The 57,671-nt window shown below is 66.9% G+C and carries 27 protein-coding genes (1 of these 27 running past the window's edge); 11 read left to right on the top strand and 16 right to left on the bottom strand.

The features are described 5' to 3' along the window. Together ACF8SD_RS15590 and ACF8SD_RS15585 are read right to left on the bottom strand one after the other, a co-directional pair. Positions 1–253, bottom strand: the start of a protein-coding gene (locus tag ACF8SD_RS15590; protein ID WP_173888246.1) for an MFS transporter. Its footprint begins 1,073 nt before the window's first position; only the first 253 of its 1,326 coding nucleotides appear in the window; the start codon lies at positions 251–253; the stop codon falls past the left edge of the window. Between the two features lie 58 nt (positions 254–311). Further along, the gene (locus ACF8SD_RS15585) at positions 312–791 is read right to left on the bottom strand and encodes a response regulator (RefSeq protein ID WP_029886525.1); all 480 of its coding nucleotides are present in this window, start codon (positions 789–791) and stop codon (positions 312–314) included. 296 nt (positions 792–1,087) lie between these two features. Here ACF8SD_RS15585 and azu point away from each other — a divergent pair, with 296 nt between their 5' ends. The 4 genes from azu to ACF8SD_RS15565 all read left to right on the top strand — a co-directional run bounded on the left by azu (position 1,088) and on the right by ACF8SD_RS15565 (position 6,253). Then, positions 1,088–1,537 (top strand): azurin, encoded by a 450-nt coding sequence (azu, locus tag ACF8SD_RS15580; RefSeq protein WP_392485228.1) that lies wholly within the window; start codon positions 1,088–1,090, stop codon positions 1,535–1,537. Between the two features lie 135 nt (positions 1,538–1,672). Next, positions 1,673–2,875: an efflux RND transporter periplasmic adaptor subunit gene (locus tag ACF8SD_RS15575; protein ID WP_392485227.1), complete on the top strand. Its 1,203-nt coding sequence runs from the start codon at positions 1,673–1,675 to the stop codon at positions 2,873–2,875. 2 nt (positions 2,876–2,877) lie between these two features. After that, complete coding sequence (locus tag ACF8SD_RS15570) at positions 2,878–4,845, top strand: MacB family efflux pump subunit (RefSeq protein WP_392485226.1); 1,968 nt, start codon at positions 2,878–2,880, stop codon at positions 4,843–4,845. Positions 4,846–4,849: 4 nt separating this feature from the next. Beyond that, positions 4,850–6,253, top strand: a complete 1,404-nt coding sequence (locus ACF8SD_RS15565; RefSeq protein WP_173888238.1) for an efflux transporter outer membrane subunit — start codon at positions 4,850–4,852, stop codon at positions 6,251–6,253. Positions 6,254–6,282: 29 nt separating this feature from the next. Here ACF8SD_RS15565 and ACF8SD_RS15560 read toward each other — a convergent pair whose 3' ends face one another. Further along, entirely contained in the window at positions 6,283–7,890 is a 1,608-nt protein-coding gene (locus ACF8SD_RS15560) for a PvdJ/PvdD/PvdP-like protein (protein WP_392485225.1), read from the bottom strand. A gap of 147 nt (positions 7,891–8,037) precedes the next feature. Here ACF8SD_RS15560 and ACF8SD_RS15555 point away from each other — a divergent pair, with 147 nt between their 5' ends. The 4 genes from ACF8SD_RS15555 to ACF8SD_RS15540 are packed head-to-tail and all read left to right on the top strand — an operon-like array spanning position 8,038 to position 13,124. Beyond that, positions 8,038–9,414 carry a dipeptidase gene (locus ACF8SD_RS15555; protein WP_392485224.1) on the top strand — a complete coding sequence of 459 codons (1,377 nt, stop codon included), beginning with the start codon at positions 8,038–8,040 and terminating at the stop codon, positions 9,412–9,414. Beyond that, on the top strand, positions 9,411–10,289 hold the full coding sequence (locus ACF8SD_RS15550; RefSeq protein ID WP_392485223.1) for a formylglycine-generating enzyme family protein: 879 nt from the start codon (positions 9,411–9,413) through the stop codon (positions 10,287–10,289). Before ACF8SD_RS15555 ends, ACF8SD_RS15550 begins: the two co-directional genes overlap by 4 nt. Before the next feature lie 16 nt (positions 10,290–10,305). Then, positions 10,306–11,415, top strand: coding sequence for a pyridoxal phosphate-dependent aminotransferase (locus tag ACF8SD_RS15545; protein WP_392485222.1), 1,110 nt, complete (start codon positions 10,306–10,308; stop codon positions 11,413–11,415). Between the two features lie 59 nt (positions 11,416–11,474). Then, entirely contained in the window at positions 11,475–13,124 is a 1,650-nt protein-coding gene (locus tag ACF8SD_RS15540; protein ID WP_173888228.1) for a cyclic peptide export ABC transporter, read from the top strand. Between the two features lie 47 nt (positions 13,125–13,171). Here the strand turns inward: ACF8SD_RS15540 and ACF8SD_RS15535 are convergent, their stop codons facing one another. From ACF8SD_RS15535 to ACF8SD_RS15500, 8 genes are all read right to left on the bottom strand, one after another. Continuing rightward, complete coding sequence (locus ACF8SD_RS15535) at positions 13,172–14,131, bottom strand: alpha/beta hydrolase (protein WP_392485221.1); 960 nt, start codon at positions 14,129–14,131, stop codon at positions 13,172–13,174. 140 nt (positions 14,132–14,271) lie between these two features. Further along, on the bottom strand, positions 14,272–26,103 hold the full coding sequence (locus ACF8SD_RS15530; RefSeq protein ID WP_392485220.1) for an amino acid adenylation domain-containing protein: 11,832 nt from the start codon (positions 26,101–26,103) through the stop codon (positions 14,272–14,274). A gap of 190 nt (positions 26,104–26,293) precedes the next feature. After that, positions 26,294–28,789 carry a TonB-dependent receptor gene (locus tag ACF8SD_RS15525; protein ID WP_249414329.1) on the bottom strand — a complete coding sequence of 832 codons (2,496 nt, stop codon included), beginning with the start codon at positions 28,787–28,789 and terminating at the stop codon, positions 26,294–26,296. A 193-nt stretch (positions 28,790–28,982) separates the two neighbouring features. Next, positions 28,983–32,177, bottom strand: a complete 3,195-nt coding sequence (locus tag ACF8SD_RS15520) for an amino acid adenylation domain-containing protein (protein ID WP_392485219.1) — start codon at positions 32,175–32,177, stop codon at positions 28,983–28,985. Then, positions 32,174–44,296: an amino acid adenylation domain-containing protein gene (locus ACF8SD_RS15515; protein WP_392485218.1), complete on the bottom strand. Its 12,123-nt coding sequence runs from the start codon at positions 44,294–44,296 to the stop codon at positions 32,174–32,176. The genes ACF8SD_RS15520 and ACF8SD_RS15515 overlap by 4 nt, the downstream gene beginning before the upstream one ends. A 279-nt stretch (positions 44,297–44,575) precedes the next feature. Beyond that, positions 44,576–45,967 (bottom strand): aspartate aminotransferase family protein, encoded by a 1,392-nt coding sequence (locus ACF8SD_RS15510; protein WP_392485217.1) that lies wholly within the window; start codon positions 45,965–45,967, stop codon positions 44,576–44,578. Between the two features lie 206 nt (positions 45,968–46,173). Next, the gene (locus tag ACF8SD_RS15505) at positions 46,174–47,496 is read right to left on the bottom strand and encodes an ATP-binding protein (protein ID WP_009684794.1); all 1,323 of its coding nucleotides are present in this window, start codon (positions 47,494–47,496) and stop codon (positions 46,174–46,176) included. Then, the gene (locus tag ACF8SD_RS15500; protein ID WP_173888216.1) at positions 47,493–48,176 is read right to left on the bottom strand and encodes a response regulator transcription factor; all 684 of its coding nucleotides are present in this window, start codon (positions 48,174–48,176) and stop codon (positions 47,493–47,495) included. The genes ACF8SD_RS15505 and ACF8SD_RS15500 overlap by 4 nt, the downstream gene beginning before the upstream one ends. Positions 48,177–48,384: 208 nt before the next feature. On the opposite strand from ACF8SD_RS15500, the gene ACF8SD_RS15495 reads away from it, so the two are divergent. From ACF8SD_RS15495 to ACF8SD_RS15485, 3 genes are read left to right on the top strand one after another with little or no spacing between them, the layout of a single operon-like run. Next, entirely contained in the window at positions 48,385–49,728 is a 1,344-nt protein-coding gene (locus ACF8SD_RS15495; RefSeq protein ID WP_392484018.1) for a DUF6861 domain-containing protein, read from the top strand. 18 nt (positions 49,729–49,746) lie between these two features. Beyond that, positions 49,747–50,358 carry a GAD-like domain-containing protein gene (locus tag ACF8SD_RS15490; protein WP_392484019.1) on the top strand — a complete coding sequence of 204 codons (612 nt, stop codon included), beginning with the start codon at positions 49,747–49,749 and terminating at the stop codon, positions 50,356–50,358. A gap of 23 nt (positions 50,359–50,381) precedes the next feature. Then, positions 50,382–51,008: a GAD-like domain-containing protein gene (locus ACF8SD_RS15485; protein ID WP_392484020.1), complete on the top strand. Its 627-nt coding sequence runs from the start codon at positions 50,382–50,384 to the stop codon at positions 51,006–51,008. Between the two features lie 7 nt (positions 51,009–51,015). On the opposite strand, the gene ACF8SD_RS15480 is transcribed toward ACF8SD_RS15485, so the two are convergent. The 5 genes from ACF8SD_RS15480 to ACF8SD_RS15460 are packed head-to-tail and all read right to left on the bottom strand — an operon-like array spanning position 51,016 to position 57,128. Continuing rightward, positions 51,016–51,582 (bottom strand): nucleotidyltransferase family protein, encoded by a 567-nt coding sequence (locus tag ACF8SD_RS15480; protein WP_392484021.1) that lies wholly within the window; start codon positions 51,580–51,582, stop codon positions 51,016–51,018. Then, entirely contained in the window at positions 51,579–52,550 is a 972-nt protein-coding gene (locus ACF8SD_RS15475) for an XdhC family protein (RefSeq protein WP_392484022.1), read from the bottom strand. The genes ACF8SD_RS15480 and ACF8SD_RS15475 overlap by 4 nt, the downstream gene beginning before the upstream one ends. Before the next feature lie 3 nt (positions 52,551–52,553). Continuing rightward, the gene (locus ACF8SD_RS15470; protein WP_392484023.1) at positions 52,554–53,765 is read right to left on the bottom strand and encodes a cytochrome c; all 1,212 of its coding nucleotides are present in this window, start codon (positions 53,763–53,765) and stop codon (positions 52,554–52,556) included. A gap of 2 nt (positions 53,766–53,767) precedes the next feature. After that, positions 53,768–54,304: a (2Fe-2S)-binding protein gene (locus ACF8SD_RS15465; protein WP_029887985.1), complete on the bottom strand. Its 537-nt coding sequence runs from the start codon at positions 54,302–54,304 to the stop codon at positions 53,768–53,770. Next, positions 54,297–57,128, bottom strand: coding sequence for a xanthine dehydrogenase family protein molybdopterin-binding subunit (locus ACF8SD_RS15460; protein WP_392484024.1), 2,832 nt, complete (start codon positions 57,126–57,128; stop codon positions 54,297–54,299). Before ACF8SD_RS15460 ends, ACF8SD_RS15465 begins: the two co-directional genes overlap by 8 nt. Positions 57,129–57,671 lie beyond the last annotated feature (543 nt).

The raw sequence follows: 57,671 nt of genomic DNA, 5'->3' as shown, positions 1-57,671 counted from the left end.
CGGCGAAGTGAGCCATGACGATGCCGCCCAGCGGCCGCGCCAGGTAACCGGTGACGAAAATCCCGAAGCTTTGCAGCAGGCGCAGCCACTCCGGCATTTCCGGCGGAAAGAACAGTTGGCTGAGGGTCAGCGCGAAGAATACGAAAATGATGAAATCGTAGATTTCCAGCGCGCCGCCCAGCGCCGCCAGGCCCAGGGTCCGGTGATCGCCGCGGCTGAACCGGGGCGGGCGAGCGGTATCGATGGCAGTCATGGCAGGGTCCGCAAGATCGGCAAAGCGCAAGAGGATAGCAAATACCCGCCGGCCGCCCCTAACGGCTGAACACCGTTTGGCCGAAATTGCGGTGCCTGCGGGTATGTGCAGTGTTGCCCGACAGGCCCGGCGGCAGTGCCAGGGTGCCGATCAGCAGCGGGCTGTCGATGAGCGCCATGAAGGTCTGCAAGGCTTCGTTGTCCGGCACCTGGGGCAGGCTCACGTTGACCGCCTGGCGTTCGCTCGGCGGCACGCTGGGGACCTTGAGGTGCGGGGTGTGGTACAGCAGGGCATGCTGGATCTGCGTGCTGACCCCACAGAAACGCGCCAGGTCGACGCCGGCGTGGCTGGCGAGTTCGATATTGCCCAGCAGCAGGTTGAACGGCTGCAACGCACTCTGCACCAGGCGCTGCAGTTCTTCGAAGCTCTCCACCGGGGCGATCCGGTAATAGCCCAGGCCATTGAGCAACCGTTCCAACTGCAGGCGCTGGTACGGGTGCTCGTCGGCGATCAGGATGCGCAGCGACTTGTTGATCATGTTGTGGCCCGGGCAAGGGTAGAGATAAAGGGCACGCTCCCTGACCATACTGCGCCAGCAACAGGCGTCCACCAGGGCTGCACTTGGAGGGGTCTTTCTAGATAGTTGTCGGGAACCGGCGAGAAATCAAGTGGCCAGCTCGCAGAATTTTCACGCGCAAAGCGCAATCGTTCCCGGCGACTTGGAGGCGAAGCAGCACCCAGGTTAAATCCGGCGACTTCACATTCGTCTTTCGGTCAACCTGTGGGCGCCGGTATTCCAGGCCGGCGTCGTCCGTACCTCGATGGAGATAGACCATGTTTCGCACTGCCGCAGCCCTGGCTGCACTGACGCTGTCAGGCTTTGTTTTCGCCGACGAGCAATGCTCGGTGACCATCCATGGCACCGACCAGATGACCTACGACCTCAAGACCATCCACGTGCCGGCCAGCTGCAAACAGTTCACCGTTACCCTGAAGCACCCGGGCAACCTGCCCAGGAACGTAATGGGGCACAACTGGGTGCTGACCCGCAAAGATGACCTCAAGGGCGTGGCCGACGACGGCGCCAAGGCCGGTGAGGGCAATGACTACATCCAGCCGGGTGATGCCCGGGTGCTGGCGCACACCAAGCTGATCGGCGGCAACGAGCAAGCGTCTGTCACGCTGGATACCAAGGCACTGAAACCGGGTGACGACTACGTGTACTTCTGCTCCTATCCCTTCCACGCTACGGTCATGAAGGGCACCCTGACCTTTGGCGGCTGAACCCCGTTGACCAGGCCGGAGCAGCACCGTAGCGGGCTGCGCCCGGCCCCTTGGCCCCGCCCCGCGCAGGGCCCTAAATTTCGCCCCACCACCCTCGTCTAACCGGCAGCCTTCCCTCACTGGCCGGACTTTCGCATGAGTTGCTTTCGCAAGAGTTACTTTCGCCTGACCCGCCGCGCTGCAATCGTCATGCTGTGCCTCATTCCCGTGGCTGCAGTGGCGGCCTGGCAACTGCTGCGCAATGACGCCGAACAGCGCCCCTTCGTGCGCGTCGCGCGCGGCAACATCGAATCCAGCGTCACCGCCCTGGGCACCCTGCAGCCTCGCCAGTATGTGGACGTCGGCGCCCAGGCCTCTGGGCAGATCCGCACGCTGCACGTGGAAGTGGGCGACACGGTCAAACAGGGCCAACTGCTGGTGGAAATCGACCCCTCCACCCAGCAGGCGCAACTGGACGCCGAGCGCTACGCCATCCAGACCCTCGAAGCCCAGGTCAAGGAACAGCAGGCCGAACACCTGTTGGCCAGGCAGCAACTGCAACGCCAGCAGCGCATGGCCGCCGATGGCGCCACCCGCGACGAAGACGTGCAAACCGCCCAGGCCAAGGTGCTGACCACCCAGGCGCGCATCCACAAGTACCAGGCGCAGATCCTCCAGGCCCGGGCCAGCCTGCGCAGCGCCGAGGCTCAACTGGGCTACACGCGCATCTACGCCCCCATGAGCGGCACCGTGGTGGCGGTCGACGCCCGTGCAGGCCAGACGCTCAACGCCCAGCAGCGCACGCCGTTGATCCTGCGCATCGCACGGCTGTCGCCGATGACCGTCTGGGCCGAGGTGTCGGAAGCCGACATCGGCCAGGTCAAGCCAGGCATGCAAGCCTACTTCACCACCCTCAGTGGCGGTGGCCGGCGCTGGACCAGCACCGTGCGGCAGATCCTGCCGATCCCGCCCAAGCCTCTGGACCAGCTCAGCCAGGGCGGTGGCAGCCCAGCACCGGCCGGGGCCAGCAGCGGCACCGGCAGCGGCGCCGGGCGCGTGGTGCTGTACACCGTGCTGCTGGACGTCGACAACGCCGACAACGCACTGATGGCCGACATGACCGCCCAGGTCTTCTTCGTCGCCGGCAGTGCCCAGAACGTGCTCACCGCCCCGGTCGCCGCCCTGCCAGGCAAGCCAGACCAACCCGACCAGCGCACCGCCCAGGTACTCGCCGACAACGGCCAGGTCCAGCAACGCGCCGTGCGCATCGGGCTCAGCGATCGCCTGCGGGTGCAGATCCTCGATGGCCTGAAGGAAGGCGACCGCCTGCTGATCGGCCCAACCGGCAACGGAAGTTGAGCATGCGCACACCGCTGATCCAGCTGAGCGGCATCCGCAAGGCCTATGGCGGCGGCGACAGCCCCACCGTGGAGGTGCTGCGCGGCATCGACCTGAGCATCCATGCCGGGGAATTCATCGCCATCATCGGCACCTCGGGGTCTGGCAAGTCGACCCTGATGAACATTCTCGGCTGCCTGGACCGGCCCAGCGCCGGCCAGTACCGCTTCGCTGGCCAGGACGTGGCCGAGCTCGATGACGACCAACTGGCCTGGCTGCGCCGTGAGGCCTTCGGCTTCGTGTTCCAGAGCTACCACCTGATCCCCTCGGCCTCGGCCCAGGAAAACGTCGAAATGCCGGCCATCTACGCCGGCACCCCCGCCGCCGCGCGCGCCGCACGCGCCCAGGTGTTGCTGCGGCGCCTGGGGCTGGGCGAACGCACCGGCAACCGCCCGCGGCAATTGTCCGGTGGCCAGCAGCAGCGAGTGTCGATTGCCCGTGCGCTGATGAACGGCGGGCACATCATCCTCGCCGACGAGCCCACCGGTGCGCTGGACAGCCACAGCGGCACGGAGGTCATGGCCCTGCTCGACGAGCTGGCGCAGCAAGGCCACGTGGTGATCCTGATCACCCACGACCGCAACGTCGCTGCCCGCGCACAGCGCATCATCGAGGTGCGCGACGGCGCGGTGGTCAGTGACAGCGCTGTCGGCCAGCCGCCCCCTGCAGCCAAACCCGGCGCCCTGCAGGCCGACGCCCTGCGCCAGCGCCTGGCCCACGCCAACCAGGCGCGCAGCCCCTGGCTCGGCGAAACCCGCGACGCCCTGGTGGCCGCCTGGCGGATGATGTGGACCAACCGCACGCGCACCGCCCTGACCCTGCTGGGCATCATCATCGGCGTGGCCTCGGTGGTGGTAATGCTGGCCGTGGGCGAAGGCAGCAAGCGCCAGGTGATGGCGCAGATCGGCGCCTTCGGCTCCAACATCATGTTCATGAACGGCGCCCCGGCCACCCCGCGCGCGCCACCGGGCCATATCCGCCTGAGCGACGTGCAGGCCCTGGCCGAGCTACCCCAGGTCAAGTCGATCATGGCCGCGACCACCTTGCAGGCCCAAGTACGCTACGGCAACGGCGAGATGACCTCGACCATCGGCGGCTACAGCCCGGCGTTTCCATCGATCCTCAACTGGCCGGTGGCCGAGGGCAGCTTTTTCGACGAAACCGACATGGCCACGGGTGCTGCCGTCGCGGTCATCGGCTCCGAAGTCAAAAAGAAGCTCTTCGCCGACGGCCAGGACCCGATCGGCCGTTACATCCTGGTGGAGAACGTCCCCTTCCAGGTCATCGGTGTGCTGGCCAGCAAAGGTTCCAGCGGCGCCAACCAGCGCAACGACCTGCGCATCGCCATTCCCTATTCGGCTGCGCGCATCCGCCTGTCCGGCGTCGAGTACCCCGAATATGTGATCATCGCCGCCACCGACAGCACCCTGGTGCACGAGGCGGAACAGGCGATCCGCAGCTTGATGACCAGCCTGCACGGTGGCATCCAGGACTTCGAGATCGACAACAGCGCCGCCCTTATCCAGGCCGAAGCACAGACCCGCAACGGCCTGTCGCTGATGCTCGGGGCCATCGCCGCCATCTCGCTGCTGGTGGGCGGTATCGGGGTGATGAACGTGATGCTGATGACCGTGCGCGAGCGCACCCGCGAGATCGGCATCCGCGTGGCCACCGGCGCCCGCCAGCGCGACATCCTGCGCCAGTTCCTCACCGAAGCCGTGGTGCTGTCGCTGGTCGGTGGCGTCACCGGCGTGGCCCTGGCCCTGCTGATCGGCGCAGGCCTGAACCTGGCCCAGGTGGCCGTGGCGTTTTCCGCCCTGGCCATGTTCGGTGCCTTTGCCTGCTCGGTCGCCACCGGTGTGATCTTCGGCTTCATGCCAGCCCGCAAGGCCGCCGGGCTCGACCCGGTGGCCGCCCTGTCCAGTGAATGAACCCATGACCAAAGCCCCGTTTGCCTTGATCCCCCTGCTGGCGCTACTCAGCGCCTGCAGCCAGACCACCCCGGTGGACAGCGCGGTTGCCCCACCGCCCGGCTGGCAAAGCCCGGCCGTGCCCAAGGCGCAGGCCGTGGACATCGAGCGCTGGTGGGCGAGCTTCAACAGCCCGCAGCTGGCGCGCCTGATCGACCAGAGCCGGCAAGGCAGCCACGACCTGAAGGCGGCCATGGCCAGGGTGCGCCAGGCCGGCGCCGATGTGCGCATCGCCGGCGGCACGCTGCTGCCGCGGCTCGATGCCAGCGCCAACGCCTATCGCCAGCGCCTGCTCAAGGGCCAGGGCTACAGCGAACTGGACGCTTCCAGCAGGGAGCGCACCTACCATTACTTCAACACGGCACTCACGGCCAGCTATGAAGTGGACTTCTGGGGGCGCAACGCGGCCACGCGCGACAGCGCCGGCCACAGCCTGCAGGCCAGCGAACTGGACCGCGACACCCTGGAGCTGAGCCTGGCCGGCCAGGTGGCAGACACCTACCTGGCAGCCCTGGCCGCGCAGGAGCAGACCCGTATCGCCACGTTGAACCTGGGCAATGCGCAGAAAATCCTTGACGTGGTCCGCACCCGCTACCAGGCCGGCTCCGCCACCGCGCTGGAGCTGGCCCAGCAGCAGAGCCTGGTGGCCGGCCAGCAGCGCCAGTTGCCGCTGTACCGGCAGCAGGCCCGCGACGCGCTCATCACCCTGGCCACCTTGCTCGGCGAGCCGGTGCAGAACCTGCAGTTGGAGGCACTGCCCTTCGAGCAGATGCAAGGCCCCGCCATCGATGCCGGCATCCCCAGCCAATTGCTCACGCGCCGCCCCGACATCGCCGCGGCCGAAGCGCGCCTGGCCGCGGCCCAGGCCGACGTGCGCGTGGCCCGCGCGGCCCTGTTCCCCACGCTGACCCTGAGCGCCAGCCTGGCCACCGGCGACCGCCAGGCCGCCGACCTGTTGCGCAACCCGGTACTCAACCTGGGCGCGGGCCTGACCGCACCGATCTTCAACAACGGCCAATTGCGCGCCGAGCGCGACAAGGCCTTGGCGCGTGAGGAAGAACTGCTGGAAACGTACCGCGGGGTGCTGGTAACCAGCTTCGGCGAAGTGGAGAAGGCGCTCAACAGTGTCGACGGCCTGGACCGCCAGGCCCGCTGGCAACAGCAAGCGCTGCAACAGGCGCAGCGCGCCTTCGACCTGGCCGAAAGCCGCTACCGCGCCGGGGCAGAAGACCTGCTCAGCGTGCTGCAGGCGCAAAGCAGCCTGTTCGACGCCCAGGCCGAGCGCGTGCAGCTGCGCAGGGACCGCCTGCAAGCCAGCGTGGCCTTGTACAAGGCCCTGGGCGGCGGCTGGGCGACACAGCAACGGTGAGGCCCGGGCGGTGGCCGCGCCAGCCGCAGCTACAGCCCATCCTTGCGCGGCCCCGGCGCCAGGTAGCGGGCGAACCACGGCCGGCTTGGCGGCACACGCTTCATCAGCCGCTCGGCCTCCTGTTCCGGGCTGAAGATTACTTGCAGCGCCAGCTTCATGGTCTCGATGTCCAGCTGGCTGCCACCACCATTGCCTTTGCCCCAGGCGCCGCAGCCTTCGCTGGACGGCCCCAGCCACGGCTCGGCCACGCGTACCCAGCGCCCCGGCGCGAACCAGGGAATGCCGTTGACGGTCAAGCGCCGCACTTCCCCGGGGTGCGCCTGCTCATGGGCCAGGAACCAGTCCTCGAGGCGGTCGTCGAGCCAGCCATGGAAAGCCCAGAACACCGGGTTCACGTGGGACGAGAACGGGTCGCCGAGAAAATCGTTGCCCGCCCCGAACCAGCGCTCGGAAAAGTCATGGTTGCGCCGCGCATAGGCCATCGGCCAGCCGGTGTTCGGGTCCTGGGCCATGGCCGCCCAGCGCATGTGCAGCCAGTCGTGGATGCCCAGTTCGATGCGCGAGCCCAGCTCCCCCAGGCACAGCGTGCTCAGGTACTCGGGGTCGTGCAGTTGCGCTTCCCACAGCTGGAAGTTGGCGTACAGGCCTTCGCGGCTCTTGATGTAGTACAGCCACTGGTTGAAGTGGTCATCGTCGTCGGCCTGCCAGCAAGGCGGCACGCTGTAGCCGGTGACGTTGTTCATGTAGTCGGCGAACGCCTGCCGGTTCTCGCCCACGAAGGGGCGCGGCGCCGGCAGGCACGGCCACGAACGTAGGTCCTGCACCTGGCGCACGCCATGCAGCATGTGCCGGTGCATGAACAGGAAGTCCTCGCCCGAACCGTTGAGGTGGCGGTCATGGCCACGGGCATTGCGCTCCTTGCCCAGCGGCCCGGCCTGCCAGCCCAGGCCACGCACGGCCTGGCGCCGGGACTCGTCAATGCGGTGCCAGCGGTCACGGGTGGCATGCCAGAGCTGGTGAAAGTAGCGCCACCCCGGCGAAATCAGTTGCTCGTGCAGCGCCGGAACGAAGGCCAGCCGCTCACGCGCCGGCACGAAAGGCCGACGACGGGCGACGAAGCGGCCCTGGGGCCCGGAAAACCCCGCCTGGACACCGGCCAGGCGTACCTGGCCGCTGAGGGTGGCACCGCCACCGCCTTGGCTCCAGTCCCCCCAGATCTCATCGAGCACCGCTTCGCAATCGTAACCCTGGCCGCTCGTCGAGATCAGCTTGAGGCGCAGGTGCGGCAGGCGCTCGGCGGCCAGCGGCGCATACACCTGCATGCCGTCGGCATAGGGCGGCAGGCCCAGGTAGCCGCGCACGGCCCGGGCTCCCTGCCCCACGTCCAGCAGCAGCTCCCGCGGCCGCGCCAGCTCGTGCAGCGCCACATCGCCCTCTACCAGTTGCCACTCCCAGATACCCGTCAGGCGCTCGCCCAGCAGCGCATTGGGCACATCGTCCACCGGCACCGCCGGTTCGTCGCTGGCCAGCTCCGCCTCCTGGGCTTCGTCCCATTTCTGCCAGGCGAAATAACCCGTGGGCAGCACTGCGCCGGCGGCCACAAGCCCTGCCAGCATTCCTCGGCGTGACACCTTCATCCACTGTACTCATGACGTGACTACTCCAGCGAAAACGAATGGTCACAAAGGCGATTTAGGCGTTTGGTAAATTCTTCCGCCATCGACTCGTATCACCCAACAAGTTCGAACGGCATGGGGCCGTCGTCCAGGCGGGTCGAAATGGCAATGACGAAACACCTCCTTTTCTCGAGCAAGTGGCCGTGGCTACTGGCCCTGGTCCTGCTGCTGGCCGCTGCGGGCAGCGGCGCCTGGTGGTACTGGGTGTACCTGCCGGCGCACCCCTACAGCCGCGCCATCGTGCAGCGCGCCAACGCCCTGCAGGAACGCATCCTGGCGCTGGACGGGCACCTGGACGTGCCCCTGAACTATGGCACCGATGGCCGTGAAGCCAACCGCGACGGCCCGACCCAGTTCGACCTGGTCAAGGCCGGCAAGGCACGCCTGCGCGGCGCCTCGATCGCCATCTGGTCCTGGCCCGAGTTCTGGAGCGGGCCGAACTGGCCGCACCGCCCCACTGCCGGCTTCCAGGCCGCCATGGCCAACGAGCTGGAGGTGCGCTACAAGATCATCACCGGCATCGCCCGCGACTTCCCCAACCAGGCCGGCATCGCCTACACCCCGGCAGACTTCCGCCGCCTGGCCGACGAGGGCAAGTTCGCCATCGTCATCAGCATGCTCAACGCCGCTCCGCTGGGCGACGACGTCGACAAGCTCGACTTGTGGGCCGCGCGCGGCGTGCGGGTGTTCGGCCCCGGCTACGTGGGCAACAACAGCTGGGTGGACTCGGCACGCCCGCTGCCTTTCCTGGGCGATTCGACCGACCCGCTGGGCGGCCTGTCACCGCTGGGCCGCCGCGCCGTGGCCAAGCTCAACGACCTGGGCGTGGTGATCGACGTCTCGCAGATGTCCAGCCAGGCCCTGACCCAGGTCACCCAGCTCAGCCACGCCCCGGTGATCGCCTCGCACACGGGTGTGCAGGGCATGATGGACATCCGCCGCAACCTCAGCGACGCCGACCTGGCCCACATCAAGGCCACCGGCGGCCTGGTCAACATCGTCGCCTACTCCAAGTACCTCAAGCCGTTCTCGCGCGAAACCATCGCCCGGATGAACGCCCTGCGCGAACGCTACGGGCTGCCCGACGTGCAGAACCAGACGCAGATGGGCACCACCACGGACCCGGTGTTCTCGATCTGGCCAGAGAAGAAGTTCGGCGAATTCCTCACCCCCTTCTACGACATCCTCGGCCAGGAGCCCGAGGCCACCCTGGCCGAGTACGTCGATTCCATCGACTACGCAGTGAAGAAGATCGGCATCGACCACGTCGGCATCAGCTCGGACTTCAACGACGGCGGCGGCGTGATCGGTTACCAGAACGTCGGCGAAAGCCGCAACGTCACCGCCGAGCTGATCCAGCGCGGCTACTCCGACGAAGACATCGCCAAGCTCTGGGGCGGCAACTTCCTGCGTGTGTGGGACACCGTCCAGAAGGCCGCCAAGCCGGCCAACACGCCTGTCACTCAACTACAAGGACAACCATGAAACGCCTTGACCTGCTGCTTGCCCTAGGATGCCTTTCGCTGTCGGCGCATGCGTTGGCCGCCGACCCGACCGAACCCGGCAAAGTCTTCACCGACTGCAAGAAGCACTGCCCGGAAATGGTCGTGCTGCCCGCCGGCAGCTTCGTCATGGCTACCCCCGATGACGAAGTCGGCAGGCAGGACGACGAAAATCCCCTGCACACGGTGACCTTCGCCCGCCCCTTCGCGGTCAGCCGCTTCACCATCACCGCCGCGCAGTGGCAAGCCTATGCCAAGGCCACCAAGACCGTGCTGCCCGATGGCGACCTGCGCCCCGGCCGCCTGTGCCAGAACGGCAAGCCCCACTATGCCCAGGGCCCGCGCCAACCGGCCGTGTGCATGACCTGGTTCGAGGCCCGCGACTATATCGCCTGGCTGGCCAAGACCACCGGCAAGCCCTACCGCATGCTCAGCGAAGCGGAACGCGAATACGCCGCCCGTGCCGGCTCCACGGGCTCGTTCCCCTTCCCGTTCGACAAGGAAGGCGAGTACACCATCAGCAAGCACGCCAACGTCTACGGCCCGGCCGACGGCTTCTCGTTCACCTCGCCGGTCGGCAGCTTCCCGCCCAACGCCTTCGGCATGTACGACATGCACGGCAACGTCTACGAATGGCTGGAGGACTGCTGGCACACCGACTATGTCGGCGCACCCACCGATGGCAGCGCCTGGACCACCGGCGGCAACTGCGGGCATCGGCAGATCCGCGGCAACGACTACAGCGAGCCGGCGATCTTCTCGCGCTCCGGCAACCGCAACGAACGCGAACCCCAGGTGCGCGGTGACTGGCTGGGCTTTCGCGTAGCCCGCGACCTGGACGTTGACCACAAGGACTGACCCAAGGAGCAACCCCATGAGTGCTTTGAGCCGACGACGCTTCGTCACCACCGCTGCGCTGGCCAGTGTCGCCCCCGCCTTGCCTGCCTGGGCCGCGCAACTGCCTGCCGGCCCCGCGCCGGACCCGGTCTTTGGCGACGACATCGTGCGCCTGGACTACAACGAAAGCCCGTACGGCCCGAGCCCTTCGGCGGTCAAGGCCCTGGAACAGGGCGGCCGCCAGAGCGGACGTTACTATTACGAACAACAGGTCCGCCTGATCGAACTGTTCGCCCGGCAGAACGGCATCCCCGAGGATCACGTGGCGGTGTTCTGCGGCTCGCGCTCACCCCTGCAATACGCGCTGGCCCAATACGCCGGCCCGCGCAGCGTGGTCACCGCCGCGCCGACCTACGACTCGGTGGCGGCCGGCGCCAGCAGCGTCGGCGCCGCCGTGCACGAGGTGCCCCTCGATGCCCGCCACGCCCACGATGCACGCGCCATGCTGGCCGCCGACCGCAATGCCGGGGTGATCTACCTGTGCAATCCCAACAACCCCACGGGCACCCTCACCCCACGCGCCGACATTGAGCAGGTGGTCACGCACAAGCCCGCTGGCTGCCTGGCGATCATCGACGAGGCCTATATCCACTTCAGCGATGCCCCGCCCTGCCTGGACCTGGCCGTGCAGCACGACGACGTGATGGTCCTGCGCACCTTCTCCAAGCTGTATGGCATGGCCGGCGCACGCCTGGGCCTGGCTATCGCCAGGCCTGCCGTGCTGACCGCGCTGCAGCGCTTCAACGGGCGCAATTTCATTTCCCTGGCAGCCTCCCTGGGCGGCATCGCCAGCCTGGAGCAGGCCGACCTGGTCAGCGAACGCAAACGCACCAACCAGCAGATCCTGCACAGCACCACCGAGCACCTGCGCGCCGCCGGCTACCGCTGCACGGACGCCCAGGCGAACTGCTTCATGGTGCAGCTCGGGCGCCCTGCGCAACCGGTCATCGAAGCCCTGGCCCGGCGCAAGGTCCGGGTCGGGCGAGTGTTTCCGGCATGGCCCGACTGGATGCGCGTGACCGTGGGTACACCGCAGCAGATGCAGGCGTTTCTGGCGGCCTTCGAGCAGGTCATGACCGCGGCCTGACACCTGTTCCGGCACTTATGCACGCTAACCAGCGTTTGATGCGTCACAAGGAGTACACCATGTCACCGCAACCTAAAAGCGCCCTACGGGAGTTGTTCACCCTGCTGCGCCCGTTCAAATACACCGTACTGGGTGCCGTGCTGCTGGGCGTGGTCGGTGGCCTGAGCATCACCGTCCTGCTGGCGACCATCAACCGCGCGCTGCATGCCCAGAGCGGCCTGGGCCAGGGAGCGGTGTGGCTATTTGCCGGGCTGTGCCTGGTGGCGCTGGCCAGCTCGATCTTCTCCGACCTTGGCACCAACCGCGTCGGCCAGTCGATCATCGCCTCGCTGCGCAAGGAACTGGGCGAGAAGGTGCTGTCTGCGCCCATCGAGCAGATCGAGCGTTATCGCAGTCACCGCCTGATACCGGTACTGACCCATGACGTGGACACCATCAGCGACTTCGCCTTCGCCTTCGCCCCCCTGGCCATCTCCATGACCGTGACCCTGGGCTGCCTGGGCTACCTCGCCCTGCTGTCATGGCCGATGTTCCTGCTGATGCTGGTGGCCATCGCCCTGGGCACAGGCGCCCAGTACCTGGCCCGGGCCAAAGGCATGAAAGGCTTCCTGGCCGCGCGCGATGCCGAGGACGAGCTGCAGAAGCACTACCACGCCATCGCCGCCGGCGCCAAGGAGCTGCGCATCCACCGGCCACGCCGCCAGCGCATGTTCAGCAGCCACATCCAGGGCACCGCCGACCGCATCCGCGACACCCAGATCCGCTCGATCAACACCTTCGTCGTGGCCAAGAGCTTCGGCTCCATGCTGTTCTTCGTGGTGATCGGCGTGGCGCTGGTGCTGCAGTCGCTGTGGCCGGCCGCGGACGCCTCGGTGATGAGCGGCTTCGTGCTGGTGCTGTTGTACATGAAGGGCCCGCTGGAGCACCTGGTCGGCACCCTGCCGATCGTCAGCCGGGCACAGGTCGCCTTCCGCCGCATCGCCGAGCTGTCCGAGCAGTTTTCCTCGCCCGAGCCGCACCTGCTGCTGCAGGACCGCAAGAGCCAGATGACCGGCCTCGCCACCCTGGAACTGCGCGACGTGCGCTACGCATTCCCGCCGGTTGAAGGCAGCGCACCGTTCGCCCTGGGCCCGGTGAACCTGGAAATCAAACAGGGCGACATCGTCTTCATCGTCGGTGAGAACGGCTGCGGCAAGACCACCCTGATCAAGCTGCTGCTGGGGCTGTATGCGCCGCAGCAAGGGGAGATCCGCGTCGACGGCCAGGCCATCGACGCGCAGCACCGCGACGACTACCGCCAGCTGTTCACCACCATCTTCGCCGACTACTACCTGTTCGAAGACCCGGCCATGGGCCCACAGCAGGTCCCCGACAGCGCCCAGACCTACCTCAAGCGCCTGGAGATCGCGCACAAGGTGAGCGTGCGCGACGGCGTGTTCAGCACCACCGACCTGTCCACCGGGCAACGCAAGCGCCTGGCGCTGATCAATGCCTGGCTGGAGGAGCGCCCGGTGCTGGTGTTCGATGAATGGGCCGCAGACCAGGACCCGACGTTCCGCCGGGTGTTCTACACCGAGCTGCTGCCGGAGCTCAAGAAGCTGGGCAAGACCATCATCGTCATCAGCCACGACGACCGATACTTCGATGTCGCCGACCAGCTGGTGCGCATGCAAGCCGGCCAGGTGCTCTGCGAGCTGAACGTTGCCTGAGTGAACCCACGCACCGCCGGCAGCCCTGCGCTGCCGGCGGTCACGCTTCAGGCCTGCTGCCGCAACCAGTCGGCGGCAGCCTGGTACAGCCCCTCCACCCCGCCATTGAGGACCCCGGACATCCGCAGGAAGTCGTGGGTCAACCCCTCCTCCAGCCGCAACGTCACCGGCGTGCCGCCACGCGTTAGAAACTCGGCATAGGCCAGCCCTTCATCACGCAACGGGTCGTACTGCGCCACGCTGACGTAAGCGGGGGCCAATGGCCGCCCATGGTCGGCCAGCAATGGCGACACCCGCCAGTCGTCACGCCTGCCCGCCTCGCCCAGGTAGTGCTGGTAGAACCAGCCCATCGTCTGGTGCTCCAGCAGGTACCCCTCGGCATAGGCACGGCTGGATTCATAGGTCACCGAGGCATCGCAGACCGGGTAGAACAGCATCTGCGCCGCCAGGGCGAAACCGGCGTCAGGGCCTTGCATGGCAGCGGTATGTGCCAGCAAGGTAGCCAGGGTGGCGCCGGCGCTGTCCCCCGCCGCCACCAGGCGCGACGCGTCCAGGCCCAGCGACGCTGCATTGGCCGCCAGCCAGCGGGCGCTGTCGAGGGCATCGTCCAGCGCCACCGGAAAGCGATGCTCAGGGGCCAGGCGGTAGGCCGGGGCCAGCACGGCATGCCCCGTGGCTTGCGCCAGGCGACGGCAGACCACGTCGTGGGAGTCGAGGCTGCCGACCACGTAACCGCCACCATGGAAGTACAGCATCACCGGGCCCTGGGCTTGGCAGGCAGGTGCGCGATAGAGCCGGGCTGGCAGCCGCGCGCCGTCGCGCGCGGGAATGTGCAGCGCGGTGACCCCGATATCCTGCGGCGGGGCCGGGTCCAGCAACAGGGCGCTCAGCTCGAATTCCTCGCGCGCCTGTTCGACGCTTTGCTCATGCATGGGCAGGCTTTTACAGGTAGCCCTGCCGAACGCCACCAGTTCCAGAAACGCTTCCAGATCGGGATGCAGCGACATCTTGGTTCTCCTTGAAAAGAACTTCATAGCGGTGAAAAACAAAACCCCCACGCAGCGACGCCGGGTGGGGGCACAGTCGGATCAATGGGCCCGCGCAGCCAGGGCAGCGCCCGGGGGCAACTGCCCTGTGCGCGCCTCGGTCAGGCGGACACCTTGCGCGCCAGCGCGCCGCCCAGCCCCGCCAGCAAGCTCGGGTGCCTGAGGATGCCGTAATGGTCGCTGTCCAGGGCAAACCGGGCCACCTCGACCGCCACGTGGCGTTCGAAGCCGGCCTGCGCCGCGCCAGGCACGGCCTGTGCCCACCAGAAACTCACCGGGCCTGCCAGTTTCGGCAAGGCCAGGGTCTGCAACGACAAGTCGCGCAGGCGCAACCCGACGATGACCCCCTGGGCCAGGTCCTCGGCATCGAAGCCGGTGCCGCCGGCAATGCCGCTGGCGAAGTAGGCGGTGAGCTGTGGCAACGAAGGCAAGGCTGCCGCCTCGAAGTTGGAGGGCAGCGAACCCGCTGGCTGGGCGACGTTCATCACCTGGCAGAAGCCGGCCAGTTCCTCGCGCCAGTCGAAGGCCTCGGCCGACGCCTGCTGTGCAGGTTCCAGCGGGATGAAGCTGTCCACCAGCGAGACGTGCTCGACAACCTGCCCTTGCTGGCGCAGCTCGGCCGCCACCAGCACCGCCAGTACCCCACCCAGCGACCAACCGAGCAAACGGTACGGGCCGTCGGGCTGCTTCTGACGAATGTACTGGGCATAGTCGATGGCCATGCTCGCCAACGATTCGTCCTGCCAGTCCGGGTCCAGCAGCATGCGGCACTGCACGCCGTAGACACTGCACTCGCCCTTCAGGTGGCGGGCCAGGGGTTCGTAGTCGAACACCGTGCCGTAGCCTGCATGCAGGCAGAACAGCGGTGGCACGTCGCTCACCGGGTCGTTGAGCAACAGCAGCGGGTCGAGTTCACCCGCCGCCGGCTCGCTGTAACCGGACAGCTCGGCAATCGTCGGCCGGCTCATCAGGTCGCGCAGCTTGAGCTCGAACCCTTCGCGCTGCAGGCTGCGCACCCGCGAGATCACCTTGAGGCTGCGCAGCGAGTCGCCGCCGCGTTCGAAGAAGTTGTCCGTCACCCCCACCCGTTCGACGCCCAGCACATCGGCCCAGATCTGCGCCAGCTGCTCCTCGAACAGGTTGCGCGGTGCCACATACAGCGCTTCAGGTTCACTGCAGTCCGGATCAGGCAGCGCCTTGCGGTCGACCTTACCGTTCGGGTTGAGCGGCAGGGCATCGAGCAGCAGGATGCGGGCGGGCACCATGTAGTCGGGCAGTACCGCACGCAGCTGCTCGCGCAGCGCCTCGCCGATATCCGGGCTGGCGGCGGTGCTGGTCACGTAGCCGACCAGGCGCTTGTCGGCACCCTCCCCTTGCACGCTCACCACCGCATCGCGCACGCGTTCGCAATCGCGCAGGCGCGCCTCGATTTCGCCAAGCTCGATACGGAAACCGCGGATCTTCACCTGTTGGTCCAGGCGGCCGAGGTAATCGTAGATGCCATCGGCGCGTCGGCGCACCAGGTCACCACTGCGGTACAGCCGCCCGCCGGCCTGGAACGGGCTGGCCACGAAGCGCTCGGCGGTCAGCCCGGGGCGTTGGTGATAACCGCGGGCCAGGCCCTCGCCACCGATGTACAGCTCGCCGGCCACGCCATCGGGCAGCAGGTTCAGCTGATCGTCCAGCACATACAGCTCACGGGCGCCCACGGCTTCGCCGATCGGGGCGATGGGGCCACCGCAAGGCTGATCGCCAGCAACCTTCCACAGCAGCGGCGTCACCACGGTTTCGGTCGGGCCATAGCCGTTGGTCAGGTAGCGCGGCTGCAAGCTGGCCTTGACTTGCTCGAAGGTGGCCTGGGCCACCGCGTCGCCGCCGAAGCAGTAGGTGTGTACCGCAGGCGGTGCCTCCGTTTCCAGGGCGGCCTGTTCGGCCAGTTGCTGCAGGTACGCCGGCGGGAAGCAGGCAATGCTGATCGCCTGCTCGCGCAGGGTGCGCAGGGTCTGCTCGGCGGTCCACAGCTGGTTGTCACGCATCACCAGCCGCCCACCGGCCAGCAGCGTCGACAGCCAGCGCTCCTGGGCACCGTCGAAGGCGAATGACATGAACAGCAGCTCGCGGGTGTCGCGGTCCATGCCGTACCGCGCGATGATGGCCTGGCAGTGCATGCTCAACGGGCCATGGCTTACCGCCACGCCCTTGGGCTGGCCGGTGGAGCCCGAGGTGTAGATCATGTAGGCCAGGTTGTGCGCCTGCACCGGTACTTGCAGCGCGCGGGCGGGCTGCGCCGCCAGGTCCAGTTCGTCCAGCGCCAGGCACTCGGAGCCGGGCGTCACCGGCAGGCGTGGCAACAGCGCAGAGTGGCTCAGGAGCAGGGCCATGCCCGAATCCTGAATGATCCATTCCAGGCGCTCGCGGGGGTAGTCGATGTCCAGCGGCACGTAGGCCGCGCCGGCCTTGAGCACGGCATAGAACGCCACGATGCTCTGCACCGACCGTTCCAGGGCCACGCCCACCCGGCTCTCAGGCCCGATGCCCCGGGCCACCAGCACCTGCGCCAGCTGGTTGGCACGGCGCTCCAGCGCATCGAAGCTCAGCTGCTGCTCGCCACACACCACAGCGATGGCATCGCCCCGGCGCTGGGCCTGGGCCGCGATCAGCTCGGCCACCGACGTGCGCTGCGGCGTCACGGGCGCAACGTCTGGCGTTGCCGCAGCGCACATGGGCAGGTTGCCCAGGCAGGCATCGGGGTTGGCCAGGATGGCGTCGAGCAGGGTTTCGAAGGAGGCGACAATGTTCGCCACCACCGGCTCGCTGAAGCGGCTGCGCAGGTAGAGGAACTCGATGCTCAAGGTGTTGCCCAGGTTCACCGCCAGGTCCATGGCATAGTTGGTCACATCCCGCGACTGCACCTCGCCGAAGCTCAGGGGGCCACCCACGCCTTGCTGCAGGCGGTCGTCGATCGGGTAGTTCTCGAACACCACGATGCTGTCGAACAGCGGCAGGCCGCTGCGCCCGCTCCAGCGCTGGATATCGGCCAGCGAGGTGTGCTCGAAGTCGCGGGCCTCCAGGTTGTAGGTTTGCAGCGCCTGCAACCACTGCGCCACCGGCTGGGTGGCCAGCGGGCGCTGGATGACCGGGATGGTGTTGATGAACAGGCCCAGCAGCTTGTCGGCACCGGCCACGTCGGCGGGCCGGCCGGCAACGGTTGCACCGAAGCACACCTGCGCCTGCCCGGTGTAGCGCTGCAACAGCAACAGCCACACAGCCTGGATCAGGGTGTTGGGGGTGACCCGCTGGCGTTGGGCGAAGTCTTGCAGGCCCTGGGTGCGTGCCTGGTCCCACTTCAGGTACAGCGCGGCATGCCCGGGCAGCGGCGTTTCTGGCTGTGGCAGAACGCTGGCGAGCAAGGTCGCGGCACCCTCGCCGTCCAGTTTTTCCTCCCAGAAGCGCTGGGCGGCCTGCAAGTCCTGGCGCTGCAACCAGTCGATATAGTCGCGGTAGCGGCAGGCCTGGGGCTCGGGGGCGTGGCCGGCGTAACTGGCCAGCACGTCGGCGATCAGCCGCGAGGCGCTCCAACCGTCCATCAGCAGGTGGTGGCTGGTCCAGATCAGGTGGTGGCGATCCACCAGGCGGATCAAGGTCAGGCGCATCAGCGGCGCCTGGGCCAGGTCGAAGCCGCGACGCCGATCCTCCAGCACCTGCTGCGCCAGGTCATCCTCGCTCACCGCCCTGGTCGACCAGTCCAGCAGGCGGATGTCCAGTTGCGCCTGGCGCTGCACCAGTTGCACCGGCTCCGCCAGCGACGCGCCTTGATGGAAGCTGGTGCGCAGTATCGGGTGATGGGCGACCACCTGTTGCCAGGCGGCCACGAAGCGCTCGGCCTCAAGCCCGGTGACAGGCACGCTGGTCTGGTTGATGTACAGGTCCGCCTGGTCGTCTTCGCTGGCGTGGAACAGCATGCCTTGCTGCATGGGCGACAGCGGGTAGATGTCCTCGATGTGCGCGGCCGGGACCGGCAGGTTGTCCAGTTGCGCCTGGTCGAGGCCCGACAGCGGCACGTCCGACGGCGTGATACCCGCCGCCTCGCCGCTGACGCAATGGGCGATCAGGGCCTTGAGCTCGGCGGCGTATTCATCCGCCAGGCGCTGCACCGACGCCGGCTTGAACATCTCGCGGCTGAAGCTCCAGCCCAGGCTCAGCTCGCCACCGTAGACCCGGCCATTGATCGACAGCCAGTTACCCAGCGGGGCTGCTTCGCTCAGGCTGGCACCGCTGCTTTCCACCGCCGGCGTCAGCAGCCCGGCCACCTGGCCGCCCTCACCGGTGGCTTCGGCGAAGCTGCCGTCGAACTGCCCCAGGTAGTTGAAGGTGATGCGCGGCACCGGCAAGGCGGCCAGCGCCTCACGGGCCGGCTGATCGGCCAGGTAGCGCAACGCACCGAAGCCGACCCCCTTGTCGGGGATTGCCCGCAGCTGTTCCTTGATGCGCTTGAGCGACTGCGCCAGCGACGGCGCCGGGCTGAGCTTGACCGGGAACAGGCTGGTGAACCAACCCACGGTACGGGTCAGGTCGACATTGTCGAACAGGTCTTCGCGGCCATGCCCCTCCAGTTGCACCAGCACGTGCTCCTGCTCGGTCCAGCGTGCTATCACCCGGGCCAGGGCGGTCAGCAGCAGGTCGTTGACCTGGCTGCGATAGGCCGCCGGCGCGTGTTGCAACAGGGCACGGGTGTCTTCGGCGCCCAGGCGGGTATGGGCGACTGCCTGGTGTAGCCCTTGCAGCGAGCCTGACGGGTTGTCGCACGGCAGGTCGGCCTGCACATCGGTCAACAGGGCCTGCCAGTACGGCAACTGCTCGCGGCCGCTGCCCTGGGCGTAACCGCGCAGGCTTTCGGCCCAGGCACGGGTGGAGCTGGTCTTGGCCGGCAGGCTGACTGGCTGCCCTGCGCGCAATTGGCCATAGGCGTTTTGCAGGTCTTCCAGGAGGATGCGCCAGGACACCCCGTCCACCGCCAAGTGGTGAATCGCCAGCAACAGCCGTTGGTCGCCGTCGGGCAAGGTGGCGAATACTGCGCGCAGCAACGGCCCCTGGGCCAGGTCGAGGCTGCGCTGGGCGCGCTCGCACAGGGCCTCCAGGGCCGGACCATCGGCCACGGCCTCGTGCCAGAAGCACGAGGGCTGCTGCGCGACCTCCCGATACTCGCCCGCCCAATGGCCGTCATCGGCCTGGGCGAAACTCAGGCGCAGGGCATCGTGGTGGGCGATCAGGGCCAGCAGCGCCTGCTCCAGCAATTGCCCGTCCAGCGCCTCGACCGGGCGCAACAGCAACGCCTGGTTCCAGTGATGCCGCGCGGGAATCGGCTCATCGAAGAAGTAATGGTGAATCGGCAGCAGCACGGCCTGGCCCGTGACCGGGCCCTGGTCGATCTGCACGTCGCCCGCTGCGCCCTGGGTGGCCACGGCCGCCAGCCCCTGCACGGTCTGGTGCTGGAACAACTGCTTGGGAGTGATGCGGATACCGGCCTGACGCGCCCGGCTGACCACCTGGATCGAGATGATCGAGTCGCCGCCCAGCTCGAAGAAGTTGTCTGCCAGGCCGACTTGATCCAGTTTCAGCACATCGGCCCAGATCGCCGCGATCTGCTGCTGCAGGGGCGTTTCAGGGGCGACGAAGGTTTGCCGCACCTGGTTGGCATCGGGTGCCGGCAGTGCCTTGCGGTCGAGCTTGCCGTTGGCGGTGAGTGGCCAGGCGGCCAGGAACACCTGGTGCGCCGGGACCATGTGGTCCGGCAGGCTCGCCAGCAGGTAGTCACGCAATTCGCCGCGCAAGGCATGCTGCGCAGCCAGGTCCAGCGCCTGCGCCTGATCGGCGATCAGGTAGGCGACCAGCTGCTTGCCGGCAGCGCCGTCGACGTCCAGCACCACCGCCTCCGCGACCCGAGGGTGAGCCTGCAGGCGTGCTTCGATTTCACCCAGCTCGATGCGGAAACCGCGGATCTTCACTTGGTGGTCGATACGCCCCACGTAGTCGATGCTGCCCTCGGCCCGGTAGCGTGCCAGGTCGCCGGTGCGGTACAGCCGGCCACCGCCCTGGGGGCTGGTGTCGAACGGGTCGGGGATGAAGCGTTCGGCCGTCAGCGCCGGGCGCTGGTGGTAGCCACGCGCAAGCCCTGCCTGGCCGATGTGCAGCTCGCCCTGGCTGCCGGCCACGGCCAGCTCCAGGTTGGCGTCCAGCAGGTACCAGGACAGGTCGGGGATGACCTCGCCGATGGGGCTGAGCCCTTCGCGGTGCACATCGGCCAGGCACAGCGGGCGGTAGCTGACGTGCACCGTGGTCTCGGTGATGCCGTACATGTTGACCAACTGCGGGCGCTGGTCGCCAAAACGCTCGAACCAGGGCCTGAGGCTGGCGACGTTCAGCGCCTCGCCGCCGAACACCACGTAGCGCAAGGCCAGGGCCGCCGGGTCCTGGTTCGGCTGGCAGGCGATGGCCACCAGCTCCTTGAACGCCGAGGGCGTCTGGTTGAGCACGGTGACCTGTTCGCGCACCAGCAGGGCGTGGAAGTCTTCCGGCGAGCGGGCCACGTCGCGGGGGACGATGACCGCCCGGGCGCCATGCAGCAGCGCGCCAAACACTTCCCACACGGAGAAGTCGAAGGCGTAGGAGTGGAAGACGCTCCAGACGTCCTCGGCAGTGAAGCCGAACCAGTCCTGGGTGGCCTGGAACAGGCGCATCACGTTGGCATGCGGCAGCAGCGTGCCCTTGGGCCTGCCAGTGGAGCCCGAGGTATAGATCACATACGCCAGGTTCTGCGGCGAGGTCTGGTTGCCAAGGTCAGGCTGGTCATCGCCCGGTGCCGGCTCGTCCTGCTCCAGCACCAGGCTCTGCACACCGGGGGCCAGGGGCAATTGCGCCAGCAGTTCGGGCTGGGTCAGCAACAGGGTAATACCGCTGTCCTCGATCATGTAGGCCAGGCGGTCCTGCGGGTATTCCGGGTCCAGCGGCACATAGGCGCCCCCGGCCTTGAGGATCCCCAGCAGCCCGACCACCATGTCCAGGCTGCGGGCCATGGCCAGGCCCACGCGCACGTCGGCGCCAACGCCAAGGTGGCGCAGGCGGCGCGCCAGGCGGTTGGCGCGCTGGTTGAGTTGCCGGTAGGTCAGGTGCCGACCTTCGCAGGTCACGGCCACGGCCTGCGGCGCACGCGCAGCTTGGGCCTCGATGGCCTGGTGCACGCACAGCTCGACCGGGTGTTGAAGCGGTGCCGGGTTCCAGGCCTGGATCACCTGCTGGCGGCTGTGGGCATCGAGCAGCGGCAAGTCGGCGATGCGTGCTTCAGGTTGCTCGACGATGCCATGCAGCAGCACACGCCAGTTGTCGGCCAGGGCCTGCACCGTCTGCCGGTCGAACAGCGCAGTGGCGTAGCTCAGCGAAGCGCCCAGGCCATCGGCGTGCTCGAAGGTGTTCAAGGTCAGGTCGAACTGCGCGCTGTGGCGCTCCCAGGATAGTCGCTGCAAGCTCAGGCCCGGCAGTTCGCGGGTCTCGCCACGAACCTGGGTCTGGTGGTTGAGCATCACCTGGAACAACGGGCTGTGGCTGAGGCTGCGTTCCGGCTGCAGGGCATCCACCAGTTGCTCGAACGGCAGGTCCTGATGGGCCTGCGCCGCCAGGGCGGTATCCCTGACCTGCCCCAGCAGCGCCTTGAACGACAGCTGCGGATCACAATCGGCGCGCAGCACCTGGGTGTTGACGAAGAAGCCGATCAGCCGCTCGATCTGCGCCCGGTTACGGTTGGCGATCGGCACGCCGACGCGAATGTCGCGCTGCCCGGTATAACGGTGCAGCAGCGCCTGGAAGCTGGCCAGCAGGACCATGAACAGGGTTGCATTGTGCTGCTTGGCCAATTGCTTGAGCGCCACGGCCAGCCCGTCGTCGAGCACGATGTCGTGGTTGGCCCCGGCCAGGCTCTGCACCGCCGGGCGCGGGCGGTCGGTGGGCAGTTCCAGCACCGGCTGGTCGCCGCCCAGCTGTTGCTGCCAGTAGGCCAGCTGGCGTTGCTGCTCACCGGCCTGCATCCACTGGCGCTGCCAGGCCGCGTAGTCGGCGTACTGTACCGCCAGCGCCGGCAAGGCCACGGGCTGGCCGCTGCACAGGCCGGCATAGTGCTGTTCGAGCTCTTCCACCAGGATCGGCATCGACCAGCCATCGGTGACGATGTGGTGCAGGGTGAGGACCAGCACGTGGTCGTCATCGGCCAGGCGCAGCAGTTTCACGCGCAGCAGCGGGCCTTGCGCCAGGTCGAAGGGGCGCTGTGTTTCCGCTTCGATCAGGCCCTTGAGCCAGGCTTGCAGCGCACCGCCGGCAGGCGCGGTGACGGGCTCGGCCTGGAGGCAGAATGCCTGGTGCGGATGAATCACCTGCACCGCCTGGCCATCCTCGACCCGGAAGGTGGTGCGCAAGGTTTCGTGACGCAGCGTCAGCGCCTCGAAACTGCGGGCCAGGGCGCTGACGTCCAGTTGCCCGCGCAGGCGCAGCGCCGCGGGGATGTTGTAGGCACTGCTGTCGGGGTCCAGTTGCCACAGGAACCACTGGCGATGCTGGGCGTAGGACAGGCTCAGTGGCCGGCTGCGGTCCACGGCTGCGATGGGCGGCGCACCGTCGTCACTGCCCTGCCCGGCCAGCGCCGCGAAATCGGCCAGCACCGGCGTCTCGAACAAGGCGCGCAACGGCAGGTCGAGCCCCAGGGCCTGGCGCAGGCGCGAGATCACCTGGGTCGCCAGCAGCGAATGCCCACCCAGCTCGAAGAAATTGTCGTGTCGCCCCACACGCTCGAGCTTCAGCACCTGGGCCCAGAGCCTGGCGATCTGTTGCTCATGGTCACCCTCGGGCGCCACGTAGCCGGCCCCGAAGCTGGCCGCTGGTTGGGGCAGTGCCTTGCGGTCGAGCTTGCCATTGACGGTCAGGGGCAGCGCCTGCAGGAACAGCAGGTGCGCAGGCACCATGTGCTCCGGCAGCAGCCCGCGCAGGTAGTCGCGCAGCTGGCTGCGCAGGGTGTCCTGTTGCGCAGCGCTGACCGCGTGCTGGTCGCCGGTCAGCAGGTAGGCGACCAATTGCTTGCCGCCCGGCCCGTCCCGGTCGAGCACCACCGCCTTGGCGATGGCGTGATGGTCTTGCAGCCGGGCTTCGATCTCGCCCAGCTCGATGCGAAAACCGCGAATCTTCACCTGGTGATCGATGCGGCCGCGGTAGTCGATGATGCCATCGGTGCGATAACCGGCAAGATCGCCCGTACGGTACAGGCGCCCACCACCCGCGGGGCTGTCATCGAAGGGGTCGGGCACGAAGCGCTCGGCCGTCAGCCCCGGGCGCCCATGGTAACCACGGGCCAGGCCGGCACGGCCGACATGCAGTTCCCCCTGGCACCCCGGTGCGACCAGGTTGAAGTCGCGGTCCAGCAAGTACCAGGAGAGGTCCTCGATGACCGTGCCGATCGGGCTTGCGCCTTGCAACGCCAGGTCGGCGCGGCTCAGCGGGCGATAGGTGACATGCACCGTGGTCTCGGTGATGCCATACATGTTGATCAGTTGTGGCTGGCGGTCGCTAAAACGCTCGAACCAAGGCTTGAGGCTGGCGACGTCCAGGGCCTCGCCGCCGAACACCACGTAGCGCAGCGCCAGGGCCTGGTCGGCATTGGCCGCCGCGCAGGCGACCGGGATCAGCTGGCCGAACGCCGACGGTGTCTGGTTGAGCACGGTCACCCGTTCGCGCACCAGCAAGGCATGGAAGTCCGCGGCCGAGCGCGCCACCTCCCGCGCCACGATCACCGCGGTGGCGCCATGCAGCAAGGCACCGAACAGCTCCCACACGGAAAAGTCGAAGGCGTAGGAGTGGAACACGCTCCACACATCGTGCTCGTCAAACCGGAAATCCGCCTGGGTCGCCTGGAACAGCCGGGCCACGTTGCGGTGCGCCAGCAAGGTGCCCTTGGGCTTGCCGGTGGAGCCCGAGGTGTAGATGACGTACGCCAGGTTGTCGGGGTCGGTGGTATTGGCAGGGTTGCTGTCAGGGTAGCCGGCCAGTAGCGCCGGCTGGTCGAGCTCGATGCAGCTCACGCCTTCGACCTCGGGCAACTGGCCACGCGACTGGCTGTGGGTCACCAGCAAAGCGATGCCACTGTCGGCCAGCATGTAGGCCAGCCGCTCGGCCGGGTACTCGGGGTCCATCGGCACGTAGGCGCCGCCTGCCTTCAGGATCGCCAGCAGGCCGACCACCATGTCCACGCCCCGCTCCAGCGCGACCCCCACACGCACGTCAGGCCCTACACCCGCTGCCCGCAGCAGGTGCGCCAGGCGGTTGGCCCGGCGGTTGAGCTCGTCATAGGTCACCCGCTGCTCGCCCGCCACCACGGCGATGGCCTGCGGCACCCTGGCCGCTTGCGCCTCGATGGCCACATGCAGGCATGGCGCGGCCGGGTATTCGGTGAGCGCCGGGTTCCACTGGGCGATGACCCGCTGCTGCTCGTCGGCCGCCAGCAGCGCGAGCTCCGCGAGGGGCCGCTGGGGTACCTCGGCCAGCCCTGCCAGCAGGTGCAGCCAATGCCGCCCAAGGCGCTCGATGGTTGCGCCGGTGAACTGACCTGCGTCGTACTCCAACACCGCGCTCATGGCCTCGGGGGCGTAGTCGACATCCAGCGACAGAGCGAACTTGGCCTGCTGCGGGCCGGTCGCGAGGAAATCGACGGCCACCTCCCCCAGGCGCAGCGCTGCCGGCCGGTCGCCATCCACCCGCCAGTTGAACAAGGTCTCGAACGTAGCGCTAGCCTGCCCCTGCTGCTCGAGCAGCTCGATCGGCCAGTCGGCGTGCTCCAGCAACGCCAGGGAATGACGCCGGATACCCTGCAGGAACGCCTGCCCCGTGGTCGCGCCGTCAACCCGCACGCGATACAGCTGGGCGTTGACGAAGTAACCGACCAGGTCCTGGATCTGTGCGCGGTTGCGCGCAGCATTGGGCACGCCGACGCAGAAATCGGCCTGGCCACTGTAGCGCGCCAGCAGCAGTTGCCAGGCGCCCAGCACGAAGGCGAACGGCGTCAGCCCCAGGCGCTCGCACTGGTCGTGCAGGCGGGCCATCAGCGCCGCGGGCACGCTGACCCGGTGCAGCGCCGCAATGCCAGACTGCGCGGCATGGGGCGCGTGATCGACCGGCAAGCTCAGTGGGGCGATGTCCCCTGCCAGGTAGTTTTTCCAGTAGGCCTGGGCCCGCCCGTATTCCGCCGTGCCGGGGTATACGTGGCGTTGCCAGTGGGCGTAGTCCGCATATTGCACCGGCAAGGCCGGCAAGGGCGTGGTGTCGCCTTGCAGGGCCTGGGTGTAGGCCAGGGTCAGGTCACGCAGCAGGATCGGGTTGGACCAGGCGTCGGAGACGATATGGTGCATGTTCAGGAACAGCACATGCTCCTGCGGGCCAAGCTCGAACAGCACGCAACGCAGCAGCGGCGCCTGGCCCAGGTCGAACGGTTGCAGGGTCAGCGCTTGCAGGCGCGCGGCCAGCAGCTGCCGGCGCTCGGCACCGTCTGCCGCGGCCAGGCGTTCGACCTGCAGCAGCGGGCGCGCCGCGTTGTCCACCACTTGCATGGGCTGGCCATCGACCGCTTCGAAGCCGGTGCGCAGGATCTCGTGGCGTGCCACCACCTGCTGCAGCGCCGCCTCCAGCACCGCCACTTGCAAAGGGCCGACCAGGTGCAGCGCGCGCGCCAGGTGGTAGGCAGAACTGCTCGGGTCCAGTTGCTGCAGCACCCACAGACGCTGCTGGGCGAACGAGGCCTGACACGTGAATGGCCGCCCCATGGGGCGAATGACGCCGGGATCGTCGCTGTCGTCAGCCATCAACAGCGCCAGCAGGTCATCGTCGGTCAAGGGGGTGGAAGACATCAGTGTCGGCCTCGTGTCGAAGGGTGCGGGAAGTGCGTCGTCCTCAGTTGACGAAAGGCTTGTGGCGAAATTTACACGGCTGGGCGGCCCGCAGCGGGCGCCCTGGCGGCCAGCCCGGCGAAACGAAACCGGCCGGTCCCTGGGCAGGGATCGGCCGGTTTCAGGTGCCTGTCGGCAGCTGCTGGCGGGCTTAGAACTCGCCGCGCAGGGTCAGCATGTAGTTACGAGGGTCGCCGTAGAAGTTGCCGTTCGCCGCACTGGAGACCGTCTGGTAGTAGGTCTTGTCGAACAGGTTGTTGGCGTTGAGCGACAGCGTCCAGTGGTCATCCACGCGGTAGCGCACCAGGGCATTCCAGACGGCGTAGCCGCTTTGCTTGTAATCGAACGGAATGTTCGACTCGACCACGTTGCCATTGCCGTCCACGCGCACGGTGGTACCGCTGACGTAAGTGGCGCTCTGTACATCGACGCCACCGCCGACGGTCCAGTCCTTGAACGCGTCAGGCAGCTGGTAGGTGGTCCACAGCTTGAACTGATGCTTGGGCGTGATAGTGCTCAAGGCCGTGCTGTCGGTCTCGTTCTTGTTGTAGTTGTACACGTAGCTGGCCATCAGGTTCCAATCCGGGAGGATCTCGCCCGTCGCTTCCAGCTCGATGCCCTTGCTGACGACCTCGCCCTGGTTCACGTAGCAGCAGCTGCCGCCATACAGCACCGACGCCTGCGGGTAGTTGGTGTCTTGCACCGCGCCGTTCTTGCGCTTGGTGTAGAACACCGCCAGGCTGGTATTCAGGCGGCCGTCGAACAGTTCGCCCTTGATGCCCAGCTCGGTGGTCTTGCCCTCGAGCGGCTCGAGCACGTCGTTGCTGCCCAACGGCCCGCGCAGGTAGCTCTGCTGCGGCTTGTAGATCTTCGAGTAGCTGCCGTACAGCGACCATTGATCGTCGAGGTCATAGATGGCGCCGAAGTACGGCACGAAGCGCGTCGGTTCGCGCATGTCGATGTCGCTCTGCACCACGCCTGCGTTGGTGTAGACCTGCTGGAAATGGTAACGGGCCGCGCGCCCGCCGACGATGACCTTGAGCGGGTCGCTCACCTGCAGGGTCAGGCGCCCGTACAGGCCGTACTGCTCCTGGGTGTTGGGGCTGTAGTCGCGCGGGGTCACCAGCGAGGTGGTGGTCGGCTTCCAGTAGCCTGGGTCGAACACGTCGATCGGCACGCCGGTGCCGGTAAACACCCCCGAGCCCTGCCAGCGGCTGGTGACGCGCTGGTAGTCGGCGCCCAGCACGAACTGGTGCTCACGGCCAAAGGCATCGAAGCTGCCGGACAGGTTGCTGTCGACCAGGTCCTGGCTGGTGGAATAGACGTTGTAGCTGGCCCGCCAGACTGGCCCGGCCAGGGTCACCGGGTTGACCGCGTTGCCCGACACCGCCGCCAGCGCCTTGCCGGCGTCACGGGTATTGGTGTACGAGACGTTCAGCTTCCAGTCGTTGTCGAAGTAGTGGTCGATCTTGGTGAAGATTTCCTGGGAGATGTTGTCCATGTAGGACCAGTTCTGCCCCAGGTTGGTGTGCCGCGCCAGGCCGATGTCGGCACCGGTGGTGTAGCGCGGCAGGCCCAGCGACGAGTTGGAGTGGGTGCTTTCGTACATGCCGCCCAGGGTGAAGATGGTCTGCGGGCCGAGGTCGACCTCGAACACCCCGTAGACCGTGGGTTTCTGAGTGGCCAGCTTGTCGGTGAAGTACTGGCGGTCGTTGTAGGCCGTGACCAGCCGGCCACGCACGTTGCCGCTGTCGGTCAGCGGGCCGGTCAGGTCGACCTGAGTGCGGTAGTTGTCCCACGAACCGGCGGCGGCCTCGAGCTTGAGCTGGAAGTCCGACAGCGGGCGCTTGCGCACCAGGTTGATGACGCCACCCGGGTCGCCGACGCCGCCGAACAGTGCGCCCGAACCGCGCAGCACCTCGACATGGTCGAATTCGGCCAAGTTGTACAGGCGGCGCGAATAGAAACTGGTGGCCACCGACGACAACGCCATGGGCGCGGCACCGTCGATCTGGATGCTGTCGATGTTGAAGCCGCGCGAGTAGAACTCGTAGGTGTCGCTGGTGGTTTTCTGCACTGTGACGCCCGGGGCCATTTTCAGCGCGTCCTGCAGGCTGGTGATACTGCGGTCTTCGATCAGCTGGCTGGACAGCACCGACACCGACTGTGGCGTGTCGCGCAGGCTGGTCGGCGTCTTGGAACCGACGCTTACCGCACCGGTGGTGTACGAGCCACTGTTCTCGGTCATCTCGCCCATGCCCTGGCTGGTGATGGCCGTGGACTGCAGGGTGATGCCGTTGGTGCTGCTGGTGGCCGGCAGCAGGATCACCGCGCCGTTCTCGATCTGGAAGCTATAGCCGGTGCCATCGAGCAGCATGTGCAGGGCGGTTTCCGATTCCATGGTGCCGGACACGCGCGACGATTGCGCATCGCCGATCATCTCGGGCGAGAACAGGATCTGCAGGCCGGTCTGCTCGCCGAACGCGCGCAGGGCGCTGCCCAGTGGCTGCTTCGCAATATCGACCTTCACCTCTTTGGCGTAGGCCGCGTTCCCCAAGGCCAGTAGCACCGCCGATACCGACAGGCAAAGTATGCTCTTTTGCAGTGCAGACGCCTTGCGTCGCCCTTGCCGTACTACGGAACCCATTGTAATCCCCTTGCTGTGATGGTCTTTTCTAATGGTTGGCGTAAAAATGACGCCCCGCAGCCCCCTTCCCGAGCTGCGCCGGCACCTACGCCTTGGATGAAGGCGTAGATGAGACGAGCGACGTTCAGGAGAAATTAGAGTTTTTTGCAATTTTGTGAACAGGCCCGGGCGCGGACGCACCCGGGCCCTCGGTTCAGCGCTGGGTTTCGCGCAGGCGCCGGGCCTTTTCTTCCAGTGCCGCGCGTTGCTCCGGCGGCAATGCCTCCAGTTGCAAGTGGGCACGGGCCAGCGCTTCCAGCGCCTGCGCATCGCTGCCGGGCAATGCGCCCAGGGCCTGGGCAAGCTCGGCCACGGTCGGGTTGTCGAACACCAGGGCCGGGCTCACCTCGCGGCGCAGCACGTTGCGAATGCCCGCCACCAGCTTGATTGCCAGCAACGAGTGACCGCCGGCGGCAAAAAAGTCCTGGTGCAGGCCCAGGGCCGGCTGCTCCAGCAATTGCCCCATACGCTTGGCCAGCAGGCGTTCCAGCGCCGAGCGGGCTGGCTGCTGCTCGGTTTGCGGGGCCTGCGGTGCCAGCTTCGCCAGGGCCTGGCGGTCGACCTTGCCATTGGCCAGCCGGGGCAACTGCGCCACCAACTGGATACGCCGTGGTAGCAAAGGCTCCGGCAGGCGCAAGGCCAGGTCGCGGCGGATACTGGCTTGCGGGTTCTGCTCATCGGCCTGCACCACCACGAAGGCCGCTGGCTGCAGCCCCGCCTGGGCGTCCTCGGCAGGTACCGCGACCACCGCTGCCTCACGCACACAGGCCACCCGCTGCAGCTCGGCCTCAAGTTCCGCCAGCTCGACCCGGAAGCCATTGAGCTTGACCTGCTGGTCGCTGCGCCCATGCAGGGCCAGGCTGCCATCCACGCGGTAACGGGCCAGGTCGCCCGTGCGATACAGCCGCTCCCCCGGCGCGAACGGGTGGTCGACGAAGGCTTCGCCCGCGTTGTTCAGGTAGCCCCGGCACAGCTGCCGGCCGCTGATGTAGAGCTCGCCCAGCACGCCAGGGGGCACCAGGCGGTGCCGTGCATCCAGCACGTACACCTGGTTGCCCGGCAGCACGCTGCCCAGCCCGACCGGCCCGTGGCCGAGCGCCTCAGGCGTCAGCACCTGTACCATCACCCCGACCGTGGCCTCGGTGGGGCCATAGTGGTTGAACACGCGGCAATCGGCGCGCAACTGGAAGACCCGTTGGAGCAGGCCAGGGGCTGGCGCCTCGCCACCCAGCACCAGGGTGCCAGGCAGGCGTGGTTGTTCGGCTTCGAGCAAGGCGCCCAGGTGCGAAGGGACGATCTTCAGGCAATCGACCTCGCCGGCCACCAGGTAGTCCCTGAAGCGTTCGGGGTCGCGCAGGGTGTCTTCATCCGCCACCAGCAGGCAAGCCCCGTTGTACAGGGCACCGAACAGGGTGGTGTTGCCCAGGTCCGCCGCCACGCCGCTGGTGAAGGCGAACCGCGAGCACTGCTCCAGGCCCAGGAGCTGCGTGGCACCGGCCAGGTAGTTGGCCAACTGCCGATGCTCGATCACCACGCCCTTGGGCTCGCCGGTGGAGCCGGAGGTGAACAGCACGTAGGCCGCCTCATCGCCCTGCAACGGGCACGCTGGCGCACCGTCGTCTGCCTGCTGCACCACCAGCGCCGCAGGGTCGAGCAACTGCACACCCTGCGCGTGCCACGGATCTGGCTGCGCGGGCTGGCCGAGCAGCCAGGCCGCGCCCGCCAGGCCGACGATGCTGGCCTGGCGTGCCTGTGGCCAGTGCGGGTCCAGCGGCACATAGGCCGCGCCCAGCCACCAGGTGGCCAGGATCGATTCCACCAGGGCACTCGAACGGGGCAAGGCGACGGCCACCCGCGCCCCCGGCCCCACGCCCTGGGCAGCCAGGCCGGCAGCCAGGCGCCGTACCCGCTGCCCCAAGCCGGCGTAACTCAGGCGCTGCTCGCCGTGCACCAGCGCATCGCGGCTCGGCGCCTGTGCCAGCCACTGCGCCAGCCGGGCCATCAGCAATGGCGCCGGCGACGTCGGTACTGCCGGGTTGAGGGCCAGCAGGCGTGCCTGCTCCGCCGCGCCGACCAGGTCAAGCGCGCCGATCGCTGTCGTGGCGTCATCGACAACCCCTTGCAGCAACATCAGCAGCTGTTCGAGCAGACGCTGCACGCTGGAAGCGCTGTAGCAGTCGGGCAGAAACTCGAGCGCCAGTGCCTTGCAATCCCCGTGCGCCGACAGCTGCACCTGCAGCAACAGTTCACAGCCATCAGCGCCTTGCGCCACCTGCTCCAGGCGCCACCCCGACGGGGCGTCGGCGCAGTACTCACGCACAGCGGCAAAACCCAGGGCGGGCAGCGCCTGGTCAGGCGCCGCCGCCCAGTACTCCTGCCAGGTCACGTGCTGCGCCGCCAGCGCGGCGAACGCGCTCACCCACGCATCGAAGCGCTGGTTTTCATCAATACGCACCTGCACCGGCAGGGCCTTTTCCAGCACGCCGGCGCTCTGGGCAAAGTAGTCATAGTCCTCACGGCCGTCATGCCGCCATTGCGCGAGGAAAGCGGGTTGGTCGCTGACCCGCCCCAGCAGCGCCCACCAGGCGGCCTGCAACAAGGTTGGCACTGCCACCTGCAACGCGGCGGCCCGGCCTTGCAGGCCGGCCTTCAGCGCCGGGTCGAGTGCGACCTGCACCCGCTGCACCGGCGTTCCACGGTTGTCGCCGAGGCGATACGCCAGCCTGGCATGGCCGCTCGCCTCACCGTGAAGATGATCGTGCCAGTACCGCCGGGCCTGCCCGGCATCCTCGTCGATGGCCGTTTCCGCACGCCATTGCAGGTACTGCTCGAAGCACCCGGCCGCCTCGTCCTGGCATGTATCAGGTGCCCGGTACAGGGTGATCAGCCCTTCGGCCAGCAGGCCCATGCCAGGGCCATCGACCAGCACGCTGGCCACCGCCAGGGTCAGTTGCCAATGCGTCTGGTCCAGGCGCAGCAGCAAGGCTTGCGCCCAGGGGCCCTGGGCCAGGGAGAACGGCGTGTCCGCCCAGGCCTGGCGTTGCTGCTCAAGCGCCTCGGCAGGCAACGCCGACAGGTGCGCGGCCAATGCCAGTGGCGTGCGGTCGGCGCCAGGGCACCAGCGCAGGCCGTGGAAGCCCGGCACCGTCTGCAGCCGCGCGGTCAGCTCGGGGTGCAGCTCGGGCAGCGCGGCCACGGCGCGCTGCAGGCGCGGCACATCCAGCTCGCCCTGGATGTGCAGGGTGACCTGCCGGCACGCCTGGGCGAAGGTCGTGGCGCGCTGCAGGGCCTTCAGGGTCACTTGCTGTTGCGGGCACAGGGCAACGCTTTCAGACATTGGCGTGCTCATGCGTCCACCTCCTGTGGCTGTACCTGGGTCGCCGCCAGGCTGGCCCGGTCGAGCATGTCGCCCATGGCGACGACGATCTTGCGCGGCCCTTCGAAGGGGTCGCGGGCGTGGGCGACCAGCATGTTGTCCAGCAGGATCACGTCGCCCTTGCGCCAGTCGAAACGCACCGCGCAGGCTTCGTACAGTTCGCCGATGCGCTGCATCACCTCGTCCTCGATCGGCGAACCATCGCCGTAATACACGTTGCGCGGCATGCGCTCGTTGCCGAACAGCGTCAGCAGGTCTTCGCGCACGTCGGCATCCAGGCAGTAAGGGTGGTGCAGCTGCACCTGGTTGAAGAACGACCGCGCACCGCTCACCGGGTGGGTGATGATGGCCGGGCATGGCGTGCGGATCTGCAGCCCGTCATCGGCCAGCCACTGCCACTGGATACCGGAGGCCTGGCAGCGGGCCTCGACTTCGGCGCGCTGTTCGGTCTTGAAGAAATGTTGCCAGGACACGTCGAGCTTGCCGGTAAAGGTGCGCACGTACAGCAGGCCCTTGCGCTCGAACCGCTCACGCAGGGCGGTGGGCAGGCGCTGGTACATCTGCCGGCAATCGACCACCGGGGTGGCGCCACCGACCGGCGACGGCAGCTCGCAGTAGAACAGCTGCTTTCGCGGCCAGCTGTCCTGGTGGGCGCTTTCGTTGTGAAAGAGGATCATCTTCTTCTCGGGGTAAGGCGTGGAGCGGTAGGTGTTCTGCCCGCCCTCCTTCTTCGGCAGATCGCCGTAGTTGCCGTACAGGCCTGGCTGCACCGCCTCGGCGAACGCCTCGAACGCCTGGCTGTCGGGGATGCTGAAATTGCGGAACAGGATGCCACCGTGGTGAACCAGCTTTTCCTCGACCCAGGCGCGGTTGGCGGCGATCCAGCCGGTCACGTCAAGGCCAGGGTCGGTCGGCTCCAGCAGCAACGGGAACACCTGCTCTGGCACCAGCAGGGACTCGCGCACCGGTTGCTGCGCTTGCCCTGCCGGACGGGCCTGGTTCTTCTTCAGGAACTTGTCCAGCTTGTTGGCTTTGCCGGCAGGTACTGCCGGGCCGGCCGCCGCGTGTTGCATTGGCACGTTCATGTCTTCCACTCTCACGCTCTGGTCACATGTGATCTGCTCGAGAACGGCGATCCAGCCGTCCACGAACCCCTGGATCTCAGCCTGCTCGAACAACGCCGAGGCATACTGCCAATGGCCGCTGAGCTCGGCCTGCTGGCCCTGTTCGACGAACAGCGCCATGTCGAATTTCGACTGCTGCGACACGCTGGGCAGCGCCTCGACGCTCAACCCGTCGATACCCGCGGTGGGCAGTGGCAGGTCGTTCATCACGAACAGCACCTGCACCAGCGGGCTGATGCCCTTGTGCCGAGGTACCCGGGCGGCCTCGACGATCATGTCCAGCGGCAGGTCCTGATGCTCGAAGGCGTTGAGCAACTGCTCGCGCCCCTGCGCCAGGAACTGGGCGAAGGTGCTGCCGGGCAACTGGCGTGAGCGCACCGGCAGGACGTTGACGAAGAAACCGATCAACCCTTCGAGTTCAGGCTGCTGGCGGCCGGCGTAGTCGACGCCCACCACCACATCGTCACTGCGGGTCAGGCGGTGCAGGTAGGCCTGGAAGGCCGCCAGGATCACGCTGTACAGGGTGACCTGGGCCTGCGCCGCCAAGGCGTTGAGTGCCGCGGTCAAACCTTCGCGCAGGCGGAACGGGACCGTGCCGCCCTCATGGCTGGCCTTGGCAGGCCGAGGCTGGCGCAGCGGCAACGGCAGCTGCCCGGAGTAGCCAGCCAGCGTCCGTGCCCAGTACTGCGCCTGTTGATGCAGCACGCCAGCGTCCTGCAACGCCTGCTGCCAGTGGGCGAAGTCCGAGTATTGCAGCGCCAGTGGCGGCAGCGGCGTGGGGTCGCCCGCGCGCAGGCGGGCATAGATCCGCACCAGTTCGTTGGCCATGACCGCCATCGACCAGCCATCGGAGATGATGTGGTGCATCGAATAGAACAGCACATGCTCCTGCGGCCCCAGGCGGGCGAGCTGCATGCGCAGCAGCGGCCCCTGATCGAGCACGAACGGATGGGCTTCGTTGGCCAGCGCCTGGGCCGCCACCTGGGCCTCCTGTTCGGCGCGGCTCAACTGCGACCAGTCGTGCAACGGCAGGTCTACGACCAGGTGTGGCGCGATCAGGGCAAGCGGTTCGCCCTCGCTGTCCTGGCCATAGGTGGTGCGCAGCACCTCATGGCGGCCGACCACAGCCTGCAGGCTGGCACGCAGCAGCTCGACCGACAGTTCGCCGCGCAGGCGCAACGCCATGGGCATGCCATAGGCGGCACTGCCCGGGGACAGTTGCTCGACCACCCACAACCGGCGCTGCACCAGCGCCAGCGGCGCCTGGGTGCTGCCGGCGCGGGCCTGCAACAGCGGCAGCGCTGGCTGCGCCTGTTCGTCATGGCCCAGGCAGGCGACAAACGCGTCCAGCCGCGGGTGATCGAACAGGGCACGCAGCTTCAGGCCCGGCGCCAGTTGCTGGCGCACCCGCGCCACCACCTGGGTCGCCAGCAGCGAATGCCCGCCCAGGGCGAAGAAGTCATCGCTGCGCCCTACCCGCTCGACGTCCAGCACTTGGGCCCAGATCGCCGCCACCTGCTGTTCGCGCTCGCCCTTGGGCGCGACATAGGCATGCCCCTGGCGATCGGTCTGTGGCTGCGGCAACGCCTTGCGGTCGAGCTTGCCATTGGCGGTCAATGGCAGGCTGGCGAGAAACAGCAGATGGGCCGGCACCATGTGCTCGGCCAGCACCGCCTTGAGCGCGGCACGCAAGCTGTCGCGCAGGCCCTGCTGGGCCTCCAGGCTGCCCGGCAGCGCTTCGGCAGGCACCACATAGGCCACCAGCTGCGTGCCGCCCGGCCCTTCCTGGGCCAGCACCGCCGCTTCGCGCACGACCGCCTGCTCCACCAGCCGGGCTTCGATTTCCCCCAGCTCGATGCGGAAGCCCCGCACCTTGACCTGGTGGTCGATACGGCCGTTGTATTCAATCACCCCATTGCCTGCGCTACGGGCCAGGTCGCCCGTGCGGTAGAGCCGCCCGCCCCCTTGCGCGCTGGTGTCGAAGGGGTCGGGCACGAAGCGTTCGGCGGTCAGCGCCGGGCGGTTGAAATAGCCCCGGGCCAGGCCGGCCTGGCCGACATGCAGCTCACCCCGGCAACCCTGTGGCGCCAGCTCGAACGCTTCGTCCAGCAGGTACCAGGTCAGGTCGTCGATGACCCGGCCCAACGGGCTGGTCACACCGCCCTGCAAGTCCGCGCGGGTCACCGGGCGGTAGGTGACGTGCACGGTGGTCTCGGTGATGCCGTACATGTTGATCAACTGCGGCGTGGCATCGCCGAACTGGTCGAACCAGGGTGCGAGGCTGGCCACATCCAGCGCTTCACCGCCAAACACCACATAGCGCAGGGCAAGTGCCTTGCCCTCGCGGGCGCCGGCACAGGCGGCGCGAATCAGCGGTTTGAACGCCGAAGGGGTCTGGTTCAGCACCGTGACCCGCTCCTGCACCAGCAGCTCATGGAAATCTTCGGCCGAGCGTGCCACGTCCTGCGGCACGATCACCGCCCGCCCGCCATACAGCAGCGCGCCGAACAGCTCCCACACGGAGAAATCGAAGGCGTAGGAATGGAACACCGTCCAGACATCCCCGGCGTCGAAGCCGAAATCGCCCTGGGTCGCCGCGAACAGGCGCGTGACGTTCTGGTGCGCGAGCAAGGTGCCCTTGGGCTTGCCGGTGGAGCCGGAGGTGTAGATCACATACGCCAGGTTCTGCGGATGCGCACCACTGTCGGGGTTGGCCTCGCTGTAGGCGGCCCAGGCGCCCTCGCCGCTGCCCACCTCCAGGCACTGCACCGCCGGGCCGGCCGACAGCCGCGGCTGCAGGTGCGGCTGGGTCAGCACCCACTGCACGCCACTGTCCTCCAACATGTAGGCCAGGCGTTCGCTCGGGTAATGCGGGTCCAGCGGCAGGTAGGCGCCACCGGCCTTGAGAATGGCCAACAGGCTGACGACCATCTCCAGGCTGCGCTCCAGCGCCACACCAACGCGCACATCCGGCCCCACGCCCAACTCGCGCAAGCGGTGCGCCAGGCGGTTGGCCCGGCGATTGAGCTGGTCATAGCTCAAGTGCTGGCGGCCCAGGGTCACGGCGATGGCCTGCGGGTTGCGCGCCACCTGCTGCTCGATCAGCTGGTGCAGGCAATGGCCTTGTGGGTAGTGCGCGGTGCGCGGGTTCCAGGCCTGCACAGTCTGGCGTTGTTCGTCGGCATCGAGCAACGCCACCCGGGCGATCGCCTGCTGCGGTGCAGCGGCGACCGCTTGCAGCAACCGCATCCAGTGCCGCCCCAGGCGCTCGACGGTCGCGGCATCGAACAGTGCGGTCGCATAGGTCAGCGACGCCGCCAGGGTGGTGCCGTTGTCGACGGTGTCCAGGGTCAGGTCGAACTGCGCGGTGGCATGGGCATGCGGCCACATCTCCAGGCTCAGCCCCGGCAGCGTGCGGCGGTCGCCCTGGGCGTGGCCCTGATGGTTGAACATGACCTGGAACAGCGGGCTGTGGCTTTGGCTGCGCTCGGGCTGCAAAGCCTCCACCAGTTGCTCGAACGGCAGGTCCTGGTGCATCTGCGCGCCCAAGGCGGCCTGTTTAACCTGGGCCAGCAAGCCGGCAAAGGTGGTGTCGGGGGCGAATTCGGCCTTCATCACCTGGGTGTTGACGAAGAAGCCGATCAACTGCTCGGTTTCCACCTGCGTGCGGTTGGCGATGGGCACGCCGACGCGGATATCGGCCTGGCCCGAGTAACGTTGCAGTACGCTTTGCCAACCCGCCAGCAACACCATGAACAACGTGGCATCGGCCGCCGATGCCAACGCCCGCAACGATTGGGTGAGCGGTGCGTCGAGCTGCAGCGCCAGGCGTGCGCCAGCGTGGCTTTGCACGGTGGGCCGCGGCCGGTCGGTAGGCAGTTGCAGCAACGGCTGCTCGCTGCCCAGTTGGGCGCGCCAGTAGGCCAGCTGGCGGTCGCGTTCGCCGCCCGCCATCCATTGGCGCTGCCACTGGGCGTAATCGGCGTACTGGATCGCCAGCGCCGGCAGCGTCACGGGCTGCCCCTGGCGGTGCCCCTCATACAGTTGCACCCACTCGTCGAGCATGATCGGCACCGACCAGCCGTCGGTGACGATGTGGTGCTGGGTGACGATCAGCACATGCTCGGCCTGGCCCCGCGACAGCAGGCGCACGCGCATCAACGGCCCGTGCTGCAGGTCGAAGGGGCACTGGATTTCCGCGTCGATGCGCGCCTGCACCTGGGCATCGTCCCAGGCCTGCGCATCCTCCACGGCGAACGCCAGTGGCAGGCTGGCGTGGATGACCTGGCGCACCTGGTCGCCGTCCTGGCAGAAGGTCGTGCGCAGCGGCTCGTGGCGAGCGATCAGGTCATTGAAGCTGCGTTGCAGGGCGGGCACATGCAGTGCCCCGGTCAGGCGCAGCACGGCCGGCACATGGTACGCCGCACTGTCAGGTTGCAACTGCCAGAGGAACCAGTGCCGTTGCTGGCCGTAGGACAACGCCAGAGGCTGGTCACGGTCCACCTGGGGAATGCCGCCCTGGGTTGCGCGCGCCGCGCCCCCGGCCAGCGCGGCGAAGTCGGCCAGCACTGGAGCCTCGAACACGCTGCGCAGCGGCAGCTCGATGCTCAGGGCCTGACGGACCCGGGAGATCATCTGGGTGGCCAGCAACGAGTGGCCGCCCAGCTCAAAGAAGTGGTCGGCGCGCCCCACGCGGTCCAGCTTGAGCACCTGCGCCCAAAGGTCGGCGACCTGCGCCTCCAGGGTACTGGCCGGGGCTTGGTAGGCCTGTTGCAACAAACTGGCATCGACCGCCGGCAGCGCCTTGCGGTCCAGCTTGCCGTTGGGCGACAACGGCAATGCCGGAAGAATGAGCAGGAACGCCGGCACCATGTGTTCGGGCAGGCTGCCCTTGAGCGCATCGCGCAAGGTGTCACGCAGCGCCGCTTCGGCCTGCAGGTCGCCGGCCTGCCCAGCCTCGGCAGGCACCACGTAGCCCACCAGTTGCACGCCGTTGGCGGTCGGCTGCGCCAGCACCACGGCTTCGCGCACCAGGGCGTGGCCCAGCAGGTGGCCCTCGATCTCGCCCATTTCCACACGGAACCCGCGGACCTTGACCTGGTGGTCGATCCGCCCGCTGTACTCCAGCACACCATCGGTGCGGTACCGCGCCAGGTCACCGGTGCGGTACAGGCGCCCACCGCCTGCCAGACTGGTGTCGAAGGGGTCGGGCACGAAGCGCTCGGCGGTCAGCGCCGGCCGGTTGAAATAGCCCCGCGCCAGGCAACCGTTGCCGCCGATCAACAGCTCTGCCACCACCCCCACGGGCGCCAGCGTGAAGCCGCTGTCGCACAGGTAGGTGGCACGCCCGCCGATGGCCGTGCCGATCGGTACGCTGGCCTTGGGCAACGCCTGCCAGGCGCTGGCCGAGCAGTCGAACACGGTCGACACCACCGTGGCCTCGGTGGGCCCGTAGGTATTGAGCAGACGCACGCCCTTGAGGCAGGAGGCAAACCAGTCGTTAAGGCCTTCGGGCGGCATGGCTTCGCCGCCCACGTGCACCTGGCGCAGGGCGCCACAGGACGACGCACCGCGCATGTGCGCGGCGAACAGCCGCCAGTACGCGGTGGGCAGGTCGGCCACGGTCACGCCCTGGCGGACGATGGTGTCGGTCAGCGTCTCGATGTCCCAGCGCTGTTCGCCCCGCATCACCACCTGCGCGCCCACGCACAGCGCCGGGTACAGCTGTTCGACGAAGCCGTCGAAGCTGACGGTGGCGAACTGCAACACCTTGTCTTCAGGGGTGAGTCGCGAATACGCCGCGGCCACCTGGCAGAACGCTGACAGTTCGCCACGGGCGATGGCCACGCCCTTGGGCTTGCCGGTGGAGCCGGAGGTGTAGATCACATAGGCCAGGTTGCTTGCCACGGCCAGCGGCTGCGGGTTGCCCTCATTGCCGCCCGCCAGTGCCTCCTGCGCCGCGCTCAGGTGCATGCGGCGCACGCCTGCCAGGTCTGGCAGGCTCGACGCCAGTTCGGGCTGGCTCAGCAGCAGTTCGATGCCACTGTCCTGGAGCATGTGCACCAGCCGCTCGCGCGGGTAGGACGGGTCCAGCGGCACATAGGCGCCACCGGCCTTGAGAACCGCCAGCAGGCCGACGATCAGGTCGAGGCTGCGCTGCGCCGCGATGCCGACCCGCACTTCAGGGCCCACGCCCTGTTCGCGCAAGCGGTGCGCCAGGCGGTTGGCCCGGCGGTTCAGCTCGCCGTAAGTCATGCTTTGGGCGTCGAGCACCAGCGCCGTGGCCTGCGGCCGTGCCTGGGCCTGGGCTTCGATCAGTTGCAGGGTGTCAGGCGCCAGGGCGGTGGCGGTGGGCAGGGGGTTCCAGTCCTGGACCAGCTGGCGCTGCTGCGCGGCATCGACCATCGGCAGCTCGGCAACGGCCACCTCGGCCTGACCGAGGCTGGCCAGCAAGGTCAGCCAGTGCCCCGCCAGGCGCTGGATGCGCTCGGCATCGAACAGGTCGGTGGCATAGTTGAAGGTCGCGGTCACGCCGTCCGAGCGCTCCAGGGTGTCCAGCGACAGGTCGAACTGGGTGGTCTGCTCCAGCCACTGCACTTCTTCCACTTGCAAGCCCTGCACGCTGTCACTGGAGACCTTCTCGCCCACATCCAGCAGGTGGTTGAACATCACCTGGAACAGTGGGTTGTGGCCCAGGCCGCGTTCCGGCTTGAGCTGCTCGACCAGCACGTCGAAGGGGATGTCCTTGTTGGCCTGGGCCTGAAGGGTGGTTTCCTTGACCGCGGCCAGCAACTGGCCAAAGGTGTGCGCGGGCACGATGCCGACCCGGGCAATGAGGGTATTGACGAAAAAGCCGATCAGGCCTTCCAGTTCCAGGCGGTTGCGATTGGTGACGGGAATACCGATGTTGAGGGTCTGCTGCCCGCTGTAGCGCGACAGCAGCAGGGCGAACGAGGCCAGGAACACATGGAACAGCGTGGCATTGGCTGCCACCGCCAGGCGCCGCAGCTGGCCGGTCAGTTCGGCGGGCAGTTGCACGTCGATGCGCCCGCCGCGGTAGCTCTGTTGCTGTGGACGCAGGCGGTCGGCAGGCAACTCCAGCACCGCGAAATCGTCCTCCAGATTGGCCTTCCAGAACGCCAGCTGCGCCTGCAACTGGCCCTCGGCCAGGCGCTGGCGCTGCCAGCCGGCATAGTCGGCGTACTGCACGGCCAGCGCCGGGCGCTGGTCGGCCTGCCCCTGGGTGCGGGCGTTGTAGACGGCGGCCAACTCGCGCACCATCACGCTCATCGACCAGCCGTCGGAGACGATGTGATGCAACGACACGGCCAGCAGGTGCTCCTGCGCGGCAGTGCGCCACAGCGCGACGCGCAGCAGCGGCCCCTGGGCCAGGTCGAAGGGGCTGGCGAACAGCTGGTCCAGGTGAGGCTTGAGCGCATCGCGTGACAGGCCGATCAGGTCCTGGGCCTTGATGAGCACCGGCGCGGCCGGTTTCACCACCTGCCAGGGCAGGCCATCGTGCTCGGCGAACACGGTGCGCAGGCTTTCGTGCCGCGCGACCAGCGTATCGAAGGCGGCCTGCAGGGCGCCCAGGTCCAGCGCGCCGCGCAAGGTCACCGCCAGTGGCGTGTTGTAGGCGGTGCTGTCGGGGTTGAGCTTCCAGAACATCCACTGCCGGTACTGGGCATGGGAGACGGGCAGGCGCTCGCTGCGGTCCAGCAGCGCGATGGCGCCGGCGCCGGTTTGCTCCAGGCCTTCGAGTACCTGGGCATACGCCTCCAGGTCCCGGGTATCGAACAGCACGCGCAAGGCCACTTCCCGCTGCAACTGCTGGCGGATCCGCGACACCACCTGCGTGGCCAGCAACGAGTGGCCGCCCAACGCGAAGAAGTTGTCGTCCAGGCCCACCTGGTCCACTTGCAGCACCTCGGCCCAGATTGCCGCCACCTTCGCTTGCAGCGCGGTTACCGGGGCACGGTAGTCCACCTGGGTGGCCACCGCCTGCGGCAGGGCTTGCAGGTCGACCTTGCCGTTGGCCGTCACCGGCAGGTGCGGCAACAGCATCAGGTACCGCGGCACCATGTGCTCGGGCAGCGTCTGGCGCAGGGCCAGCCGGGCGGCGTCGATGCAGGCCTGCCGGCCCGCGTCGTCCGCAGGCCACGCCCTGGGCACCAGGTAGGCGGCCAGTTGCCGGTTGTCCTGCGCGCCGACCACGCGCACCACAGCGGTGTCCAGCGCGGGCAACTGGCGCAGGCAGTTGTCGATTTCCGCCAGTTCCACGCGATAGCCACGGATCTTCAACTGGCCGTCCATGCGCCCGGCGAACGCCAGCTGGCCCTGGCCATCAGGGCGGACCCAGTCGCCGCTGCGGTACAGGCGGCCGCCCTGGCCCACAGGGTCGGGTACGAAGCGCTCGGCGGTCAGCGCCGGCTGCCCCAGGTAGCCCCTGGCCAGGCCCGCACCGCCCAGGTACAACTCGCCGCGCGCGCCAGCCGGCACCGGCAGCAGGCAGGCGTCGAAAACCTGCGCGCTGAGGTTGCCCAGCGGGCGCCCCAGCAAGGCCTGGCCGTGGACCTCATGGGTCAGCACACCGACCGTGGTTTCGGTCGGGCCGTAGTGGTTTAGCAGCCGCAGCCCCGGTGCCAGCGCGGCGATGCGCGCGATCAGCGCCGGGCTGATGGCCTCGCCGCCGACCACCAGGCAGCGCCGAGGCAGGGCATCGCTGCCGGCGGCGAGCATCGCCTGCAGGTGCGAGGGCACCATCTTCACCGCGTCGATGGCATGCCGTTGCAGGTAGTGCGCGTAGGCCTGGGCGTCCAGCACCGTATCATTGGCCAGCATGTGCAAGGTCTTGCCGTTGCACAGGGCGCCGAAGAGCATGGTGTGCCCCAGGTCTGCCGCCGGTGTGGTGACCATTGCCAGGCTGCGCAGTTCGTCGATACGCAGGCGTTCGCCCACGCCTTGCACATAGTTGGCCAGGGCGCCATGGCTGATGGCGACGCCCTTTGGTGTGCCGGTGGTACCGGAGGTGTAGATCACGTACGCCAGGTTGTCGGCGTGCACAGGCACGCGCGGCAACGGCGCCGCCGGGTAATCACCCGCGGGGTCGATACGCTCGATGCCGGGCGCCAGTTCCAGCCGCCCTGCCGGGGCCAGTACCCGCTTGACCTGGCTGTCAGCCAGCATGAAATCCAGCCGCGCCTGCGGCTGCTCCGGCTCCAGCGGCAGGTAGGCGGCACCAGCCTTGAGCACGGCCAGGATGGCGACCAGCATGTCGATGGAGCGATCGGCCAGCACCGCCACCCGCTCGTCGGGCTGCACGCCGGCGCCCAGCAGCACCCGGGCCAGGCCCTCGGCGCGGGCTTGCAGGGCGCCATGGCTGATCTGCTGGCTGCCACTGACTGCCGCCAACTGCTGCGGATCTCGTGCGGCAGCGGCATCGATCAGTGTGTGGACCGCCGCGGGGGCGTCAAACGCCTGGGGCACGACCAAGGGCGCTTCATCGCCCAGCACCAGCTCGCCCACCGGGCCTTGCGCATGCTCGGTCAGGCCCTGTAGCAGGCGCAGCCAGTGCTGGCTGAGCGTCGCCACGGTGTGCGGTTCGAAGCGGTCCACGGCATAGGTAAACACCGCGTGCAGGCGGCCGGCACTCTCGTAGGTGTCCAGCGACAGGTCGAAACGTGCGCTGTGCTTGTCCAGCGCGACTTTTTCCAGGGTCAGGCCGCTGGCCAGCTGAATCTGCCCTGCATCGGCGATGGCCGCCTGATGGTTGAACAGCACCTGGAACAACGGGGTATGGCTGGCACTGCGCGGCACGCCCAGGGCCTCGACCAACTGCTCGAACGGCAGGTCTTGGTGGGCCTGGGCCCCCAACGCGGTGTCCTTGACCCGAAGCAGCAGTTGCGCCACGTCCATCAGCGGGTCGATCTCGGTGTGCAGCACCTGGGTATTGATGAAGCAGCCGATCAGGCCTTCCACTTCACTGCGGTGGCGGTTGGCGACCGGTACGCCGACGCGAATGGCCCGCTGGCCGCTGTAGCGCTGCAGCAGCAACTTGAACGAGGCCAGCAGCACCATGAACAAGGTCACGCCATGGGCCTTGGCCAGGCTGGCCAGGCGCGCCGCCAGGTCCGCCTCGAGCTGCAGTTCCACACGCTTGCCGCGCAAGCTGGGCAGCGCTTGCTGCGGGTGGTCGAACGGCAGGTCGAGCGGCGCATGGTCGTCGCCCAGCTTGTCGCGCCAGTACGCCATCTGCCGCTCCTGCTCGCCCGCCTCCAGCCAGCTGCGCTGCCACAGGGCGTAGTCGCGGTACTGGATGGGCAAGGCCGGCAACGACAGCGGCACCTGGCTGCACGCGGCGTCGTACAGCTGCACGAACTCGTCGACCAGTACATTCAACGACCAGCCGTCGGCGACGATGTGGTGCAGCGTCAACATCAGCACATGCTCTTGCGCCTGCAACTTCACCAGTTGCACCCGCAGCAGCGGCCCTTGCACCAGGTCGAACGGCGCTTGCGCCTCGGCGGCGCCGAGCGTCAGGACCTGCTGCTCGCGCTCGCCGGCCTCGAGCAGGCTCAGGTCGTGGCGGGTGATGGCCACTGCAGCGGGCGGCAGTACCTCCTGCAGCCATTCGTCGGCGTCGGCCCGCAGGCGTGTGCGCAGGCTTTCGTGGCGGGCCACCAACTGATCGAACGCAGCTTGCAGCGCGACAAGATTCAGCTCGCCCTTGAGCCGCACGGCCATGGGCAGGTTGTAGGCCGCGCCCTGTGGGTCCAGCTGCCACAAGAACGCCATGCGCCGCTGTGCATACGAGAGCCGGTCACGGCTGGCCTCGGCGACATTGCCCGGGATCGGAAACACGGCAAAATCCACCCCCTCTCGTTGCAGCGCGGCCAGGAACAAACGGCGTTTTTCCGGCGGCAGTTCAATGAAGCGGCGAGCGAGTTTCAACGAATCTTCGGCATTCATGCGATGCGTCCTTAGCAATAGGAAGCGGGACCAGAGGGTCCAGTCATCCCACAAGGACGAAACTGCGCGGGGCCGATTTAGCCCCTGCAGCCGCGCGGCCGGGCGCCTGCAAATGCGTGCGCCGAACTTGGCCTACGGTGACGCCATGCGGTTATGAATGGAAACCCTGCGGGAAGAGATCAGTAGCGCCAGCAGTGGGTTTCACGCCTGGTGGCGGGGGAAGCGGCGACGGTGATGGATAGGCTATTGGCGGGGCCGCTTCGTGGCCCCGCCAATCAGTCAGACCGCCGCGATCAACGCCTCGGCAAAGCGCTGCGCGACTTCATCGATCTGCTCGCCGCTGATGATCAACGGCGGCAAGAAGCGCACCACCGCACCCTGTCGCCCTCCCAGCTCCAGAATCAGGCCACGCTTGAGGCACTCGCGCTGCACCCTCGGCGCCAGGTCGCGGTTAGCCGGTGGGTGGCCCAGCGCATCGGGCTGGCCTTGCGGGTCGACCAGCTCCACGCCCAGCATCAGGCCCCGGCCACGGATATCACCCAACTGCGGGTAGTCCCGCTGCAGGCGCTGCAGGTGCCCACGCAACCGCAGCCCCATGGCCTCGGCATGCTCGGCCAGGCGATGCTCGACCAGGTAGTCGATCACGGCCGAACCCGCCGCCATGGCCATCTGGTTACCCCGGAAGGTGCCGGCATGCGCCCCCGGTTTCCAGGTGTCCAGCCAGTCGCGATACACCACCACCGCCAACGGCAGGCTGCCGCCAATGGCTTTGGATAGCGTGACCACGTCCGGCACGATGCCAGCATGCTCGAAGGCGAACATCCGCCCGGTACGGGCAAAGCCGCTCTGAATCTCGTCGACGATCAAGGCCACACCCGCCTGCTCGGTGATCCGGCGCACGCCCTTGAGCCATTCGATATCGGCCGGGATCACTCCGCCCTCGCCCTGCACCACCTCCAGGATGACTGCAGCCGGCAGTGGCACCCCGCTTTCCGGATCGAGCAGCAGGTTTTGCAGATAATGCAGGTTGGCCTTGACCCCGGCCTCACCGCCCAGGCCGAACGGGCAGCGGTAGTCGTACGGGTATGGCATGAACTGCACGCCGCTGCTCAACAAGGCACCCAGCGGTTGCTTGGGACCATGGCTGCCCATCAGGCTCAGCGCCCCCTGACTCATGCCATGGTAGGCACCCTGGAAGGCCAACACGGTGCTGCGCCCGGTGGCGCTGCGCACCAGCTTGAGGGCCGCCTCCACAGCGTCGGTCCCGGTCGGGCCGCAGAACTGCACCTTGGCCTCGCGGCGCAGGGCCTCGGGCAGGATGCTGTACAGGTCCTGAACGAAGCGGTCCTTGACCGGCGTGGTCAGGTCGAGTGTGTGCAAGGGGATCTCATCGGCCAGCACACGCTGGATCGCCTCGATCACCACCGGGTGGTTATGGCCCAGCGCCAGGGTGCCGGCGCCGGCCAGGCAGTCGATGAACTGTCGGCCTTCGATGTCTTCGACGTGAATACCCCTGGCGCGCTTGAGCGCCAGCGGGATGCGCCGTGGGTAGCTGCGGGCGTTGGACTCCTGCTGTTGCTGGCGTTGCAGCAACGGTGAGTCGGTGAATTCGTACAGGGCCTGCGACACGCTGGCCGGCGGGACCTGGGCAAGGCTGGAAGCGGTGGACATGGGTAAATCCTCGCAAGCGAGCGAAAGTGCGGGTGTTCGTCGCTTGGAAAACGCTTGAGTGCTGGGAGGATTTAGCGGTTGTTACTGGATTTTACTCACCCTGTGCCGGCCCTTTCGCGGGCTTGCCCGCTCCCACAGGTACTGCACAGGGCCTGACCCTGTGGGCGCGGGCAAGCCCGCGAAAGGGCCGGCACAGGCAGTGAAAATCAACTGCTCGAACGCGCCGGCACCTGCAACCACACCCGCAAGCCATCGCTACTGCTGTCGAACCTGAGGCTACCGGCACACCGCTGCACGATCGCCTGCACGATCGCCAACCCCAGCCCGCAACCACCGCTCTGCCCGCTGCGCCAGAAACGCTCGGTAAGGTGTTCCAGATCCGCCTCGGCAATCCCCGGCCCATGGTCACGGACCATGAAGCCCACCTGCCCGTCAGCCATCTGCACCTCCAACTCCACTGCCTGTTCGCCGCCATGGCGCAGGGCGTTGTCCAGCAGGTTGCGCAGCGCGGCCACTGCCAACGGCGCCGGCATGCCCAGGTAGATCTGCGTGGCCTCTTCAGGCAGGCGCAACACGATACGCCGGTTGTCACCCCCACCGGCATCCTGTACGGCTTGGCGGGCCACCTGCTCGGCGCTGCACTGCACGCCATCCTCGAACGAAAGGCTGCCCTCCACCCGTGCCAGCATCAGCAGTTGCTCAAGGGTACGGTGCATGCGGTCGGCGCCTTGTTCGGCATGCTCCAGTGCCTGCTCCCGCACGGCACCATCGGTCATGCGCGCCACCTGCAGGTGGGTCTTGATTGCGGTCAACGGGCTGCGCAACTCGTGCGCGGCGTCGTCGGTCAGGCGCCGCTCGCGTTCGATGGTCTGGGCAATGCGCAGGAACAACTGGTTCTGGGTGTCCAGCAACGGTTGCAACTCGCTGGGCAGGCCCGCCACCTGCAACGGCTCGACGCTGTCGGCACGCCTGCGGCGCAAGGCATCGCGCATGCGGTTGAGCGGTTCCAGGCCCTTGCCCAGGCCGATCCACAACAACCCCAGGCTACCGAGCAGGGCCATCAGCACCGGTGCCGAAGCCGCCAGCAGGATCGACTGGTTCAGCGCTTCACGCTCCATATGCCGGTCGGCAGTGGTGATGCGTACATCCCCATGGTTGTAGGTGAAGGTGCGCCACGAAGCGCCGTCGATGGTCTGGTCGCGGAAGCCGCTGCGCTCGTCATCCATGGTCCCGTCGTGCTTGTGGTTGCTGGCGAGGATTTCGCCGCGCAGCGAGCTGACCTGGCAAGCCATGCCGTCCGGCACGCTGAACTGGTCGGCCGAGAAGTGCGCCTCGCCGCCCTTGGCCGTCAATGGTTGCGGCAACTGGTCGATCAGCCCGGCAACCATGCGCGCCGAGGCGACCAGCCGCTGGTCGAGGGAAAACATCATCTGCTGGCGCAGGTCGCGCAGCATCCATGCCGCAGCCAGCACCCAGATGATGATGAAGGCACTGCCCAGGATCAGGCTCAAGCGTACCCGCAGGCTCATGGTGCGGCCTCTTCCGGTGCCTGCGCCGGGCCCAGGCGGTAGCCCAGGCCGCGCACGGTCTCGACGATACCGTTGCCGAGCTTGCGCCGCAGGTGGTGGATGTGCACGTTCAGGGCGTTGCTTTCCACTTCGTCACTGAAGCCATACACGCAGTCCTTCAACTGCTCGCTGGACAACACCCGGCCGGGGTTTTGCAACAGGGCCTGCAACAGCGCCTGTTCGCGGCGGGAAAGGTCGACCTGCTGGCCGGCCAGGGTCGCCTCGCAACTGCTGGGGTCATAACGCAGCGGACCGTGCTCGATCACATTGACCGCCCGCCCGGCCACCCGCCGCAGCAGGGTGTGCAGGCGTGCAGCCAGCTCGCGCAGATCGAAGGGTTTGAGCAGGTAATCGTCGGCACCGGCCTGCAGGCCATCGACGCGATCGGTGACAGCGTCGCGCGCGGTAAGCACCAGTACCGGCAAGGTCTCGCCTTTTTCGCGCAGGCGGCGCAGCAGCTTGAGGCCGTCTTCGTCGGGCAGGCCCAGGTCGAGGATCATCACGTCGAACTGCGCCGCCTGCAGCATGGCCCGCGCAGCGGCGGCGTTGCCCACCCGGTCGACGGTCAGGCCCTGGGCGGTAAGGCCGGCGCAGATGCCGGCGGCGATCAGGTCGTCGTCCTCGCAGAGCAGAACGTGCATGGTGTGGGCTCCCGAAGTGGTGTGGCTGGCATTGCACTATGAAGGGATTAAGGGGGGATTATGGACCTTTGCAGGTGGGCTGGGCGAGCGTGGCTTGAGCGCGTGCGACAGCCTTGAACGAAGTCTCCTTTTCCTACAGCCGACTCAGGAATTTCCGAACCGAATTCATGATGGGATTTCCCTGCACATGCTGTCAGGGAGACACCTCATGCACCTGAATTACCTGGTGCCCTCGTGGTTCGAGATCGAATCACGTGTCACCGATGAAATGGGCTATCAGGGACGCGCTCAATTTCGTACCTACCTCAACGAACCTGTCGCCTCACTGGCCCTCAACCTACGTCGGGTCAGGGCCGTCCAGTCGGCCTTCAACCAGGCCGAGTGGCAGGCCGGCAGTATCCTGCACCAACGCTTTGCCGACCTGGAAATCGCCAGCATCCTCAACGAACTGCTCAAGGTGGTGAGGGAGATGGCGATGATCGTCGTCGGTAGCACCCTCACCGGCGGCGCCATTGGCGCTGGCATCGGGGCATTTGGCGCAGGTGCAGGGGCCATTCCCTTGGCCGGCGCTGGCGCGGCGATGGGCCTCAAGGTCAGCGGCTGGATACTTGGCGTACTGGGGCTTGCCTCCATCGCCGAGTTCTTCATTGAAGGCCTGCCCCGCATCGGCGAGTACTACCTCGATGGCATTCGCATAGCCTGGGAGGGCACGCGGGACGATAGCTACAACCCCTTTGGGGGCGATGATCCGCAGGCGATTTCCAGGGCTGCCCATCACATCGCCTTGGGCCACGTGGAAGTAGTGGTGCTGCTGTTGGGGGCAATCGTCTCGTACCTTACCCGCGGGCGCGGTGATGCACGGGTGCTGGCGCAGGAAATGGCCGCCAGCAGCAAAGGCGCGCGCCTTGGGCAATGGATGCTCAAGCATGAGGAAGGGTTGAAGAAACGGCCAGATCTTCAAGTGCCGGAGCGGCGCAAGGGTGCGGGGAATGAGCCGCAGCCAGTTCAGCCGAACCGGCAGGCGGGAAAAGAACATGAGCCCTCGACAGTCAAGCCCGGTAGCATGCCATTGCACACAGTCGCGTGTTTCAAGGCGGACAAATTGCCAGCATCGAAGCATGGCGAGTTTGAACGGCAATTGAAGGGGCAGCAGGAGGGATTGAATCGACTAACAGTTGAAGAGTTTTTGGAAAATGTCGCCAATCCCGTAAAGCGAAACCCAATTGTGGCACGCAAAGCCCGCAAGCAGATGCAAGACAAGTTGGAGCAGCGGATACTGGATGATTTGCCGGACGAGATGAGTCTATTTGAGGCTCAAAGGATGGCTGCAAGATTAGCTAAGGAGACCATGGCAACGCTTGCAGCCTTGCACAACCCTGACTTGACCGCCGGAGGCAAAGATGCCATTGACGATTTCGGGGACAGGCAAGTCAACTCCACCATAGGCCCCCAGTGGAAAAACAAGATCAAGAGTATGCAGACAGCTGCCGAACAAACATTGAAATCGGGCAGCGGTGCTTCCCTCATGAACATAAAATTACACAAATGCTAGATTGATAGGGACCTCATAATGGATGACGTCTACGCCTCCTTCATCGAAAAAATTGGACAACCTATTCTCAGGCAGGAGGTACCTGCCTCGGCCATCGAGCGCTACAGGGGAAAACTACCAGAAAAATTGATGGAATATTGGGCAAAATACGGCTGGTGCGGATACGGTGACGGCATTTTTTGGACGGTCGACCCTCAAGAGTATGAGGGTGTCGTTGCGTATTGGATCAATGGCACGCCCTTGGCCGCGCATGACAACTATCACGTAATCGCGCGTGGGGCATTCGGCGATCTCTACTTGTACGGTGAAAGAACAGGCTTTTCACTGAGCATTGCCAGCCATATCTCACATTACTGCGGCAACAACCGCCGCACCTCTAACATCGACAGACATGTGCAATCATTCTTCCTACAGACAAAAAAGGACAGCAACGATTTCGAAGGGTTATTCGAAGCAGCAAGGAAAAAACTTGGCATACTCAATCACAATGAAATGTATGGATTCAACCCCGCACTTGCCTTTGGCGGGAAAGCAAGTTTAGAGCGAATCGAAAAAGTAAACGCCCTGGAACATTTAATAATGCTCTCACAGCTAACTGCACTTGAGCCCTACAGCTTCTCCGACTTCTAAAAACCCAAGACGGACTTGAAACCATGGACGTAGTCTTCAGCATTTTCCTGGAAACCTTCGGCGCCCCCATCGGCCAGCAGCCCGTGCCACCTGCCGCCATCGATCATTACCGAGGCAAACTCCCGAACCGCCTCCTTGCCTACTGGCAAGACCACGGCTGGTGCGGCTACGGCGACGGCTTGTTCTGGGTGGTCAACCCCCAGGAATACCAGAAGGTCGTGGCTTCCTGGTTGGCAGGTACGCACTTCGAAGCTTGCGACACTTATCACCTCATCGCCCGCAGCGCTTTTGGCGACCTGTACCTATGGGGTGAAAAAACCGGTTCAGTGCTGACCATCGCGGCCTTCCACTCCCGTTATATCGAGGGTGCCCACAGTTCAGGGGACGAAGAGCGGGACAACAAGATCCATGGTTTGCTCATGTGGCTGATGACCGAAGGCACGTATTTCGACGAGCTGTTCGACCCTGCCAGGGAACGGCTCGGCACCTTGGGCGTGGATGAAATGTATGGCTTTGTCCCCGCCTTGATGCTGGGAGGTTCAGGCAGCCTTGAGCGGCTGAAAAAGCTTAAAGTGGTGGAGCACCTGCTGCTGCTGTCGCAACTGAGCGAACTGCAGCCTTACGAATGGGCTGACGAAGAGGATGAATAGGCCATGGCTACGGGTTAAGCGCCTCTGGCCTGTCGACATCCTGCAGCACACCGGCATCCTGCACGGGCACCCTGACGCAGCATTGCGGGTGAGCCTTCACTACCGACCGCGCCCCTTCATCACCCTGCAACCGGGCAAGCGCCGGCCAGAAATCACGGCCGAACAACACCGGATGGCCGTGCCGCCCGGCATGCCAAGGCAGGACTATCGTTGACGCACCGGCCTGGCGTGCAAGCAAGCCAAGCGTGGCGGGCGCCACCCAGGGCATGTCGCCCAACACAACCGCTACCGCCCGCGCCTCGCAATCTGCCAGCGAGGCGGCGCCGGCCGCCAGGCTATGGCCCATGCCCTGTGCGCAATCGACACTGGAAATGACCCGGCACGCCGATGGCAAACCCAGCGCCTCTGCCCGTTCGCCGTCGCGCAACACCACCCGCACCTCCTCGAACACCGCGCAGGCACGTTCGACACTGTGCACCAGCAGGCTGCGACCGTCCGCCATCAGCGCCCGACGCTTGTCGCCGCCGAAGCGCACGCTGCTGCCAGCCGCCAACACCAACGCCACCACACTCATAGCGCCGCCCGCCCAATACCGTTGCGCAGGCGCAAGATATCGGCCAGTACCGCCAGGGCGATTTCGGCCGGGGTCTTGCTACCCAGGTTGAGGCCGATCGGCGCGTGGATACGCGCCAACTGGTCGCTACTGAGGCCGCCGATGCGCTGCAAGCGCTCGCGACGCTTGTCAGAGGTGGCCTTCGAGCCCATCACGCCGATGTAGAACGCTTCGGTACGCACCGCTTCAAGCATGGCCAGGTCATCGATTTTCGGATCATGGGTCAATGCAACCACCGCCGTGTCGGCATGGCAACCGCCATTGGCGATAAATTCCGACGGCAGCTCGCGGCGTAGCTCGATGCCGTCCAGGTGCACGCCGTCGAGCACCTCATCACGTGGCTCGCAGAGAATCACTTCGAAGCCCAGGCCTTTGCCGAACTCGGCGCAACACTGCGCCACGCTGGAATAGCCCGCCAGCAGCAGGCGCTGGGCGGCGCCGACGCGCAGCCGTACGCAGGTGGGCTCACGCTGCACCCGCGGCCCCTGGCTGGTGTCAGGCACCAACTGGCGGTTGCCGTCGGGCAGGCGCACTTCACGCAACAACCGGCGCTGCCCCAGCAATGCGCTTTGCAACGCGCGCAGGTGGGCCTGCACGTCGCACTCGGCCGCCAGGTTTTCCACCAGCACTTCCAGCACCCCGCCGCACGGCAAGCGAATACCCGAACCGGGGTCACTGCCATCGCCGTAACGCACGAGGGTGACCGGCTCGGCGAACTCGCCCAAGGCCACACGGTGCAGGAAGTCATCCTCTACGCAGCCGCCAGACAACGAACCCAGCCACTGGCCGCTGGCGTTGACCGCCAGCAGCGACCCCGGCGCACGCGGCGCCGAACCGTAGGTGGCGAGTACCGTGCACAACCACACCTGCTGACCGCTGCACGACCACTGCAAGGCCTGGCGAATCACCTGAAGATCGAGATGCTGCACCGGTTACTCCGCCTGCAGCTCGGCGAGCTGCTGTACCTTCAGGTCACCGGGCAATCCACCCCAGGCCTGGCGCAGGTAGTTGACCATGTCCGTCACCTGCTGGTCATCCAGCTTGCCGGCGAAGCCAGGCATCGGCTGCATGCGCTCGAAGCCGGTGAACTGCTGTTCGCGGATGCCTTCGAGGATGACCTTGACCAGGTTGCGCGAGTCGGCCTGGCGCAGCACGGTATTGCCCTGCATGGCCACGGCGACGTGTGGCTTGCCCTCGCCGTCGACCCCATGGCAGCCGGCGCAAACGTTCAGGTACTGCTGGTGGCCGCGCTGGGCACTGTCGCTCATCTGCGCCAGGGCAACCGGCTGGATGACCTTGGCCGCGGGTGGCTGGTCACCCAGCAGGTAGGTGGCCATGGCCGCCAGGTCGGCGTCCTCCAGGTGCTGGGTGCTGTGGTGCACCACCGGGAACATCTCGTTGAACATGCTGCCCTGGGCGCTGATGCCGTGCTTGAGGAAGGTGGTCAAGTCTGGCTGGGTCCAGCCCCGCTCAGCCAGGTCCTGCGCCAGCAGGCTGGGCGCCAGGTAACCCGCCAGCAGGCCGCCGCTCAGGCGCTGGTCCTGCTGCAGTGCGCCGATCGCATTGCGTGGGGTATGGCACTCGCCACAGTGGCCCATGACTTCGACCAGGTACTGGCCACGCTGCCAGGCCGGGCTTTTGCCCTCGGTTGGCTGCAGCTGCACGCTCTTGCCATACAACAGGTTCCAGCCGCTCAGGCCCATGCGCACGTTGAACGGGAAGCGCAGCACCGTCTGCGGGGCCGGGCGGTTGATCGGCGGTACGCTTTTCAGGTAGGCAAGAATCGCGTCCGAGTCTTCGCGCTTGATCAGGTGGTACGAGGTGTAAGGCATCGCGGGATAAAGGTTGGCACCATCCTTGCGCTTGCCCTGCGTGACTGCTGCGAAGAACTCGTCGGCGCTGTAGTTGCCGATGCCGTACTGCTTGTCCGGGGTGATATTGCTGCCGTAGATGGTGCCGAACGGCGAATGGATCGGCAGGCCGCCGGCATACGGCGCGCCGCCTTCGGCGGTGTGGCAGGCCATGCAGTCGGCGGCGCGGGCCAGGTATTCACCGCGCTTGACCTGCGCTTCATCGGCAGCCAGGGCCGCCGAACTGACGGCAACACCCAACGCCAGCGCCAATGCGCTACGTACGAAGCCCATGTTCAACCCTCCTTGACCAGGCCGAGGTCGTTGAGCACCTGGCGGGTGGCGTCGTAGTAACGCACGTAGCCTGTGCACCGGCAGATGTGGTGCCCGAGACTGGCCTCGATGCGGTCTTGCACTTCGCTCTTGTTCAGCGGCTGGCGCTGGGCGGTTTCCACCAGCACGGTAGCGGCGTTGACGAAGCCTGGTGCGCAGTAACTGCACTGGAAGGCGAACAGGTCGACGAACTTCTGCTGGATCGGGTTCAGCGTCAGGTTGCCGGCCTCGTCCTTGCTGGCATGGCCTTCGATGGTGCGCACTTTCTTGCCTGCAAAGTAGTGGGCACCGGTGATACAGGTGCGCACTTCTTCGCAGGTGCCGTCCGGGTTGTCCACGATCACCACGCAGGCGTGGCAGATGCCCTGGCCGCAGCCCAGGCGCGAGCCGGTGAGGTTTTGGTGTTCGTGCAGGTAGTCGAGCATCGCCAGGTCGTCGGGGACCTCGACCGGGCCGACCGGTTGACCGTTGAGGGTCAGTTGCAGTGGGCGGTTAGCCATTGAGGGCCTCCTTGATACGGGCTGGGGTAATGGGCAGATCGCGCACGCGCTTGCCAATGGCATGCGCGACGGCATTGCCGATGGCACCGACGACCGGGATCATCACCACTTCGGCAATGCCCTTGGACGGGTCGGTGGGTGACAGCGGCGGCAGAATTTCGCTGGTCTGCTGCCATACCGCCACATCGCGCGCATGCGGCAGGCGGTAGCGGTTGAAGTTCCAGTCGCCCTCCCCGGGCCCGCCCTCGTACATTGGCATTTCTTCGGTCAGGGCGTGCCCGATACCCATGGCGATGCCACCTTCGAGCTGGCCTTTGACCAGCTCCGGCACCAGCGCCCGGCCGCACTCGACCCAGCTGTGGTGGTTGAGCACTTGCACTTCGTGGGTGCCCTTGTTGACCTTGACTTCGACAATGGTCGCCACCGGGCTGTAGTAGGTGACCATGGCGTTGTTCAGCTGGGTATCGGGGTACGCCGCGTTCTGCCGGTCGAGCAGGTGATAACCGTGGCTGCTCATCTGCGCTTTCTTGGCGTTGACCGCGCCGTCGCCGTATTTCACGGCCACGGCGTCGAGCGGGAAGCGCTCGCGCACACCGTCGATGACGAAGTCGGCCTCGGCCCAGCTCCAGCGGTTGAAGCCGTGTACGCTCACACCGGTGACCAGGCCCATGTCATGCGCCTTTTGCGCCAGCTGGGCGAACGGGATCGGTGCCAGGCCGTTGCCGGTCAGCTCACCGTTGACCCACACAGCGTTCTCGCGGCGCACCACCAGCGGGTTGGCCTGCCCGCCGTAAGGCCCCTGGCGCCAGATGGCCATGGCCGCCGGCCACAGGCCATGGTTGAACAGTACCCGTGCAGCTTCGCGGGTAGCGTGGCTGAAATAGAACGCCGAGTTGGTCGCCGACGATGGCGACGCCAGCTTGCCCACCCAGCGCGGGTTACGCAGGGCAGCGTCCTGTTCGGGCTGGCTGATCAGGTACGGGTTGCCGCTGGTGGTCAGCTGCAGCTCTGGCCACTCGGTAACGGCAGTGCGCACCTCGTCGGCCGAACGGCCAAGGAAGTCGCTGACCACCAGGGCCTGCGAAGTGGACATGCCCGTGCCCAGTTCGGTACCGATGTGGCGCAGACTGATGCGCCCGTCGCGGCTGAACTCGACGCTGGCCATCGGCGCTTCCGCGCCCGTCCCGAAGTCTTTCTGGCAGATGGCGAAACCCACGCCGTACCAGTGATCCTGGTCCTTGGCATCGATCTGCTGCTTGCGTGCTTCACGGTTGCGCCACCAGTCGTGCACGGCGGCCTTGTCGAGAATTTCGTACAGGCGCAGGGCGCCGGCCGGCACCGCGCCCTGGGTGTTCTTCATGCCCGACTTCAGCGCGTTGGCACGGCGCAGGTCGATGGCATCCACGCCCAGGCGGCCGGCGATTTCATCGACCATCATTTCAGTCGCCGCCATGCTCTGCAGGGTGCCATAGCCGCGCATGGAGCCCGCCTCCACGCCACGCGAGTAATAGGCAGTCACCGACAGGTCGTTCTGCGGCATGTAATAGATCGACTGCGCTGCGGTCGCACCCACTGCGGCCACCGACGGGCTGTAGTTGATGCGCCCGCCGCCGTCGCAGCTCATGTCGGCGCGGAAAATCTTGAACCTGTTGTCTTTCTTGTCCACCGCCAGTTGGTAGCGGATATCGAAGGCATGGCGCTTGATGCCGCTCTGGAACTGCTCGTAGCGATCATTGGCCAGGCGGACCGGTACACCGTCGCCGTACAGCGCAGCCACGGCAGCGTAGAAGACGAAGATGTTGTTGTCTTTGGAGCCGTAGCCCACGGTGTAGCCGGGGTGCATGTTCAGGGTGTTCAGGGCAAACCGCGACGGCTTGATCATGTGCACGCATTCCTGCGCCACTTCGAACGGGCACTGGGTGGCAACCACGAAGTGCAGCGTGCCGCTGGCCCGGTCGTACCAGCCGTTGCCGTTGTCCGGCTCCAGCGCGGCAGGTTCGATGGACGGCGTCTTGTAGCGCTCGTCGAACACCAGCCAGTCCTCGGGCGGGTTGTCCAGCTGTTCGGCCATACGGTTGGCGTAGAACAGCCCCTGCTCGGTCAGGTCACCATGCTGGTTGGGCTGTCTCGACCACACCGGCTTGCGGTTGAGGATGGTGGGGAACAGCATGGAATTCTTCAGGCTGGAGAATTCATCGTCGTCGAACGGCGTTGCGCCGCCCACCCGCACGAAGCGGAAGCTGCCATAGGGGTCACGCTGGTACAGCGGCGCCTGGGCGCCGTAGCGGATCGCCTGGTCGTTGAACTGCAGCTTGCGCTTGGCCTGGCGGAAACGCTCGAAATCGTGCCAGATCAGGATTGCCACGGGGTGGCCGATGAACATCGGGACTTGGCCGGGCGGCAGCAGTGGGTCGGGCGAGTGCGCTTCGGGCCAGGCGATGCCGTCCTGTTCCAGGTCGGCGGCGGTGACGACACGGTCGGGTTGCAGGTCTGCCCCCAGCAGGCTCAGGTCATGCCCGGCATAGATGCGGTCAGCCTTGGTGGCTTTGAGCAGCAAGGCATGGCCCTGTTGCACCGGCCAGCCCGGCATGTCCTTGGCCCGGATGTCGCGGGCGAACACCTTGTCGCCGCAGACTTTGGACAACGCATCGTTACGGAAACGCGCCTTGCCGTCGTGGTTCATCCACTTCTGCGGCGAAGTGGTGACGCGTTCCTCCATCAGCGCGGCGAATGCCTGGCTGCCAAGTGGCGCCATGGTCACACCGACACCAGCGACCAGGCCGCCTTGCAGGAAGGCGCGCCTGGAAATATCACGGTTGGACATGCTTGATCCTCTGGGCAGTCGAGGGTCTGCCCTTTCTTCTGATTCTGGGCCTGGCTTGCAGAAAGCTGACCTGAGCGTCAACTTTACAGCAATTTAGCGAGGACAGGCAAAGTCAAGCCGACAATATGTCGCGGTGTGTCGGGTTTTTAGCGGGGGGATCCTTGCTTGGGCTGATAGGTGTTCGCCTTTGAAGATTCGGCGCTTGGGAGATCGAGCGCCGCCCGCGCGGCGCTTCGCGGGTAAACCCGCTTGTACAACGGGCCGGGGTGGCCGGCAGCCCTGCGGGGCCGGGCCGGCATCATTGACCGATGTAGGAGCGGGTTTACCCGCGAATACGATGGTGCCGGCAATGCACAATGCCTGGCAGAAACTGGCCCGCAGGCCTGGCCCTTTCGCGGGTAAACCCGCTCCTACAACGGGCGGGGGTGGCCGGCAGCCCTGCGGGGTCGGGCCGGCATCATTGATCGATGTAGGAGCGGGTTTACCCGCGAATACGGTGGTACCGGCAACGCACAATGCCTGGCAGAAACTGGCCCGCAGGCC

It is taken from the genome of Pseudomonas sp. CJQ_9 (genome assembly GCF_043106615.1).
GTDB classification, from domain to species: Bacteria; Pseudomonadota; Gammaproteobacteria; order Pseudomonadales; family Pseudomonadaceae; genus Aquipseudomonas; species Aquipseudomonas juntendi.
This window is presented reverse-complemented; position numbering and strand designations above follow the sequence as displayed.

What these genes read in the sequence shown, in the direction of transcription:
- ACF8SD_RS15520 (WP_392485219.1), bottom strand. Translation starts at nt 32,177, where the DNA reads ATGAGCACGCCAATGTCTGAAAGCGTTGCCCTGTGCCCGCAACAGCAA.
- ACF8SD_RS15565 (WP_173888238.1), top strand. Translation starts at nt 4,850, where the DNA reads ATGACCAAAGCCCCGTTTGCCTTGATCCCCCTGCTGGCGCTACTCAGC.
- ACF8SD_RS15460 (WP_392484024.1), bottom strand. Translation starts at nt 57,128, where the DNA reads ATGTCCAACCGTGATATTTCCAGGCGCGCCTTCCTGCAAGGCGGCCTG.
- ACF8SD_RS15585 (WP_029886525.1), bottom strand. Translation starts at nt 791, where the DNA reads ATGATCAACAAGTCGCTGCGCATCCTGATCGCCGACGAGCACCCGTAC.
- ACF8SD_RS15480 (WP_392484021.1), bottom strand. Translation starts at nt 51,582, where the DNA reads ATGAGTGTGGTGGCGTTGGTGTTGGCGGCTGGCAGCAGCGTGCGCTTC.
- ACF8SD_RS15490 (WP_392484019.1), top strand. Translation starts at nt 49,747, where the DNA reads ATGGATGACGTCTACGCCTCCTTCATCGAAAAAATTGGACAACCTATT.
- ACF8SD_RS15505 (WP_009684794.1), bottom strand. Translation starts at nt 47,496, where the DNA reads ATGAGCCTGCGGGTACGCTTGAGCCTGATCCTGGGCAGTGCCTTCATC.
- ACF8SD_RS15470 (WP_392484023.1), bottom strand. Translation starts at nt 53,765, where the DNA reads ATGGGCTTCGTACGTAGCGCATTGGCGCTGGCGTTGGGTGTTGCCGTC.
- ACF8SD_RS15550 (WP_392485223.1), top strand. Translation starts at nt 9,411, where the DNA reads ATGAAACGCCTTGACCTGCTGCTTGCCCTAGGATGCCTTTCGCTGTCG.
- ACF8SD_RS15530 (WP_392485220.1), bottom strand. Translation starts at nt 26,103, where the DNA reads ATGTCTTCCACCCCCTTGACCGACGATGACCTGCTGGCGCTGTTGATG.
- azu (WP_392485228.1), top strand. Translation starts at nt 1,088, where the DNA reads ATGTTTCGCACTGCCGCAGCCCTGGCTGCACTGACGCTGTCAGGCTTT.
- ACF8SD_RS15560 (WP_392485225.1), bottom strand. Translation starts at nt 7,890, where the DNA reads ATGAAGGTGTCACGCCGAGGAATGCTGGCAGGGCTTGTGGCCGCCGGC.
- ACF8SD_RS15500 (WP_173888216.1), bottom strand. Translation starts at nt 48,176, where the DNA reads ATGCACGTTCTGCTCTGCGAGGACGACGACCTGATCGCCGCCGGCATC.
- ACF8SD_RS15570 (WP_392485226.1), top strand. Translation starts at nt 2,878, where the DNA reads ATGCGCACACCGCTGATCCAGCTGAGCGGCATCCGCAAGGCCTATGGC.
- ACF8SD_RS15495 (WP_392484018.1), top strand. Translation starts at nt 48,385, where the DNA reads ATGCACCTGAATTACCTGGTGCCCTCGTGGTTCGAGATCGAATCACGT.
- ACF8SD_RS15540 (WP_173888228.1), top strand. Translation starts at nt 11,475, where the DNA reads ATGTCACCGCAACCTAAAAGCGCCCTACGGGAGTTGTTCACCCTGCTG.
- ACF8SD_RS15525 (WP_249414329.1), bottom strand. Translation starts at nt 28,789, where the DNA reads ATGGGTTCCGTAGTACGGCAAGGGCGACGCAAGGCGTCTGCACTGCAA.
- ACF8SD_RS15555 (WP_392485224.1), top strand. Translation starts at nt 8,038, where the DNA reads ATGACGAAACACCTCCTTTTCTCGAGCAAGTGGCCGTGGCTACTGGCC.
- ACF8SD_RS15575 (WP_392485227.1), top strand. Translation starts at nt 1,673, where the DNA reads ATGAGTTGCTTTCGCAAGAGTTACTTTCGCCTGACCCGCCGCGCTGCA.
- ACF8SD_RS15545 (WP_392485222.1), top strand. Translation starts at nt 10,306, where the DNA reads ATGAGTGCTTTGAGCCGACGACGCTTCGTCACCACCGCTGCGCTGGCC.
- ACF8SD_RS15535 (WP_392485221.1), bottom strand. Translation starts at nt 14,131, where the DNA reads ATGTCGCTGCATCCCGATCTGGAAGCGTTTCTGGAACTGGTGGCGTTC.
- ACF8SD_RS15465 (WP_029887985.1), bottom strand. Translation starts at nt 54,304, where the DNA reads ATGGCTAACCGCCCACTGCAACTGACCCTCAACGGTCAACCGGTCGGC.
- ACF8SD_RS15515 (WP_392485218.1), bottom strand. Translation starts at nt 44,296, where the DNA reads ATGAATGCCGAAGATTCGTTGAAACTCGCTCGCCGCTTCATTGAACTG.
- ACF8SD_RS15485 (WP_392484020.1), top strand. Translation starts at nt 50,382, where the DNA reads ATGGACGTAGTCTTCAGCATTTTCCTGGAAACCTTCGGCGCCCCCATC.
- ACF8SD_RS15510 (WP_392485217.1), bottom strand. Translation starts at nt 45,967, where the DNA reads ATGTCCACCGCTTCCAGCCTTGCCCAGGTCCCGCCGGCCAGCGTGTCG.